This is a genomic window from Pseudomonas viridiflava, from assembly GCF_001642795.1.
Lineage (GTDB): Bacteria > Pseudomonadota > Gammaproteobacteria > Pseudomonadales > Pseudomonadaceae > Aquipseudomonas > Aquipseudomonas viridiflava.
The window spans coordinates 483,025-539,810 of the sequence record NZ_LKEH01000018.1; the positions used below are offsets into that span (position 1 = coordinate 483,025).

The 56,786-nt window shown below is 59.2% G+C and carries 53 protein-coding genes, 1 tRNA gene and 1 pseudogene (2 of these 55 only partly in view); 31 read left to right on the forward strand and 24 right to left on the reverse strand.

Annotation, left to right across the window (positions count from 1 at the left end; genetic code table 11):
• Positions 1–524, reverse strand: partial view of a ZIP family metal transporter gene (locus AO065_RS06035; RefSeq protein ID WP_004880931.1) — the 5' portion only. The gene continues 403 nt to the left of window position 1, outside the view; the window shows 524 of its 927 coding nt (coding positions 1–524); the start codon lies at positions 522–524; its stop codon lies beyond the left edge, outside the window.
• A 164-nt stretch (positions 525–688) separates the two neighbouring features.
• Between AO065_RS06035 and AO065_RS06040 the strand changes: the two genes are divergently transcribed.
• The 8 genes from AO065_RS06040 (at position 689) to AO065_RS06075 (ending at position 9,068) form a co-directional block, all read left to right on the forward strand.
• A complete protein-coding gene (locus AO065_RS06040; protein ID WP_004880934.1) occupies positions 689–880 on the forward strand; it encodes a PLDc N-terminal domain-containing protein in 192 nt (63 codons plus the stop codon).
• 198 nt (positions 881–1,078) lie between these two features.
• The gene (gene speE / locus AO065_RS06045; protein WP_004880936.1) at positions 1,079–1,939 is read left to right on the forward strand and encodes a polyamine aminopropyltransferase; all 861 of its coding nucleotides are present in this window, start codon (positions 1,079–1,081) and stop codon (positions 1,937–1,939) included.
• Between the two features lie 267 nt (positions 1,940–2,206).
• A complete protein-coding gene (locus AO065_RS06050; protein ID WP_004880938.1) occupies positions 2,207–4,300 on the forward strand; it encodes an LTA synthase family protein in 2,094 nt (697 codons plus the stop codon).
• A gap of 208 nt (positions 4,301–4,508) precedes the next feature.
• The gene (locus AO065_RS06055) at positions 4,509–4,745 is read left to right on the forward strand and encodes a hypothetical protein (protein WP_004880940.1); all 237 of its coding nucleotides are present in this window, start codon (positions 4,509–4,511) and stop codon (positions 4,743–4,745) included.
• A 241-nt stretch (positions 4,746–4,986) separates the two neighbouring features.
• Positions 4,987–5,328 carry a ribonuclease E inhibitor RraB gene (locus tag AO065_RS06060; RefSeq protein ID WP_004880942.1) on the forward strand — a complete coding sequence of 114 codons (342 nt, stop codon included), beginning with the start codon at positions 4,987–4,989 and terminating at the stop codon, positions 5,326–5,328.
• Between the two features lie 531 nt (positions 5,329–5,859).
• On the forward strand, positions 5,860–7,269 hold the full coding sequence (locus AO065_RS06065; RefSeq protein ID WP_004880943.1) for a circularly permuted type 2 ATP-grasp protein: 1,410 nt from the start codon (positions 5,860–5,862) through the stop codon (positions 7,267–7,269).
• Between the two features lie 12 nt (positions 7,270–7,281).
• Positions 7,282–8,241, forward strand: coding sequence for an alpha-E domain-containing protein (locus tag AO065_RS06070; protein ID WP_004880946.1), 960 nt, complete (start codon positions 7,282–7,284; stop codon positions 8,239–8,241).
• Complete coding sequence (locus AO065_RS06075) at positions 8,238–9,068, forward strand: transglutaminase family protein (protein ID WP_004880949.1); 831 nt, start codon at positions 8,238–8,240, stop codon at positions 9,066–9,068. Before AO065_RS06070 ends, AO065_RS06075 begins: the two co-directional genes overlap by 4 nt.
• Before the next feature lie 88 nt (positions 9,069–9,156).
• Here the strand turns inward: AO065_RS06075 and AO065_RS06080 are convergent, their stop codons facing one another.
• Positions 9,157–9,531 (reverse strand): rhodanese-like domain-containing protein, encoded by a 375-nt coding sequence (locus tag AO065_RS06080; protein WP_004880950.1) that lies wholly within the window; start codon positions 9,529–9,531, stop codon positions 9,157–9,159.
• A gap of 685 nt (positions 9,532–10,216) precedes the next feature.
• Here AO065_RS06080 and AO065_RS06085 point away from each other — a divergent pair.
• The gene (locus tag AO065_RS06085; RefSeq protein WP_004880952.1) at positions 10,217–10,945 is read left to right on the forward strand and encodes an amidotransferase; all 729 of its coding nucleotides are present in this window, start codon (positions 10,217–10,219) and stop codon (positions 10,943–10,945) included.
• Positions 10,946–11,120: 175 nt separating this feature from the next.
• Here the strand turns inward: AO065_RS06085 and AO065_RS06090 are convergent, their stop codons facing one another.
• The 3 genes from AO065_RS06090 to AO065_RS06100 form a co-directional block, all read right to left on the reverse strand.
• Positions 11,121–12,092: a magnesium and cobalt transport protein CorA gene (locus tag AO065_RS06090; RefSeq protein WP_004880963.1), complete on the reverse strand. Its 972-nt coding sequence runs from the start codon at positions 12,090–12,092 to the stop codon at positions 11,121–11,123.
• Positions 12,093–12,219: 127 nt separating this feature from the next.
• On the reverse strand, positions 12,220–12,909 hold the full coding sequence (locus tag AO065_RS06095) for a crotonase/enoyl-CoA hydratase family protein (protein ID WP_004880966.1): 690 nt from the start codon (positions 12,907–12,909) through the stop codon (positions 12,220–12,222).
• Between the two features lie 99 nt (positions 12,910–13,008).
• Positions 13,009–13,302 (reverse strand): DUF6388 family protein, encoded by a 294-nt coding sequence (locus AO065_RS06100; protein WP_004880967.1) that lies wholly within the window; start codon positions 13,300–13,302, stop codon positions 13,009–13,011.
• Between the two features lie 172 nt (positions 13,303–13,474).
• Between AO065_RS06100 and AO065_RS06105 the strand changes: the two genes are divergently transcribed.
• Positions 13,475–13,789 (forward strand): EthD family reductase, encoded by a 315-nt coding sequence (locus tag AO065_RS06105; protein ID WP_004880969.1) that lies wholly within the window; start codon positions 13,475–13,477, stop codon positions 13,787–13,789.
• 3 nt (positions 13,790–13,792) lie between these two features.
• Here AO065_RS06105 and AO065_RS06110 read toward each other — a convergent pair whose 3' ends face one another.
• A complete protein-coding gene (locus AO065_RS06110; RefSeq protein WP_032650660.1) occupies positions 13,793–14,200 on the reverse strand; it encodes a DUF4124 domain-containing protein in 408 nt (135 codons plus the stop codon).
• Between the two features lie 149 nt (positions 14,201–14,349).
• Between AO065_RS06110 and AO065_RS27250 the strand changes: the two genes are divergently transcribed.
• A complete protein-coding gene (locus AO065_RS27250) occupies positions 14,350–14,514 on the forward strand; it encodes a DUF6021 family protein (RefSeq protein ID WP_004880973.1) in 165 nt (54 codons plus the stop codon).
• Positions 14,515–14,571: 57 nt separating this feature from the next.
• Here the strand turns inward: AO065_RS27250 and AO065_RS06120 are convergent, their stop codons facing one another.
• Positions 14,572–14,940, reverse strand: a complete 369-nt coding sequence (locus tag AO065_RS06120) for a c-type cytochrome (RefSeq protein WP_004880977.1) — start codon at positions 14,938–14,940, stop codon at positions 14,572–14,574.
• A gap of 158 nt (positions 14,941–15,098) precedes the next feature.
• Here AO065_RS06120 and fliB point away from each other — a divergent pair, with 158 nt between their 5' ends.
• On the forward strand, positions 15,099–16,265 hold the full coding sequence (gene fliB, locus AO065_RS06125; RefSeq protein WP_004880979.1) for a flagellin lysine-N-methylase: 1,167 nt from the start codon (positions 15,099–15,101) through the stop codon (positions 16,263–16,265).
• Positions 16,266–16,651: 386 nt separating this feature from the next.
• Complete coding sequence (locus AO065_RS06130) at positions 16,652–16,993, forward strand: helix-turn-helix domain-containing protein (RefSeq protein WP_004880983.1); 342 nt, start codon at positions 16,652–16,654, stop codon at positions 16,991–16,993.
• A 187-nt stretch (positions 16,994–17,180) separates the two neighbouring features.
• Here AO065_RS06130 and AO065_RS06135 read toward each other — a convergent pair.
• Both AO065_RS06135 and AO065_RS06140 read right to left on the reverse strand, forming a co-directional pair.
• A tRNA-Ser gene (locus AO065_RS06135) sits at positions 17,181–17,270 on the reverse strand.
• Between the two features lie 200 nt (positions 17,271–17,470).
• A complete protein-coding gene (locus tag AO065_RS06140; protein ID WP_004880985.1) occupies positions 17,471–18,220 on the reverse strand; it encodes a 3-oxoacyl-ACP reductase family protein in 750 nt (249 codons plus the stop codon).
• 148 nt (positions 18,221–18,368) lie between these two features.
• Here AO065_RS06140 and AO065_RS06145 point away from each other — a divergent pair, with 148 nt between their 5' ends.
• On the forward strand, positions 18,369–18,926 hold the full coding sequence (locus AO065_RS06145) for a cysteine hydrolase family protein (protein ID WP_004880987.1): 558 nt from the start codon (positions 18,369–18,371) through the stop codon (positions 18,924–18,926).
• On the opposite strand, the gene AO065_RS06150 is transcribed toward AO065_RS06145, so the two are convergent.
• From AO065_RS06150 to mfd, 5 genes are all read right to left on the reverse strand, one after another.
• Positions 18,917–19,645, reverse strand: coding sequence for a DUF3142 domain-containing protein (locus AO065_RS06150; protein ID WP_004880989.1), 729 nt, complete (start codon positions 19,643–19,645; stop codon positions 18,917–18,919). The genes AO065_RS06145 and AO065_RS06150 overlap by 10 nt on opposite strands.
• Complete coding sequence (locus tag AO065_RS06155; protein WP_004880990.1) at positions 19,645–21,840, reverse strand: PA5441 family protein; 2,196 nt, start codon at positions 21,838–21,840, stop codon at positions 19,645–19,647. Before AO065_RS06155 ends, AO065_RS06150 begins: the two co-directional genes overlap by 1 nt.
• A gap of 65 nt (positions 21,841–21,905) precedes the next feature.
• Positions 21,906–24,650 carry a DEAD/DEAH box helicase gene (locus AO065_RS06160; protein WP_004880992.1) on the reverse strand — a complete coding sequence of 915 codons (2,745 nt, stop codon included), beginning with the start codon at positions 24,648–24,650 and terminating at the stop codon, positions 21,906–21,908.
• Positions 24,651–24,725: 75 nt separating this feature from the next.
• Positions 24,726–25,250, reverse strand: a complete 525-nt coding sequence (locus AO065_RS06165) for a CsiV family protein (RefSeq protein WP_004880994.1) — start codon at positions 25,248–25,250, stop codon at positions 24,726–24,728.
• An 11-nt stretch (positions 25,251–25,261) separates the two neighbouring features.
• Positions 25,262–28,714, reverse strand: coding sequence for a transcription-repair coupling factor (mfd, locus tag AO065_RS06170; RefSeq protein ID WP_004880995.1), 3,453 nt, complete (start codon positions 28,712–28,714; stop codon positions 25,262–25,264).
• A gap of 189 nt (positions 28,715–28,903) precedes the next feature.
• On the opposite strand from mfd, the gene AO065_RS06175 reads away from it, so the two are divergent.
• From AO065_RS06175 to AO065_RS06190, 4 genes are all read left to right on the forward strand, one after another.
• A complete protein-coding gene (locus tag AO065_RS06175) occupies positions 28,904–30,367 on the forward strand; it encodes a glyceraldehyde-3-phosphate dehydrogenase (protein WP_024687320.1) in 1,464 nt (487 codons plus the stop codon).
• A 172-nt stretch (positions 30,368–30,539) separates the two neighbouring features.
• A complete protein-coding gene (locus AO065_RS06180; RefSeq protein ID WP_004880999.1) occupies positions 30,540–31,805 on the forward strand; it encodes an MFS transporter in 1,266 nt (421 codons plus the stop codon).
• Positions 31,806–31,934: 129 nt separating this feature from the next.
• Entirely contained in the window at positions 31,935–33,095 is a 1,161-nt protein-coding gene (locus AO065_RS06185; protein ID WP_004881000.1) for a sensor histidine kinase, read from the forward strand.
• An 88-nt stretch (positions 33,096–33,183) separates the two neighbouring features.
• Positions 33,184–33,438, forward strand: coding sequence for a hypothetical protein (locus AO065_RS06190; RefSeq protein WP_004881002.1), 255 nt, complete (start codon positions 33,184–33,186; stop codon positions 33,436–33,438).
• Between the two features lie 112 nt (positions 33,439–33,550).
• Here the strand turns inward: AO065_RS06190 and tcuC are convergent, their stop codons facing one another.
• Complete coding sequence (tcuC, locus tag AO065_RS06195; RefSeq protein ID WP_004881004.1) at positions 33,551–34,843, reverse strand: MFS transporter; 1,293 nt, start codon at positions 34,841–34,843, stop codon at positions 33,551–33,553.
• A gap of 513 nt (positions 34,844–35,356) precedes the next feature.
• Between tcuC and AO065_RS06200 the strand changes: the two genes are divergently transcribed.
• Positions 35,357–36,343 (forward strand): FAD:protein FMN transferase, encoded by a 987-nt coding sequence (locus AO065_RS06200; RefSeq protein ID WP_004881005.1) that lies wholly within the window; start codon positions 35,357–35,359, stop codon positions 36,341–36,343.
• Between the two features lie 135 nt (positions 36,344–36,478).
• The gene (gene sthA, locus AO065_RS06205; protein ID WP_004881007.1) at positions 36,479–37,873 is read left to right on the forward strand and encodes a Si-specific NAD(P)(+) transhydrogenase; all 1,395 of its coding nucleotides are present in this window, start codon (positions 36,479–36,481) and stop codon (positions 37,871–37,873) included.
• Positions 37,874–37,915: 42 nt separating this feature from the next.
• Here sthA and AO065_RS06210 read toward each other — a convergent pair whose 3' ends face one another.
• The gene (locus AO065_RS06210) at positions 37,916–38,638 is read right to left on the reverse strand and encodes a glycerophosphodiester phosphodiesterase (RefSeq protein WP_004881009.1); all 723 of its coding nucleotides are present in this window, start codon (positions 38,636–38,638) and stop codon (positions 37,916–37,918) included.
• 55 nt (positions 38,639–38,693) lie between these two features.
• Positions 38,694–39,281, reverse strand: coding sequence for a PilZ domain-containing protein (locus AO065_RS06215; protein ID WP_004881011.1), 588 nt, complete (start codon positions 39,279–39,281; stop codon positions 38,694–38,696).
• Positions 39,282–39,383: 102 nt separating this feature from the next.
• On the opposite strand from AO065_RS06215, the gene AO065_RS06220 reads away from it, so the two are divergent.
• The 3 genes from AO065_RS06220 to AO065_RS06230 all read left to right on the forward strand — a co-directional run bounded on the left by AO065_RS06220 (position 39,384) and on the right by AO065_RS06230 (position 42,632).
• The gene (locus tag AO065_RS06220) at positions 39,384–40,634 is read left to right on the forward strand and encodes a lipoprotein-releasing ABC transporter permease subunit (protein WP_004881014.1); all 1,251 of its coding nucleotides are present in this window, start codon (positions 39,384–39,386) and stop codon (positions 40,632–40,634) included.
• Positions 40,635–40,641: 7 nt separating this feature from the next.
• Complete coding sequence (gene lolD, locus AO065_RS06225; protein WP_173335977.1) at positions 40,642–41,325, forward strand: lipoprotein-releasing ABC transporter ATP-binding protein LolD; 684 nt, start codon at positions 40,642–40,644, stop codon at positions 41,323–41,325.
• 62 nt (positions 41,326–41,387) lie between these two features.
• Positions 41,388–42,632: a lipoprotein-releasing ABC transporter permease subunit gene (locus tag AO065_RS06230; RefSeq protein WP_004881019.1), complete on the forward strand. Its 1,245-nt coding sequence runs from the start codon at positions 41,388–41,390 to the stop codon at positions 42,630–42,632.
• A 52-nt stretch (positions 42,633–42,684) separates the two neighbouring features.
• Here AO065_RS06230 and AO065_RS06235 read toward each other — a convergent pair whose 3' ends face one another.
• Positions 42,685–44,046 carry a heavy metal sensor histidine kinase gene (locus AO065_RS06235; RefSeq protein ID WP_004881023.1) on the reverse strand — a complete coding sequence of 454 codons (1,362 nt, stop codon included), beginning with the start codon at positions 44,044–44,046 and terminating at the stop codon, positions 42,685–42,687.
• Entirely contained in the window at positions 44,043–44,723 is a 681-nt protein-coding gene (locus tag AO065_RS06240; RefSeq protein ID WP_004881026.1) for a heavy metal response regulator transcription factor, read from the reverse strand. The genes AO065_RS06235 and AO065_RS06240 overlap by 4 nt, the downstream gene beginning before the upstream one ends.
• A gap of 175 nt (positions 44,724–44,898) precedes the next feature.
• On the opposite strand from AO065_RS06240, the gene queF reads away from it, so the two are divergent.
• Positions 44,899–45,729 (forward strand): NADPH-dependent 7-cyano-7-deazaguanine reductase QueF, encoded by an 831-nt coding sequence (gene queF, locus AO065_RS06245; protein ID WP_004881028.1) that lies wholly within the window; start codon positions 44,899–44,901, stop codon positions 45,727–45,729.
• A gap of 127 nt (positions 45,730–45,856) precedes the next feature.
• Here queF and AO065_RS06250 read toward each other — a convergent pair whose 3' ends face one another.
• Together AO065_RS06250 and AO065_RS06255 are read right to left on the reverse strand one after the other, a co-directional pair.
• Entirely contained in the window at positions 45,857–46,123 is a 267-nt protein-coding gene (locus AO065_RS06250) for a DUF4404 family protein (RefSeq protein WP_004881030.1), read from the reverse strand.
• Between the two features lie 103 nt (positions 46,124–46,226).
• The gene (locus AO065_RS06255; RefSeq protein WP_004881032.1) at positions 46,227–46,838 is read right to left on the reverse strand and encodes an HAD superfamily inactivated hydrolase PcrP; all 612 of its coding nucleotides are present in this window, start codon (positions 46,836–46,838) and stop codon (positions 46,227–46,229) included.
• A 191-nt stretch (positions 46,839–47,029) separates the two neighbouring features.
• Between AO065_RS06255 and AO065_RS06260 the strand changes: the two genes are divergently transcribed.
• Entirely contained in the window at positions 47,030–47,731 is a 702-nt protein-coding gene (locus AO065_RS06260; RefSeq protein WP_004881035.1) for an MlaA family lipoprotein, read from the forward strand.
• A gap of 78 nt (positions 47,732–47,809) precedes the next feature.
• On the opposite strand, the gene AO065_RS06265 is transcribed toward AO065_RS06260, so the two are convergent.
• The gene (locus AO065_RS06265; RefSeq protein ID WP_004881036.1) at positions 47,810–48,109 is read right to left on the reverse strand and encodes a PilZ domain-containing protein; all 300 of its coding nucleotides are present in this window, start codon (positions 48,107–48,109) and stop codon (positions 47,810–47,812) included.
• Between the two features lie 266 nt (positions 48,110–48,375).
• Here AO065_RS06265 and rssB point away from each other — a divergent pair, with 266 nt between their 5' ends.
• Together rssB and rssC are read left to right on the forward strand one after the other, a co-directional pair.
• Positions 48,376–49,557, forward strand: coding sequence for a two-component system response regulator RssB (gene rssB, locus AO065_RS06270; RefSeq protein WP_004881038.1), 1,182 nt, complete (start codon positions 48,376–48,378; stop codon positions 49,555–49,557).
• Complete coding sequence (gene rssC, locus AO065_RS06275) at positions 49,557–50,042, forward strand: anti-sigma factor antagonist RssC (RefSeq protein WP_004881040.1); 486 nt, start codon at positions 49,557–49,559, stop codon at positions 50,040–50,042. The genes rssB and rssC overlap by 1 nt, the downstream gene beginning before the upstream one ends.
• 78 nt (positions 50,043–50,120) lie before the next feature.
• Here the strand turns inward: rssC and tal are convergent, their stop codons facing one another.
• Positions 50,121–51,056 carry a transaldolase gene (gene tal / locus AO065_RS06280; protein WP_004881043.1) on the reverse strand — a complete coding sequence of 312 codons (936 nt, stop codon included), beginning with the start codon at positions 51,054–51,056 and terminating at the stop codon, positions 50,121–50,123.
• A 246-nt stretch (positions 51,057–51,302) separates the two neighbouring features.
• On the opposite strand from tal, the gene AO065_RS06285 reads away from it, so the two are divergent.
• Positions 51,303–51,782, forward strand: a complete 480-nt coding sequence (locus AO065_RS06285; RefSeq protein ID WP_004881045.1) for a P-loop nucleotide/nucleoside kinase family protein — start codon at positions 51,303–51,305, stop codon at positions 51,780–51,782.
• A gap of 74 nt (positions 51,783–51,856) precedes the next feature.
• Here AO065_RS06285 and AO065_RS06290 read toward each other — a convergent pair.
• Positions 51,857–54,021: pseudogene (locus AO065_RS06290) on the reverse strand (TonB-dependent siderophore receptor).
• Between the two features lie 266 nt (positions 54,022–54,287).
• On the opposite strand from AO065_RS06290, the gene AO065_RS06295 reads away from it, so the two are divergent.
• The 3 genes from AO065_RS06295 to AO065_RS26480 all read left to right on the forward strand — a co-directional run.
• Positions 54,288–55,529 (forward strand): M20/M25/M40 family metallo-hydrolase, encoded by a 1,242-nt coding sequence (locus AO065_RS06295; protein WP_004881049.1) that lies wholly within the window; start codon positions 54,288–54,290, stop codon positions 55,527–55,529.
• A 97-nt stretch (positions 55,530–55,626) separates the two neighbouring features.
• Positions 55,627–56,037, forward strand: coding sequence for a LexA family protein (locus AO065_RS06300; RefSeq protein WP_004881052.1), 411 nt, complete (start codon positions 55,627–55,629; stop codon positions 56,035–56,037).
• A 218-nt stretch (positions 56,038–56,255) separates the two neighbouring features.
• A protein-coding gene (locus AO065_RS26480) for an RHS repeat-associated core domain-containing protein (RefSeq protein ID WP_004881054.1) crosses the window boundary here: on the forward strand, positions 56,256–56,786 show its 5' end (the start). 531 nt of this gene lie beyond the right edge of the window; only the first 531 of its 1,062 coding nucleotides appear in the window; it begins with the start codon at positions 56,256–56,258; its stop codon lies off the right edge, out of view.

Genomic DNA, 56,786 nt, shown 5'->3' on the forward strand with positions numbered 1-56,786 from the left:
AGGGTGATCGCCAGCACGAACAGCCAGACCCGATTGATACGTTCCGAATGCGGTCCCTGACGGCCTACGCTCTCGTGCTCGTGCGGGGTGAACCTGTCTAGGCCGAGCATCAGCAGTACGCCCAGCGCCAGACCTGAGACAACGGTCGCTGCCGCGAATGGGCCGGTGCCGGTGATTTCCCGAGCGGCTTCCAGCCCCGGCAGAATCAGCGAGAAGGAACTGGCCGCCAGCATCATGCCTGCTGCGAAACCCAGCATGATGTCCTGAGTACGCTGCGCCACATTGCGGAACGCAACCGCCATGATCGCGCCGAGGGCCGTCGCGGCGAAACCAGCCGTGCCGCCCAGCAGGGCGTAATTGAAGTTGGTCTGGCTGGTGCCGAAAAAGGCGTTATAGAGGCTTATGGCGCCGAGAATCACGACAATCACAGAAGCGAATATAAAGCCCAGGCTCACCAGCGGGCTGCTTTGAAGCTGGGCGAGCCAGGTCGCCCGCAGGGTTCTTGGGTGCGCGGAAGGTTGCATGCAGAGTGTTACCTTTTGCTGATAGGCCGATCGCCAGAGTCATGAGCTGAACAGGATCAAACAGGTTGCTGAATTCGGAGCCTGAAAATATGCCGTTGGTTCAATGGAACCCCCGAAGGGCACGATCATCCTAGAAGTGTCAGTATTCAATCAGGGGCAACACCATGGGTTCCACATTCAACGGTCTGGTCGGCTTGATCATCCTCGCGCTCGATATCTGGGCCATCATCAACGTGTTGAAGAGCGGCTCGGAAACCGGGGCGAAGATTCTCTGGATCCTGCTGATTGTGCTGCTGCCTGTATTGGGGCTGATCATCTGGGCCATCGCGGGTCCGCGTGGCAACGTGCGTATCTGACGTTACTCAGGTCGGATAAAAGACGCTTGATTACGTGAGTAATCAGGCGTTTTTTGCTTTTAGGGACGGGCAGGACGGTACGTGTGTGGCGGGCTGTGAGCACAGAGGTTCGACCTGTCATGTTCGGCGACGTAGAATGCGCGCCTTTGTTGCGGGCGGTCGGCCGTCCTGTCATCTGTCTTTTTCGGGAGCTTACCCATGAGTGATTATCAGGAAACGTTGTACGAAGGCTACGGCCAGCGCTTTCGTATCGAAAAAATGCTGCACGAAGTGCGCACCGATCACCAGCACCTGGTGATTTTCCAGAACCCGCGCATGGGCCGTGTCATGGCGCTCGACGGCGTGATTCAGACCACCGAGGCCGACGAGTTCATCTACCACGAAATGCTCACCCACGTGCCGATCCTCGCTCACGGCGCAGCCAAGCGTGTGCTGATCATTGGCGGCGGCGACGGCGGCATGCTGCGTGAAGTGGCCAAGCACTCGACGGTCGAGCACATCACCATGGTCGAGATCGACGGCACAGTCGTCGAGATGTGCAAGGAGTTCCTGCCGACTCACTCCAACGGCGCTTTCGAGGATTCGCGTCTGAATCTGGTGATCGACGACGGCATGCGTTTCGTGGCTACCACCGAAGAGAAGTTCGATGTGATCATCTCCGACTCCACTGACCCGATCGGTCCGGGAGAGGTGCTGTTTTCGGAAAACTTCTATCAGGCCTGCCATCGCTGCCTGAACGAGGGTGGCATTCTGGTCACTCAAAACGGCACACCTTTCATGCAGCTCAGTGGCGTACAGACCACGGCCGGACGCATGAACGGCCTGTTCGCCGACTGGCATTTCTATCAGGCCGCCATTCCGACCTACATCGGCGGCGCCATGACCTTTGCCTGGGGCGCGACCGACAAGGCGTACCGCAAGCTGCCGCTGGAAACCCTGCGCCAGCGCTTCGCTGGCAGCGGTATTGTTACGCGTTATTACAACCCTGAAGTGCACATCGGCGCGTTCGCGCTGCCGCAGTACGTGCTCAGCGCCATCAAGAAGCCAAGCAACGACTGAGTCCGGTGTCCGACGTTTCGGGCCTGAACGCCTGAAACGTCCTGCCGTATGGCGGGGCGCGACAAAATTTTCACACCCCCCGGCCCAGAATTGCGCGCGACGCTGAACCCGCAGATAGTCTCTGTCGCTGAACGAGACGCGCTGAACGAGCGCCAAATACCTGTCGATCAAGTACTATCTGCCCCCCTTGCAGCCTGCCGCCCACTCGTTGGAGCGCTGGTGTCGCACGCCTGAACCCAACCCTGAATCCACCGGATCCTGACAACCATGGCCAAAACGGACGCCCAGATTCATCGGCAAGCCTTGTCCCGCCTGCAAAACCCGACCGTCAAATCGCATCTGGCTTATACATTGCTCAGCGGCCTGGCCCTGATGGTGATGTACACGCTGCTGCGTATCGGTCTGCTGGTCTACAACCGCGAGATGATTGGCGATACGCCTGCATCGACCTTCATCGAGGCGCTGTTCAACGGCATGCGTTTCGACCTGCGTCTGACGGTGTATCTGCTGATCCCGCTGATGCTGTCGCTGTTCAGCGCTCGGGCCATGGCGGCACGTGGCTTCTTCCGGTTCTGGCTGACCTTGGTCGGCAGCATCACGCTGTTCTTTGGCCTGATGGAAATGGACTTCTACCGTGAATTCCATCAACGCCTGAACGGCCTGGTGTTCCAGTACGTCAAGGAAGACCCGAAGACCGTTCTGAGCATGCTCTGGTACGGCTTTCCGGTGGTGCGTTATCTGCTGGCGTGGGCCGTGGTCACCTGGCTGTTGAGCCTGGTGTTCAAGGGCATCGACCGTGTGACGCGGCCGCGCAATGCACTGTCGGGCGGTGTCGCTGGCACGCGCTCCATCGCGCCGTGGTACATGCGCATAGGCGTGTTCTTCCTGGTCCTGATCGTTGCCGTGATCTGCGCCCGTGGCACCCTGCGCCAGGGCCCGCCGCTGCGTTGGGGTGATGCGTACACCACCGAATCGAACTTCGCCAACCAGTTGGGCCTCAACGGCACGCTGACGCTGATAACGGCTGCCAAAAGCCGCATGTCCGAAGATCGCGACAACATCTGGAAAGCAACGCTGCCACAGGCCGACGCACAACAGACCGTACGCGATATGTTGCTGACCTCCCACGACAAGCTGGTCGAGCCGGACATTGCTGCAGTACGCCGTGACTTCACGCCGCCTGCGGAAAACACCCTGCCGATCCGAAACGTGGTCGTGATCCTGATGGAGAGCTTCGCCGGTCACTCGGTCGGTGCGCTGGGCAGCGATGCCAACATCACGCCTAACTTCGACAAGCTGTCCAAGGAAGGCCTGTTGTTCGATCATTTCTTCTCCAACGGTACCCACACCCACCAGGGTATGTTCGCCACCATGGCCTGCTTCCCGAACCTGCCAGGTTTCGAATACCTGATGCAGACGCCGGAAGGCAGCCACAAGCTGTCGGGCCTTCCGCAGCTGTTGAGCGCGGGTCGCAACTACGATGACGTCTACGTTTACAACGGCAACTTTGCCTGGGACAACCAGTCGGGCTTCTTCAGCAATCAGGGCATGACCAACTTTGTTGGCCGTGACGACTTCGTCAACCCGGTGTTCTCCGATCCGACCTGGGGCGTTTCCGACCAGGACATGTTCGACCGTGGCGCTCAGGAACTGAAGGCGCGTCAGGACGGCAAGCCGTTCTATGCCCTGCTGCAAACCCTGTCCAACCACACCCCATACGCATTGCCGGAAAACCTGCCGGTCGAGCGTGTGACCGGTCACGGTTCGCTGGACGAGCATTTGACCGCCATGCGTTATTCCGACTGGGCGCTGGGCCAGTTCTTCGAGAAGGCCAAGAAAGAGCCTTACTTCAAGAACACCCTGTTCGTCGTACTGGGTGACCACGGTTTCGGCAACAACCGTCAGCTGACAGAAATGGACCTTGGTCGCTTCAATGTGCCGATGTTGTTGATCGGTCCGGGCGTGCAGGAAAAGTTCGGCCAACGCAGCAGCATCGTCGGCACCCAGGTGGACGTCGTACCGACCATCATGGGCCGTCTGGGTGGTCAGACCCGTAACCAGTGCTGGGGACGCGATCTGCTCAACCTGCCGGAAGGCGACAAGGGGTTTGGCGTGATCAAGCCGTCGGGCAGTGAGCAGGTGGTGGCAATCATCAGCGGCAACCGCATTCTGATCGAACCGACCGAAATGCCGGCCAAACTGCTGACGTACACCCTGGGTGCCACGCCGCACGCGGAAGAAGTACCCGATGCGCCGGACACCGAGGAGCTCAAGCGCAAGCTGGAGAGCTTCCTGCAAACCGCGACCAAGAGCCTGCTGGACAATACTGCAGGCGTGGAAGCCAGCAAGAACAGAAACTGACCGCTGTCGTCCTGCCCGGTATCAATCGGGCAGGACACGCAGTTGACCGTTTCAGCAATGAAAAAGGCCCTCGGCATCCAATGCGAGGGCCTTTTTGTTATCCGTTTGAGTCCGTTTGCTGTGCGCAATCCATTGGAACGAATGGAGGCGGTGAAAGGTCCAGAGTAGGTAAGTCAGAGTGCCTGGCTTGCTTATTCTGGAGGCATTGATGAAACAGTGGGCCATTTTGTATCTGGACAAGGATGGTGTGCAGCAGCGTCGGGAAGTGCAGTGGCAGGAACGCCCCAGCGAAGAGGATGCTGCACGTCTGTTGCGCAAGGATTTATATCCCGTCACGGATGAGTTGGATCTCAATGACCTGGAAGGTCGAACCGATGAGCCGACCGTCAAGACACTCAAGGACCATAACAGTGTCCAGATCATTTCCATCACAGAAGCGAGCTGATCCTTCACTGCAAAAAATCTTGTTGCGCCAACCACTTGGCAATGTCCCCCCGATGGGTCTACTCTGCAAATGAGGTCGTGAAGACGGCCTCTGACACAGGTCCATCCCCGGCCTGTTCCAGGTCCGGTCAGCTACATGCTTGATTCCCCACGTCGGAGTAACTGCCGTGCGCTGGCCATCTTTTCGATGGCCACTCGGGAAGAGTTGAAACTCTATCTATCGTTGCATAGGAGGACGTTTCATGAGCACAGCCTATCAAGAGGACATCAGCAGTAACGTACTGCGCCGCATGAAAGAAGGCGGTTTTGACTTCGCGCGAATTCACCCCATCGAGTTCTATGCCATTTTTCCCGACGAGGAACGGGCGCGGCAGGCTGCAGACAAATTTCGTGGTGAGTCCCTCAATACACAGATCAATGTGCGTGACGACGGTGCCTGGCATTTGCAGTTGAGCAAAGTGATGTACGCCACCTATGACGGTATCGGTGACTTCGAGCAAGACTTTCAAGTGGCCATTTCGCCGATGGACGGGGAGGTTGAAGGCTGGGGTGTGAAACAGGAGATCAGGAGGCTGCACGCCTGATCCGCTGCAATTGCGATTGATACCTGCGGGCTGATCGGCCGACCTGGAGAAATCTGCCGGGGCGGCCGGTTTTGTTTTCGGGGTCAGCGTAATCTCGCGCAGGTGCTGTTCACGAATAGCGTGCTCGCCAGGACCGCGTAAAGCCCGAACAGGTTATCCGTGCGCAAAAAAAAGCCACTCAAGAGAGTGGCTCAAAGGGAAGTCCGGTCAGAAGCGCGTTAAGGTGCGTCACGCTCGCTGAGAAATGGGGTTCAGGGCAAAAGCGACGTTTGATGCCCTGTTTGCTCGGTTGCTGGCGATTATGGCGAACTAATATCGTGTTCGGAAATCAACTCTGACTATGCTGTTCATAGATTTCGCGGCGCAAAGACGCTTCCGAATGACGCATGCGAGAGGTAGCTGGGGCATTTAGCGCACAGGAATGGTGCGCGGTCCGCAGGGTTTATATATAACCTATTGATATTTAAGCGTTTATGCCGGTGGCACGGGCCTTGCGAAGCCTAAGGTGTCCATGGTGACAAGGAGTACGGCATGATCCGCACCTTTTATGACGAGATGTACGATGCTGGCGGTCTGGTCCGCCCGCACTATCGGGAATTCGCCCGCTGGTTGGGCGATACGCCCCCTGAGCTTCTGGCTCAACGCAGGCGTGAAGCCGATCTGCTGTTTCATCGCGCCGGGATCACGTTCACGCTCTACGGTGACGAGCAAGGCACCGAGCGGTTGATTCCGTTCGACACCATTCCCCGCAGCATTCCGGCCAGCGAGTGGCGGGTTGTGGAGCGGGGCTGTATTCAGCGCGTCAAGGCGCTGAACATGTTCCTTGCCGACCTTTACCATGACCAACGCATCATCAAGGCCGGGATCATTCCCGCCGAACAGGTGCTGGCCAACGAGCAATATCAGCTGGCGATGCAGGGTCTGAATCTGCACCGCGACCTGTACTCGCACATCTCTGGCGTCGATCTGGTCCGTGATGGCGATGGCACTTATTACGTGCTCGAAGACAACCTGCGCACGCCCAGCGGCGTGAGCTATATGCTCGAAGACCGCAAGATGATGATGCGCCTGTTCCCCGAGCTGTTCGCGGCGCAACGCATCGCGCCCATCGATCATTACCCGAACCTGCTGCTCGATACGCTGAAAAGCTCCAGCCCTCTGGATAACCCCAGCGTTGTGGTGCTGACGCCCGGGCGTTTCAACAGTGCGTTCTTCGAACATGCTTTCCTGGCCCGCGAAATGGGTGTCGAGCTGGTCGAGGGTGCCGATCTGTTCGTGCGCGATGATCGCGTCTTCATGCGCACCACCGACGGCCCCAAAGCCGTTGATGTGATCTATCGTCGCCTGGACGATGCCTTCCTCGATCCGCTGGCCTTCAACCCTGATTCGATGCTGGGCGTACCCGGTCTGCTGGCGGCCTATCGCTCCGGCAACGTGGTGCTGGCCAACGCCATTGGCACCGGCGTTGCGGACGACAAGTCGGTGTATCCGTACGTCACTGACATGATTCGTTTCTATCTGGACGAAGAGCCGATCCTCAAGAACGTACCCACCTGGCAATGCCGCAAGCCCGAAGAGTTGTCCCACGTACTGGCCAACCTGAAAGACCTTGTCGTCAAGGAAACCCAGGGTTCCGGCGGTTACGGAATGCTGGTCGGGCCTGCTGCCACGGCTGCCGAGATCGAAGCCTTCCGGGCGCGTCTCAAAGCCAAGCCGCATGCGTATATCGCTCAACCGACACTGTGCCTGTCGACCTGTCCGACGTTTGTCGAGAACGGCATCGCCCCGCGCCATATCGATTTGCGCCCCTTTGTTCTGTCCGGTCGTGAAACCCGCGTCGTGCCTGGCGGCCTCACCCGAGTGGCCTTGCGTGAAGGCTCGCTCGTGGTGAATTCGTCGCAGGGCGGCGGAACCAAAGACACCTGGGTGGTCGAGGATTAAGGATGCCTGCCAATGTTAAGTAGAACTGCCTCGGATCTTTTCTGGATGTCGCGTTACCTGGAGCGAGCGGAGAACCTCGCCCGTATGCTGGACGTGAGCTATTCGCTGTCGTTGATGCCCCAGGACGGGCGTGGCGACGGGTTGGATGAAATAGCCATGCCGTTGTTGATCACCGGCACGCTGGAAACCTACATCGAGCGCCATGGCGAGTTGCACGCCGAGCGCATGCTGCATTTCTTCGCGCTGGATGCGAGCAACCCGGCCAGCATCTACAGCTGCCTGGGCGCTGCACGCGCCAGTGCGCACGCGGTGCGCGGTCGGATCACCGCCGACATGTGGGAGAACATCAACTCCACCTGGCTGGAAATTCGTGGCATTGCCCAGCAGGGGCTGACGCGCTACGGCATGAGCCGTTTCTGTGAATGGGTCAAGGAGCGCTCGCACCTGTTTCGCGGCGCGACCTACGGCACCATCATGCGCAACGACGCGTTCCGTTTCATTCGCCTGGGGACATTCATCGAGCGCGCCGACAACACCATGCGCATGCTCGACGCGCGTTATGAAATGCTCGAACTGCGTGGGCCTCAGGCCAACGCCGCCGCAGACAATTCCGCTGCCGGTTATTACCAGTGGAGTGCGTTGCTGCGTGCGTTGTCGTCGTTCGAGGCGTATACCGAGGTATATCGCGACGCGCCGGGTGCACGTCAGGTGGCCGAACTGTTGCTGCTACGCGCCGACATTCCGCGCTCGTTGCGTGCCTGTCTGGAAGAGATGGACCTGATTCTTGCCAGTCTGCCCGGCGTCAACGGCAGACCCGCGCAGCGCATGGCGGCCGAGATGGATGCACGCCTGCGCTACACCAGCATCGACGAGATCCTGGATGAGGGCCTGCACGAGTGGCTGAACGAATTCATCCCGATGCTCGCCCAACTGGGTGATGCTATCCACACTTCGTACCTGGAGGCTGCATGAGACTCTCAATTAGCCACGAAACCACCTATCACTATGATGATCAGGTGCGTTCCAGTATCCAGTACCTGCGCCTGACTCCCCACGACAGCGAGCGTCAGAAGGTGCTCAGCTGGAAATTGACGCTGCCACGCGAAGCGCGGGCGCAAGTCGATCCGTTCGGCAATATTCTGCATGTCCTGAGCCTTGAAGAACCTCATGAATCGATCATCATCGGCGCGCGCGGACAGGTCGAAATCGACGCGACCTGTGAAGCCGAACACGAAAGCCAGTCGCCGCTGCCGTTCCTGCGCGTGACGCGCCTGACCGAGCCGGATGAGGCCATTCGCAGCTTCGCGGCCGCTCAGTGTGGCAAGCGTATCGACCGGACCGCACTGATCGACCTGATGCAGGCATTGAATCAGCACATGACGTACACGCAGGGCGCGACGGAAGTCGATACCAGCGCGGCGAAGGCATTTGCCGGACGCTCAGGCGTCTGCCAGGACCACACGCATGCCTTTCTGGCCTGCGCCCGGACCCTGGGTGTGCCAGCGCGTTATGTTTCGGGTTACCTGTGCAGTGAAGACAGCGATCACCTGTCCAGCCATGCATGGGCCGAAGCCTGGATCGATGATGCGTGGTACAGCTTCGACGTGACCAATCAACTGGCCATTCCCGAGCGCCATTTGAAACTGGCCGTCGGTCTGGACTATCTCGATGCGTGTCCGGTACGCGGGATGCGGCGTGGAGGCGGGGCAGAGCAGATGCACGCCAAGGTGGTGGTGTCGCCGATGGTGAGTGTGCCGAAGACCAAGGCAAGGGTTCAGGGCCAGGCGCAGCATCAATAACCGTGCAAGTCCGATCCTGATATCAGGCAGCGCACTCATAAACGTGCCCTGTCTGATGTTTTCCCGGATGTATTCACGCATTTGAATATTATTCCGCCGGGTCGTCCGTAATGTCATACAGCGCGTTGTGCAACTCTTCGTAGTTGCCGCCGTTGATCACGCTGTAATAACCGGCTTTCATGAGTTTGTCCTGGGCTTTGCTGGCTTTCTCGTTGGAACTGCTGAAAATCACGAACACGGCGTTGCGGTCGTTGAGCACCAGCTTCATCTGGTTCACCAGCCGTACCTGATCAACGCGTACGGCGTTGAGCACAGTGCCTGCGTCGTAATCGGTCTGGCTGCGGACGTCCATGGCCAGCTTGCCTTCCTTCAGCGCCGCAACGGCCGCGGCCTGATCCACATCGCCCGCCTGTGCGGAGAAGCTGCCCGTCAGGGCAATGAACAACGCGATCCATTGGCGCATGAGCCTTTCTCCCTTCATTCGAGTGGGAAGAGTGGCATAGTTGCGCGCGGTTCGATAGCGCAAGTTGACTAGCCGAACAGCCTGTTCAGGTTCGGCAAGATCAATAAAAGAGTGGTAGCGAAGACGATAAGACCCGCCTGACGTACTTTCGAATGTTTAAACATGGCTGACTGCCTTTTGTTGTTATTCCCGAGCGACAAAAGCTGGCCGGTACATGAGCGGTAATACGGCAGCTGGCAAAGGTTTAGCGATTGAACAGGCGGGTTCGATCAAATGACCGCAACCTGACGCGGAACTGTTTTTATCGCGTCGTCCTGTTACAGACTTAACCTTAGAGGTCGCGTGCCGAGCGCTTTAGATCCATTGGGTATTTAAACGGGGGTGATGTTGAACAAATGGTTATCAGCGCTGCTTCCATCTTGCGTACAGCCCTTAACTAGACGCCTCAGGCCAGATACTGGTCTTTTTACCGTTCGTCCGGCTCGGAAATCTCTTACATCATCTGCAAGCGGTGCCACAGCAATTCGGTTCTAGTAAGCGACGTGCGTAGACATTTTCTGGCTTTACGCTTGGCTGTAGCGTTTCAGTCGTCACCAGGTTTGCGAAGCGCCGCTTGATTTGCATCAGCCATCAAGGCAGGCTGCCCGCGTGCGCTGTCGCCCATCACTGTTTCAGGTCCCTTTATATGCCGCTACGCATCTGCATTCTGGAAACCGACATCCTGCGACCGGAGCTGGTCGAGCAGTACCAGGGTTACGGACACATGTTCGAGCTGCTGTTCGCGCGCCAGCCGATTGCTGCAGAGTTCGAAGTCTATAACGTGATGCAGGGCGTTTATCCACCCGATAGCGCCAGCTTCGACGCTTATCTGGTGACCGGCAGCAAAGCCGATTCCTTCGGCAGCGATCCGTGGATTCAGGTATTGAAAGCTTACCTGCTCACGTTGTATGAGCGCGGCGACAAGCTCTTGGGTGTCTGCTTCGGTCATCAGTTGCTGGCTCTGCTGCTGGGCGGCAAGACCGAGCGGGCGGTGCAAGGCTGGGGCGTGGGTATTCATCATTACCAAGTGGCACCCGCCGCGCCCTGGATGACACCCGCAATGGACAAGCTGACCCTGCTGATCAGTCATCAGGATCAGGTCACCACTCTGCCCGACAACGCCACGGTGATCGCTTCCAGCGACTTCTGCCCGCTTGCGGCGTACCACATCAACCATCAGGTGCTGTGTTTCCAGGGGCATCCCGAGTTCATTCACGATTACTCGAGAACCCTGCTGGATATCCGTCAGGAGTCGTTGGGCGAGCAGATCTATCAGAAGGGCGTCGCCAGTCTCGATCACGACCACCATGGCGTGACGGTAGCCGAATGGATGATGCGCTTCGTGGCGCACAAGCCGGATGCGGCGTCGGTTTGATGGGTCAGTGACGCCATCGCCGGCAAGCCGCCTCTTATCAAACAACACGTAATCTGCTGAATGGAAACGTTTTTTTGTGGGAGGCGNAAAACTGCATCTGTTCAGCAAGTTAAGTGGTGTTCGATAAAAATCAGCCTGCCTTTTTCGCCCGCAGCGCTTAGCACGGCGCGACAGGCTACAACCACCCCGACCGCTTGAAGCTGGCGAACAGTGCAGAACACCCTCCGACGATCACGCCAAGCACGATGAAGTAACCGTAGTGCCAGGTCAGCTCGGGCATGTTCTCGAAGTTCATCCCATAGATACCTGCAATCGCTGTCGGGAACGCCAGAATGGCCGCCCAGCCCGCAAACTTGCGCTGCACGATGCTTTGTCGCGAGGACTCCAGCAGCAGTCCGATCTCTATGGTCTGACTGGCGATGTCGCACAGGTTGCCGAGGTCTTCCATTTGCCGTTTGACGTGAATCTCGACGTCGCGGAAGTACGGCCGCATATTTTTGTCGATGAAGGGAAAGCTGAGTTTCTGCAGCTCTTCGCCCACTTCCACCATCGGCGCCACATAACGCCGCATTCTAAGCAGATCGCGACGCAAGGCGTGAATGTGCTGAATATCGGCTTCGCGCAACGCGCCACCCAGCACGTTCTGCTCCAGCAACTCCAACTCGGCATGAATGGCTTCGGTCACCGGCTGATAGTTTTCGGTCACGAAATCCAGCAGGGCATACAACACAAAGTCTTCACCGTGCTCCAGCAGCAGAGGGCGGGCTTCACAGCGCTGACGCACCAGTCCATAGGACTTGGAGTGGCCGTTGCGTGACGTAATGACATAGCCCTTGCCTGCAAAAATATGGGTTTCGATGAACAGCAGCTTGCCGTTGTCGCGCACCGGGGCGTAAGTCACGATGAACAGCGCATCACCGAAGGTCTCAAGCTTCGGGCGGCTGTGAACTTCCATCGCATCTTCCAGCGCCAGTTCGTGCAGGTTGAACTGTTCCTTCAGGCTGGTCAGTTCCTGAGCATTGGGTTGCTCCAGCCCGATCCAGACAAAGTGGCCGGGCTTGGCGGCCCAGGCTGCGCCCTCGTCCAGTGTGATATCCGTGACTTTCTTGCCTTTGCTGTAAACCGCGGCTGCAACAACTCGACCCATGGTGCTATCGCTTCTTCAATGTGGCTGTGGCGCAAGAGGGGATGCGCGGTAGCTGATGAGATTAACCAAACGCGGATGAGTTCGCCGGTAAACAAAAAGCCCGCAGATGCGGGCTTGTCGAGTGGCCTTAAACAAAACTCTTCTTGTCCAGTTCGATGGCCGCGTCCAGGGTGTCCAGAAACGCTTTTCGGCTCTTGAGTTTGGTCTTCCCATGGGCGTTCATGTTGATTTTCTTCAACTGCGTGGCAACCGTGCGTGCTGTCTCGGACAAGGCTTCAACGCTGACCACCTGGTCCAGAAAGCCCGCCTGCATCGCACCTTCAGGGTTGAAGATTTCGGCGTTGATCACCGAGCGGTTGAACGCCGACTTGCGCAGGCGATCACGGGCCAGTTCGATCCCGGCGTGGTGCATGGTCATGCCGATCTGCACTTCGTTCAGGCCGATATTGAAGGGGCCTTCGACGCCGATACGATAATCGGCCGACAGCAACAGAAACGCACCCTTGGCAATGGCATGGCCCGGGCAGGCGACAATGATGGGGAAGGGGTGTGACAGCATGCGCCGGGCCAGAGTCGAACCCTCGGTAACCAGACTGCTGGCCGCTTCGGGACTGGAGGTCATGACTTTCAGGTCGTAGCCGCCCGAGAGAATGCCGGGCTGGCCGGTCACGATTACCACTGCCCGATCCTTCTCGGACTGATCCAGTGCGGCATTGAATGCGGCGATGACGTCCGGGGAGATGGCGTTGACCTTGCCATTGTTCAGGGTCAGCGTGGCGATGCCATCGTCCAGTTGGTACGAGACCAGATCACTCATGACGCGATTCCTTTTTATTGAAGTGAGCAGACGTTACTCACCCATGCTGAACAGGTAAAGCGCTGACTGATGGGTCACTCATTTTTGCTGAAACGCCGGTTACACCTGAATATCGTTCAGCTCGCAGTACTCGTCCCAGTCCATGCCCAGAGCTTCGGCGACCTGCGCATGGGCCTCCAGCCGCATCTGCTTGAGCTGTTCAGGCGATTCGGCAATCAACTCCAGCGCCAGTTCCCAGGGTTCGATCCCCTGGCTTTCGGCTTCATCCTCGAAAGCCCACTGAAGCTGCTGCTTCTGTTCGGCCGCGCTGAGCTGGCTGATTTCGTCTTTGAGCGTGGGATGGGTCGACAGGTATTTCGCCAGGGCGGCTTCGTTCCACTCAAGAGCGTTCATGCTGTATTCCTCGATCTGGCTGGGCGGCCGGAACCCATTGCAGCGCAGTCCGGCCAAACGGCGTGATTGTGCGGGAAGGGAGAAATACCTGCCAGTGCTGTCATAACACTTTGCCGTGTGTCTCACGGTAGAGTGCCAACGCAATTTTACCTGCCACCTGGAGAATATCGACATGATCAAAGTCAGCGTGCTGTACCCCTACAAGGAAGGTGCCCGGTTCGACCATGACTACTATCGCGACCAGCACATGCCGCTGGTGCAGTCCCTGATGGGCGAGCACTGCAAGCGCTACAGCGTCGACAAGGGCCTGGGCGGTGCAACGCCGGGCTCCACGCCGGTCTATGTCGGCATGTGCCACATCTACTGCGACTCGATTGAAGCGTTCCAGGCCGGCATGGGACCGCATCAGGAGCGCATCAACGCCGATATCATCAACTACACAGACCTGATTCCGGTGATTCAGATCAGTGAGGTCAGGGCCGAGTAAGGCTCAATTGCCCGATACGGCTTTTCTGAATGAAGCGCCACCCGATGGATCAAAGCATTGACTGTCGTAGCGCGGACTCTGGCATTGAGAGGGCACATCGGGCGCCGGCAAATGGCTTTTCTGAAAGGCTTTGTAGCTTTCAGTCTCGTACACATTGACCTTGGCGCGGCCGCTGACTTGCAGGTACTCAGTGGCCTTCAGATTGACCTTGTGGGCATGGTCGACGGGTTCGCCCTGACGCAGCATTTTTGGCGGACCGGGCCGTTGAACCGCGACCTCCGCCGCTCCATCGCAGGGGATGGCCGCGTAGCTCACGTGGCCCTGCGCCGAGGTGCATTTGAAGATCTCGCTGTGCGCCATGCCTGAACCCACTGCCGCTGTGATCGCAAGCAGCATTGAAAGCCTTTTCATCGTCATCCTCCCTGAGTGGCGCAAGGCTACCAGTCCTGACGCGCGGCGCAAAGGGTTTGTGACAGCTCCGTTCGTCAGTCCCATGGCACGCCTGAGGTGATTACGCCTCTGAAGAACAGGTTGTATGTTTTAACCCAATGGAGGCGTCTATGACTGGCAACAAGCCAAGCGACAACAGTACCGACAAACCGGATTTCAATACCGAATCACCGGATGCCGGCGATCCGCAGGTTGATCCGGTCAAGCCCGCAAAAACGCCTGCCAAGGAGCATGGCACCAAGGACGACTATCCGCCCTACGAATCCGACAAGTAAGTCGAGAGAACAAATACCGGCCCCCGAAGTGATTCGGGGGCTTTTCATTTCACGGCGTTATTTGTTCGTGTCGAGGTATTCCAGCAGGTCTTCCATGCGCTGGTCGTTGCCCATCCACCACAGCTTCATACGCGTCCCCGGCACCACTTCGCCCGGATCCTTGATGTACGTGGTGAGTTGCTCGCGGGTCCAGGTGATACCCGAGTTTTTCATCGCGTCCGTGTACACATAGTCAGGGTGCTGACCCGCCTTGCTTCCGATGATGCCGTTGAGTGGCGGGCCAAATGCGCTGCGGGCACCGGGTCCGATCTTGTGGCAGCCTGAGCAGAGTCGGGTGAATACCGCTTTCCCGGCCTCTGCATCGCCAGCCCCTTGAGCGGTCGCATGTATCGCCAGCGCGAGCAGAAATAGCGCAGTCTTTTTCATCGATCTCCCATCACGGGTCTGGACAGCCTGATTTTCAAGCGCTGCATGCTAACGCAGTCCCCGATTCGCTGAAACCTCAGGCCCATTCAAGGGATGCGGCAGGGAACCACTTGCCCGGCCCGGCCACCCATTGCCATCTCATCGTTCAGGACACGATCATGGCTCAGCAGGCTGTCAGCACTTTTCAGTTCGTCAAAGAATTCTCATGCCTTGCCGAGCGCTGCGATGACAACTGCTGCAAGGTCTGGCCGGTATCGGTAGGCGCCAGGACCGTCGAACTCTGGGATCAGAAACTGCCCCAGTTGCTCAACCTGATCGTCAAGGACGATGGCGGCACCTGGATGAAAAAGACCGATGGCGACTGCGTGGCGTTCGACAACGGGCGTTGCTCCGTCCATGCGACACACGGCGAAGATGCGCTTTCCGACACTTGCCGAATCTATCCGCGCATGTACCGGCGTATCAACGGCGCGCTGACCGGGTCGGCCAGCATGAGCTGTCCCGAAATCGTACGGCTGGTCCTCAAAAGTGCGACTCCCTTTGCGCCAGCGCAAGTCACCGTGGACGACAAGACGCTGTCTGCCTACCCGGACAAGGATTTCCCCGGCATCGATGCGGAGCAGCGCGCTGCTGTCGTTCAGCAACTGAACGAGCTGGTGCTTCAGGACCAGCAGACCACTCGCCACGCGCTGCTGAGGCTGTTGGACCTGACGCTCAAACTGGAAACCATTGCCTGCGAGGACTGGTTGTACGCATTGCCTGGACTGATCATGGATTACCAGACGCCTGTCGGTTCGGGCGAGTCGCTGGCGGTTGATCCGGTCATGGTGGTGCTGATCCAGATGCTCAACGGGCCAGGCGTGACAGAGGCGATGCGCGAGCAGGTCATTCGCTCGGTTGACGTCACCCCGGCCCAGGGCGATCAGCCTCAGGGCATGCGGCTCAAAACCGAGTTTCTGGACCTTGCCAGCGGACGGGCAGGGCAGGCGCTGGAGCCTGTCCTGAAACGCTTCGTCTGCGCCGAGATGTCCCGCACCGGCTTTCCATTCATCTCGACCACCGCGTATGGCCAGGACTACGGCACAAGCCTCAGTCAGTGGGCATGCACGCTCGCGCTGCGGACTCTGGCCTTGCGCTGTCTGTTGTTGGTGCACTGCGATCCAGTCACTCGGCAAGCCCCGGATGAGCAAGCCATTGTCGATCTGGTCTACCGCTTCTGTCGCAGCGCCAACCACAGCGTGGCGACAGGCGCAGAACTGTTTTTCAGGCAGAAACTGGGTGAGCAGGGTCTGGGCTATCTGCGCGTGTTGACTGACCAGCTTTGAGCCCACAACCGAGCTGCAAACAGCCTTCTCTATCAGCGGAAGTCAGGTTTCGGGCGATCACCCTTGTAGCGTCAGGTGATTTGCAGTTCCGGGTCTACACTCCAGAGTGTGTCCAGTCGGCCAGCCAGCAAAACGGTGGCCAGTTCCACGGCTGACCGGACTCAACGAGCTGTTCATTCCTGATGCGCGTGCGCAACTCTCGCGTGGCGCGTCACCGCTGAACATCAGCGTCAGGTCGAATCGACCGCTTCTTGTACCTGTCGCCCGCCTTCATCAGAGCCGGCGACCGGCAGCTTTCAAGACCCACGCCCACACCGAGCGCCCAGCGAGCGACTTGTCGCTCGCTTGCTGCAGCGCAATCAGCCACCCGCTTGACGGAGGCCAGGATGACATCCACTCACGAGGATAGATTCGCAATTCGCCTTAGAGCCGAAAGGAGCCGGTTAGGTTTGTCACAGAAGGATTTCGCAAGATTTGCAGGCGTCGAAGTCAACGCCCAGGGGCACTATGAACGCGGGGAACGTACGCCCAGAGCAGACTATCTGGCAGCCATTTCGGCAATCGGAGTTGACGTGGGATATCTGGTCACGGGCGTCGCGAGATCAATCGAAAACGACACCCTGTCGCCACGCGAAGGCAGTGTCGTGCGTGCGTTCAGAAACCTTGCCGACACGGATCAGGAGGCGCTTAGCCTGATTCTTGAAAAGCTTTCGCATACGAATGGGTGATATGGGGTTGTGGTGGGTAAAGCCACTGGTGCGAGGGCGTTCTGCCGTAAAAACCGGAAGCCCTTGATGCCCGGTTCGTTTTCGGCAGACACCGTCAGCCCAGCTGGAAATCATCCTGGCTTAACCACCGGAAACGAAAAAGCCCCGACGTTCACAAGGAATATCGGGGCTTTTCGTGTATCGAATATGGCGGTGAAGGAGGGATTCGAACCCTCGATACAATTTCTTGTATACACACTTTCCAGGCGTGCTCCTTAAGCCACTCGGACACCTCACCGTATCTCGCTGACAACGTTGTGTCTGTCGAGGCGCGCTAATGTAGTCGAAAGCTTTTCGGAACGCAAAACTTTTTTTCAGAATTTTCATGCGGTTAAGCAGAAAAACGTGGTCTGCCCGCTGAAAGGTCTGCGCAGGCTGGCGGGCTTCGGGTTTCATGGGAAGGCCGGGCCAGCCAGGCGCGTCGTTCGATGGCTGGGATCAGGCGCCGAAGCCGCCGTCGATGGTCAGGCTGGCGCCGGTGATGTAACCCGCTTCCGGGCCAGCGAGGTAGGCGACGAAGCTGGCGATTTCCTCGCTCTTGCCGTAGCGCGGGATCGCCATCATGGCCTTGAGGCTTTCAGCGAATTCGCCGTGTCCTGGGTTCATGTCGGTGTCGACCGGGCCGGGCTGGACGTTGTTGACGGTGATGCCCTGCGGGCCGAGGTCGCGTGCCAGGCCTTTGGTCAGGCCGACCAGCGCCGACTTGCTCATGGCATAGATCGCGCCGCCTGCAAAGGGCATGCGGTCGGCGTTGGTGCTGCCGATGTTGATGATGCGTCCGCCTTCACCCATGTGGCGAGCGGCTTCCTGGCTGGCGATGAACACGCTGCGTACGTTGATGGCCAGGGTTCGGTCAAAGTCCTGCATGGTGAATTCGTTCAGCGGGGCAATGGCCAGCACGCCTGCGTTGTTGACCAGAATATCCAGCCCGCCCAGGTTTTCGGCGGCCGTCTGAATCGCCTGGCGGATGGCCTTTTCATCAGCGCTGTCGGCTCGAATGGCCAGTGCATGGCCGCCGTTGGCAGTGATGCTGCCCTGGATCTCCAGCGCGGCTTCTTCGGAGCTGACATAGGTGAAGGCCACGGCAGCGCCTTCCTTGGCCAGGCGCTGGACAATCGCTGCGCCGATACCACGAGAGCCGCCTTGAACGAAGGCGACTTTGCCGGCGAGGTTCAGATGCTGAATCATGGTGTTCTCCAGTGTTTGGGTGCGACGGGACGTGGATGTGCGTAGACAGCGTAGTCGCAATAAGCTGTCTGGCGGCTGATACCGCACTGGAACCGAGCGCAACTTACGACTACTGTCGCAGGCTCGAATTTCAAGGAAATGAACCCCGATGGATATCCGTCCCGACAGCGCGCTGATCCTGATCGACATGCAACAGGGCATCAATCATCCCAGGCTTGGGCGGCGCAACAACCCGCAGGCTGAAGCGTGCATGTCTGAGTTACTGTCAGCGTGGCGGGAAGCCGGACGTCCGGTCATTCATGTCAGGCACTTCTCTACCTCGCCTTCTTCGGTGTTCTGGCCCGAGCAGTCCGGCGTGGAATATCAGCCAGCCTTTGTGCCGCAGGCGGACGAGCGGGAACTGAGCAAGCAGGTGCCTGATGCATTTTGTGGATCGTTTCTGGAGATGTGGCTGCGTTCGGATGGGATCAGGCAGATGGTGATCGCAGGCGTTGTCACCAATAACTCGGTGGAATCCACGGCGCGCAGTGGGGGCAACCTGGGTTTTGAAGTCATCGTTGCGCACGACGCCTGCTTTACCTTCGATCAGACAGACTTTTTCGGTACACCGCGCAGCGCCGAAGACGTGCATGCAATGTCACTGGCCAATCTGCATGGCGAGTACGCGACAGTGCTGTCCACGGCGCAGATTCTCGATCAGCGCTGAGTCGGGGGATTCTGCAGGAAAACCACGTAACCCTTGAACCAGGGGCTGTCTTCCAGATAAGCCGGTGCCAGCCAGTCACCACCCTGAATCAGGCCGACCTTGAACGGAAGGCCGAGACGACCAAGGCGGGGCAGGTACGCCGCGTAATCCGGGATGCTGTGGCGGCCCTGATAGGTCTGCACCACCACTTCATCCACCACGCCTTTCAGTTGGCCGATGGCGGTGATGTCGGCATTGCTGCTCCAGTCCATCAGCCCGGTGATGCTCAATTGATAGTCTTCAGGCAGGCGCTGGCGCAGGTCGCGCAGGAAATCGACGTACTCATTCAGGTAGCGGGTGCGGGCGTCGAAGTCGATCTGGATGCCGATCACGTGGGTACCGGATGCTTTCCAGCGCTGAGCCTGACCAAGCAGTTGCCGGTAGACAGCATCCGGCCAGCGCAGCGTGTGAGCACGGTAGACCAGCCACACCTGGTCCTGCGGCAAACGAGTCACCGAGACGCCTTGCGCGATGAAGCTGACACGTTGCTGCGGATCCCGGCGCGACGTGCTGACCTGGCCTTGCAGCACATACAGGGTCTTTGCCTGATCCATCACTGGCTGCGGCCTGACGCCTGCCCACAGCCAGAACGCATCGTAATCTTCGGCATTGACCGCTGCATCTGCCTGGCCGAGCGTCAAAAGACAAAGCAGGGCAAGGCAGTGCTGGAGCCTTTGCATTACCAGTAGTACTGCTGGGTCTGGCCCCATTGGGTGCTGGTGAAGTCCTTTTTCAACTGGCGGAACCAGCCCTTGCGCACAGAGGGTTCGACTTCCTTGCCACCGCACGTGTTGTAGCCAGACGGGCCGTAGCAGTTGACCGCCCTGTACAGCGCGTAGGCTTTTTCGTCACGCGGCGCCTTGGGGTTGGCGATGACGGTCTTGTAGCCTTCCAGTCGGGAAAACGCCTCACCACTGAAGCCCGGCGCACTGCCGCCCAGCGTATCGGCGTGGCGCTTGCTGTCCAGCGGCATGCCGTCGAGGCTGTTGGCCCGGATAAACTCGCCCATGCAGTTCAGCGCCTTGGGGTTCTTGGCATCGAGCTTCAACGCGGCGGCTGTCTGCACGATGGCGGGGCAGGTGTAGCCGGATTCGGACGGGGTGCCCTGCCATTGAAACAGGCTCAACGAGGGACCTTTTTCGTACGTATAGCCCAAGGCGTAACCCAGTTTTTCTTCCGGCAGTTTTTCCGGAAGGCGCTTCAGGTCTTCGGCAAAGTCTGCATAGCGGTTGCGCATCAGGTCTTTGTACAGCAGGACGAACAACGCCGTGTTGCGCTCGGTCTCGGTCAGCCCTTGGGTGGTCTGCTGGCGCAGCAGGTCGGCATCGGCGACACGGCTGAGCAGGATGTAACGCACTTTGTCCGACCGAATGGGCGAGTCGGCAGCAAACACGCTGGACAGCTGCTCATTACGCTCGAAACTCATGGCCAGCGCCAGTTCCAGTTGTTCGCGTTGCAGTGGTTGTGTGGCGCGGGGCAGCATCTCCAGCCACAGCGCTTGCGCGCCCTTGATGTCCTGACGTGCCTGCAATGCCAGGCCGCGCAGCAGGTGCTGGCTGAACGTCAGATAGTCAAGGTGCTCGGGCAGCGCGGTAGGCAGGTGCTCAAGGGCTTGTTGTGGATCATCCAGGACGTACAGCGCCAGCGCGCCTTGCAGATAACGGTAGAGCTCGGGCTGGTCGGCAAACGAGGGTTCCTGGGTTTTCAGATCGGCTTCGCTCAATCTGGGGCTGGACGTTTCACGCATGCGAATCAGGTCGGTGATCGCCAGCATCCAGGGTGAGCGCAGGTTCTGTCTGTCGCTGCCCAGTACGGCCCGGTCCATTTCGATAACGAGTGGCTCAAGGTCGCCTGACGCCTTGCCTTGCTGCTTGAGCTGCCAGGCATAATCCTCGGCCAGTTTCACGTCATCGCCCGCCAGCCAGTGCACGCGCCGCAAAAGCCCTTGGGCCGAGTCTGCGTAATCGCCGTCGGGGTAGCTGTCCAGGTACTGTTTGAACGCCGTTTCGACGTCTGTAAGCGCGGATTTGTCGACCTTGTCGCGCTGCAGCTGGCTGTATTCGTCGAACACGTCCTCCTGGGCACTGTTCAGTTTGGTGCGCGCGACCATGTAAACGGCGGTTTGCTTGAGCCACGGCTGCGGGCTGTCTACCAGCGCGGTGAAGCCTGTCAGTGCTTCGTCAAAGTTGCCGTTATAGAAGGCGCCGGCGGCGCGCAGGTACGTGGCGAATGCCTTGCCTGTCGCGGAGGCTATGGCCTTGGGTTGCAGGGCTTCCCGCGCATCGGCATCCCAGGCACAGGCACCCAGCATTTGCATGCGGCTCTCTGCCAGTGCCTTGCGTTCGGCATCCGTCAATTCGGTGCTGGCCAGAACCTGACTGATAAATGCCTGGGCGCTTTCATCGGAATTACTGCGGCAGCGACTGCCTTCGCCGGACAGAAACTCATCGCCTGCCGCAGGTGTATCGGCGCGCATCAGGCCCAGCTTTTCGAGCATGGCTGTCAGTGATGCTTGCGCCGCCGTAGCGGTTGGCTCGTCGGGCTTCACTTCCTCGGCGGTTTCTGCAGCCATTGCCAGATCGGTCGCGCCGAAGCGAAACAGCGAGAACGGTACGGCGCCAAACCCTTCTTCCCGCTCCAGGTTTTTCTCGCCTGACAACTGGAACGTCTTCAGTCCCTTGTCAGCCAACAGCAGGCGCAGATTCACCTCGCTGTCGTTGCCCGGGCTCAGGAACGGCAGGTTGCTGCACGCATCCAGGTCTTCCTTGAGCACCGTCCAGGAGGGGTAGCAGGAATCGTCGCCACTGGCATTGGCCTGATTGAGAAGGGCAGAGCCCACCATGACCGCTGTAAGGGTCAGCAACCGGGTACGCATGAGAAGTCCTTTAGTCGAGGGTACAAGCGCTGCCGATAGTAGCTCAGTGCCTGTACCCTCGGCTGCTATTTTCTGGACTTCTTGGGTGCTGCGGGGAGAGGCGCGAACAGGGCCTGCAGGTCTTCGTCGCGCAGCTTCCAGTCGCCGCTGGCCCGGCCATCGAGTACGCCTGCCGCCAGGGCGGATTTCTCGCGTTGCAGGCGCTGGATTTTCTCTTCCACCGTGCCGCGCGCGATCATCTTGTAGACGAACACCGGCTTGTCCTGACCGATGCGATAGGCGCGGTCGGTGGCCTGGTTCTCGGCGGCCGGGTTCCACCATGGATCGTAGTGAATCACGGTGTCGGCGGCGGTCAGGTTCAGGCCGGTGCCGCCCGCTTTCAGGCTGATCAGGAAGATCGGCAGCTTGCCGCTCTGGAAGTCGTGGATCGGCGTACGTCGGTCACGCGTCGAGCCGGTGAGCAGGGCGTAAGGGATGCCGCGCTGTTTCAGTTCGGCCTCGATCAGGCTCAGCATCGAGGTGAACTGCGAGAACAGCAGGATCTTGCGTCCTTCGGCCAGCAGTTCGTCGAACATTTCCATCAGGCTGTTGAGCTTGCCGGACGTGCCTTGTTTGCTGTTGACCGGCATGTCCGGATTGACCAGCCGCAGGTCGCAGCACACCTGACGCAGCTTGAGCAGCGCTTCGAGAATGATGATCTGACTGCGGGCCACACCCTTGCGAGTGATTTCGTCGCGGACCTTCTTGTCCATCGCCAGACGCACGGTTTCATACACGTCGCGCTGGGCGTCGTTGAGGTCGACCCAGTGAATGATCTCGGTCTTGGGCGGCAGTTCGGTCGCGACCTGTTCCTTGGTGCGGCGCAGCAGGAAAGGCTTGATGCGTGCATTCAGGTGTTGCAGCCGATCCTGATTGCCGTGCTTCTCGATGGCGGTGCGGTAGTTGCTGTTGAATTCCTTACTGTTGCCCAGCCAGCCGGGCATCAGGAAGTGGAACAGCGACCACAGCTCACCCAGGTGGTTTTCCAGTGGCGTGCCGCTGAGGCACAGACGCTGGCGCGCATTGAGGTCACGTGCTGCCTGCGCGGCCTTGCTGTTGGGGTTCTTGATGTACTGGGCTTCGTCGAGAATCAGCAGGTGGAAGGACTGCGATTTCAGCAATTCGAGGTCGCGAGGCAGCAACGCGTACGTGGTCAGGATCAGGTCGTAGTCCTGCAGGTTGCTGGCGTCCTGATGACGATTGGCGCCATACAGCGCCAGCACCTTGAGGTCTGGCGTGAAGTGCTCGGACTCGTCCAGCCAGTTTGGGATCAGGCTGGTCGGCATTACTGCCAGTGCTGGACGATCCAGACGCCCGGCCTGTTTTTCCATCAACAGGTGCGCCAGTGTCTGCAGGGTCTTGCCCAGGCCCATGTCGTCAGCCAGCACGCCACCGACTTCCAGCTCGCGCAGGGATTGCATCCAGCTCAGGCCTTCCAGCTGATAAGGCCGCAAGGTCGCGTTCAGACCATCGGGGACCGCTACTGGCGCGTCCTTGATGTTGATCAGGCGCTCGGCAAAGTGCCGCAGGCGGTCGCCGCCCTGCCAGGTCAGCGGCAGGTCTTCGAGTTGCGTCAGCCGGGCCGCGTCGGCCCTGCTCATGCGCAGCGCGTTGTTACCTTCCTGACGCCAGTAGAAGTCACCCAGCGTCGCCAGCACCGGCTTGAGCCGGCCGTAGGGCAGGGCGATCTGCACCGGGCTGCCGCCGTTTTGCGTGAAGTGGTTGAGCTGCACCAGCAGTTGTTCTTCGTCGCCGCGCTTGGCAACGGCCGAAGGGCTCATCAGTTCGGGATGGCTGCGGATCAGGTTGATCAGAATTGGCAGCAGGCTCAGGCGTTCGCCATTGACGATGATGCCCAGTTCCAGATCGAACCAGTCGCGTTCGTTCTCCTCATCGATGACCGCATACCAGTCTTCCACCGGCGTGACGTCAAAGCCGAACTCGTCCTGAATCTCGATTTCCCAGCCTTGCTCGCGAAGCTTTGGCAGGTCGTCCAGCACGAAATGCAGCCAGGCCTTGTCGTTCGGCAACTCGTACATGTCGCCGGCGCTGTCGGGCAGAGCCTTGCTCTGCCGCGTGGAAACCTTGAACCCCAGATCGGTCAGTTGCTGGCGAAGCTGGCGTTCCTGTTCGCCCTGACGGCGGATGCGCAGGGTTTCGGTTTCGGTGTGTTCGATGATGTCGCTTTTCTGGTTCACCAGATCGCTGCCTAGCGAGCTCACCAGAATGCTCACATTGGTCGTGCCTACTGCGTAGTGCTTGCCATAGGCGAAGGCCAGTGCGGCGCGATGCTGAATGTGCCGTTGCATGCGTCCGTTGCGCGGTTCGTAGGCGCTGAACTCGATGCTGGCCAGAATCAGTCGTGGTTTGGGCTGCAGGTTGTCGACCAGTCGCTCGGGCAGTTTTGGCTTCTGCTCGATCTGGGCCTGGATCTCCCGCTCGTGGGTACTCAGCGCAGCCTGCAGCAACGGCTGGTTGGTCGGGTCCGCAAGGAAGTACATGGCCGCGACACAGTGTTTGCAGTCGTTGCGCACCGGGCAGGTGCATTTGCAGGTCAGGTAATTGCGGTAGCGATCCGGATCCTTGAACAGCAGAGTCTGGGTGTAGATCTCCAGCCCCGAGCCTCGGCAGGCGGTACGGATGATCTGCGGGCTGGAGTCTTCCAGCACGATGCGTTTCTGGCGGGCATAGTCGCGCCCGCGCTCAAGCGTTCGATCAGTGAACAGGTCTGTCCAGGCCGAGGCGAGGACTTTTTCGAGAATGGACGACAAGTTAAAAAAAGCCCTACGCCGCAGCGATGCTCAAAAAGAAAGGGAGCACGCCTGTGCTCCTTGAATACGTAACGATCACAGTGGAGAGACTTTGATCAGCAGCGCCAGATTGCCGTTATCCAGGTAATTCAGCCCGCCATTCTTGACCCTGGCGGTCTGCTTCAGGCGCTCGCTGTTGAGGACCACGCCATGCGGGTCCAGCTGGTTGACCCAGAACTGCGCATCGATGTCGGTGAAACGATCCAATGCCAGGCTCACCGTGCCCTCGATGGGGAAGTGGCCGAGCTGTTCTTTACCACTGGCGACGGCAATTTTAACGGGCTCGGTGCCAATCGTCTGCTGCCAGGCGCGCTGCATCAGCACCTCATAGTTGCCACTGCCCTGCAATTTGGCGACCAGATCGTTGAGCGCCGGACTGCGCTCATCGGCTGCGGCGATTTTCTGCGCGCCGGCGTCCCAGTCTTCGGGCGCGAGCTGACGCGTGGCTGCCGGTTCTCCGCTCTGACGGAACAGGATCAGCTCCACCTGATAGGTGCCCTCGGCAAAGGCGCCCGGCGCGACGAGCACCAGCAGCAGGGACAATGAGCGAAACAGACGCATGGATGAATCCTTCAAGCAGTTGTCGGGGTCAGGCGCTCAAGCAGCGCTTCGATCGTGTTGAAACGCTCATCTGCGCGCTCCATCGGCACCATGAACTTGAACAGTGTGGCGCCTTCGAACTTGTAACGGTTGGGCTGGCTCTGGATCAGCTTGATCAGGGTCAGCGGGTCGACCGGCGTTTCGGCGGCAAACTCGATGCGTCCGCCTTGCGGCCCGGCGTCGATCTTGCGAATGCCCAGTTGCTCGGCGCGCAGTTTGAGTTGCGTGATCCGCACCAGCGCCTTGGTCGGCTCCGGCAACAGGCCGAAGCGGTCGATCATCTCGACCTGCAGGTCCTTCAAACCATCCTCGTCGGCGGCATTGGCAATGCGCTTGTAGAGAATCAGGCGGGTATGCACATCGGGCAGGTAGGCCTCGGGAATCAGCGCAGGCACGCGCAGGTTGATTTCCGGTCCGCCGCCCAGCGGCTGGTCGAGGTTGGGCTGTTCGCCCTTGCGAATCGACTTCACCGCACGTTCGAGCATTTCCATGTACAGGGTGAAACCCACGGCCTGGATCTGGCCGCTCTGGCCATCGCCCAGCAGTTCGCCCGCGCCACGGATTTCCAGGTCGTTGGTGGCAAGCACAAAGCCTGCGCCAAGGTCCTGGGTGTTGGCGATGGCTTCCAGACGCTTCTCGGCATCACGGGTGACCTGCTTGCGTGGCGGCGTCAGCAGATAGGCATAGGCCTGGTGGTGACTGCGTCCGACACGGCCGCGCAACTGGTGCAGTTGCGCCAGGCCGAACTTGTCGGCGCGCTCGATGATGATGGTGTTGGCGCTCGGTACGTCGATGCCGGTCTCGATGATGGTCGAGGCGATCAGGACGTTGAAGCGCTTGTGGTAGAAGTCGCTCATCACCTGTTCGAGTTCACGCTCGCGCATCTGGCCGTGGCCGATGCCGATACGCGCTTCGGGCACCAGTTCGGCGAGGTCGGCGGCGCATTTCTCGATGGTCTTGACGTCGTTGTGCAGGTAGTAGACCTGGCCGCCGCGCAGCAGCTCGCGCAGCAGTGCTTCCTTGATCGTGGGCTTGTTCTGCTCCATGACGAAGGTGCGCACCGACAGCCTGCGCGCCGGAGGCGTGGCGATGATCGACAGGTCGCGCATGCCCGACACCGCCATGTTCAGCGTGCGCGGAATAGGCGTCGCAGTCAGGGTCAGAATGTCGACTTCGCTGCGCAGGGCCTTGAGCTGTTCTTTCTGACGAACACCGAAACGGTGCTCTTCGTCGATGATGACCAGCCCCAGATTCTTGATCTTCACGTCGTCCTGCAGCAGCTTGTGCGTGCCGATGACGATGTCGATCTTGCCTTCGGCCAGATCGGCGACGGCGGCGCTGACTTCCTTGGCCGACTTGAAGCGGCTCATGACTTCGACAGTCACTGGCCAGTCGGCGAAACGGTCGCGGAAACTGTTGTAGTGCTGTTGGGCGAGCAGGGTGGTCGGCACCAGAATCGCAACCTGACGCCCGCCGTGAACGGCGATGAATGCGGCGCGCATGGCGACTTCGGTCTTGCCGAAGCCCACGTCGCCGCAGACCAGACGATCCATGGGTTTGGGCGCGAGCATGTCGGCGCGCACGGCCTCGATGGTCGTCTGTTGATCCGGCGTCTCTTCAAACGGGAAGCCTGCGCTGAAGGTCGCGTAATCGGCTTTCGGATCGGCGAACGCGTAGCCTTCGCGAGCGGCGCGGCGGGCATAGATGTCGAGCAGCTCGGCGGCCACATCGCGCACTTGCTCGGCGGCCTTGCGCTTGGCTTTCTGCCAGGTTTCCGAACCCAGGCGGTGCAGCGGTGCCATTTCGTCGTCGCTGCCGGTGTAGCGTGCAATCAGGTGCAGGTTGGCGACCGGGACGTACAGCTTGGCGTCCTCGGCGTACGCCAGCATCAGGAACTCGGCGACCTGATTCTCGACTTCAAGTGTTGCCAGCCCCAGGTAGCGCCCGACACCGTGGTCGATGTGCACCACCGGCGCGCCTTCGCGCAGCTCGGTCAGGTTCTTGATGACTGCGTCGTTATTGCCGCCATCGGTGCGTTTCTCGCGCCGACGGCGTTGCATGACTCGCTGGCCGAACAGCGGGCTCTCGGCAACCAGCGCAAGGGCCGGGTCTTCCAGCAGCAACCCTTCGTCCAGCGGCGCGATGGTGATCGCCAGCCGGTCCTTGCCGTCCACGAAGTCGAGCCAGCTGTCGACCGTCTTCGGCCGCAGCTTGAGGCGCTCCAGCAACTCCAGCAGCACTTCCCGGCGACCCGCCGATTCAGCGGTGAACAGCACGCGACCGGGGAATTCATCGAGGAATTTCGACAGCGCGGCCAGCGGCTGGACCGCCTTGGCTTCAATAGCCAGGTCCGGCAGGCTCTGCGCGGGGAAACGCGAGCGTTCGCCACCGGCTTCGATGTCCTGCTGGCTGGCAACGACGCGCGGCCAGTTTTTCAGGCGCGCGAAACAGTCTTCCACTGGCAGGAACAGTTCGGCGGGTGGCAGCAAGGGGCGCGACGGGTCTACACGCCGCTCTTCGTAGCGGTTGCGCACGTCTTTCCAGAAATTTTCCGCCGCCTGTTCAATGCCCGGCAGCGAGAACACCTGAGTGTCCTGCGGCAGGTAGTCGAACAGGGTCGAGGTTTCCTCGAAGAACAGCGGGATGTAGTACTCGATACCGGCAGGCGTGATGCCGCTGCTCAAGTCCTGGAAAATCGGGCTGCGACGGAAGTCCACGTCGAAGCGCTCACGGAAGCGTGCCTTGAAGCGGGTGACTTCTTCTTTCTTCAGCGGGAATTCACGTGCAGGCAGCAGGCGTACCGATTCGACCTTCTCGATGGAACGCTGCGTGTCCGGGTCGAAGGTGCGCAGGGTTTCGATCTCGTCGTCGAACAGGTCGATGCGGTAAGGCACCTTGCTGCCCATCGGGAACAGATCGATCAGCGCGCCGCGTACCGTGAACTCGCCATGCTCGTAGACCGTGTCCACGTAGCGATAACCGCTGGCTTCCAGACGGGTGCGCATGGCCTCGACATCGAGCTTCTGGCCGACGTCCAGCACCAGGCTGCTGCCCAGCAGGAATTTGGTCGGCGCCAGTCTGTGTAGGGCCGTGGTGATCGGTACTACCAGAACACCATGTTCCAGTTCCGGCAGGCGATACAGGCTGGCGATACGCTGGGAAATGATGTCCTGGTGCGGCGAGAACAGATCGTAGGGCAGGGTTTCCCAGTCCGGGAAGTGCAGAACCGGCAGCGTGGGCGCGAAGAACTTCAGCTCCTGTTCCAGCCGCTCGGCACTCTGGCTGTCGGCGGTCAGAAGCAGGGTGAAGCGCTTGGCAGCGCTGGCAGCCTCGGCGATTGCCAGGCTCAGTGCGGCACCGGGAAGATTGCCCCAGTGGTGTTTGCCTGCAGCGGCAGAAAGAAGCGGTAGACGCAGAACTGGCACGGAAGGTCAGGCTCCAGGCGTTGCGACAGGGGCGGCGATTGTAGCGGGGGAAGGTGGTGGCTGTCAGTTTTCCAGTCCATTACCGCGTATTTACGGGCCGAAATTATGTAGTGCGTAACGATCTGACAGTCGCGCATTGCTCATAAACACTGGCTTGGTCATAATGTAGCCCCTTTTTTCAGCCCCTACATGTGGAAGGTTCCCGTGACTCAGAAGCCCGACCAGTGTCTTGGTGAATGGATCGATCGTGAAGCCCTCGCCGAGGCGATGATCCCGCTTATCGGTCAGCTCTACCGCAATAACAATGTGGTGAGTTCGATCTATGGCCGCAGCCTGATCAACCGTTCAGTCATCGCGATTCTCAAAGCTCACCGCTTTGCGCGCCATCGTCAGTCCGATGCGAGCGAGTTGTCCGTACACGAGACTTTCCCGCTCATCAAGGCGATGAGCGAGCTTAAACTGGGCGCCGCTTCGGTGGACCTGGGCAAGCTGGCGGTCAAGTTCAAGACCGAAGGCAATGGCCGTACGCCTGAGCAGTTCGTGCGTGACGAACTGGCCAGTGTTGTAGGTCAGCAGAACACCAGCCCGCGCAAGGGTACTGATGTTGTGCTGTACGGTTTTGGTCGCATCGGCCGCCTGCTGGCGCGCATCCTGATCGAAAAAACCGGTGGCGGCGACGGCCTGCGCCTGCGCGCCATCGTGGTCCGCAAAGGCGCGGAAAACGATCTGGTCAAGCGTGCCAGCCTGCTGCGTCGCGATTCGGTGCACGGTCCGTTCGACGGCACCATCACCATCGACGAAGCCAACAGCACCATTACTGCCAACGGTAACCTGATCCAGGTGATCTACGCCAAGAACCCGACCGAGGTGGATTACACCCAGTACGGGATCAAGGACGCTCTGCTGGTGGACAACACAGGTGTATGGCGTGATGCCGACGGTCTGGGCCAGCACCTGTCCTGCCCGGGCATCGACCGCGTCGTACTGACTGCGCCGGGCAAAGGCAAGCTGAAGAACATCGTGCACGGCATCAACCACGGTGAAATCACTGCTGACGACAAGATCGTTTCCGCAGCGTCCTGCACCACCAACGCCATCGTGCCGGTGCTCAAGGCCGTCAACGACAAGTTCGGCATCGTCAACGGTCACGTCGAAACGGTTCACTCGTACACCAACGACCAGAACCTGATCGACAACTTCCACAAGGGCGACCGTCGTGGTCGCAGCGCCGCGCTGAACATGGTCATCACCGAAACCGGTGCTGCCACAGCGGCTGCCAAGGCTCTGCCTGAGCTGGCCGGGAAGCTGACCGGCAACGCGATCCGCGTTCCGACGCCAAACGTGTCCATGGCTATTCTCAACCTGAACCTCGACAAGCAGACCACTCGCGAAGAAATGAACGAGTACCTGCGCTACATGGCGCTGCATTCAGACCTGCACAAGCAGATCGACTTCGTGAACTCGCAGGAAGTGGTGTCCACTGACTTCGTGGGTTCGCGTCACGCCGGTGTCGTGGATGCCGAAGCGACCATCGTCAACGATAACCGCGTTGTCCTGTACGTCTGGTACGACAACGAATTCGGTTACAGCCATCAGGTGGTTCGCGTGATGGAAGACATGGCCGACGTCAATCCGCCAGCCTTCCCGCAGTAAACATGCGCAGCCCGGTCAGTCCGGGTAGTGTGTGACGAAAGGGCCGGATCCTGTGCAGACAGGGTCCGGCCTTTTTTTGCGTGTTGGTTGCGACGACAGATCATGGGAAGATCGACGCCCGCGGCGCTGGGCTGACAGCCGCGCAGACAATGGCTCATGGAAGGGGGTTCGGATGAACGATGGTTCGGTCATGGATGGCTCGCAAAAACACCTCAAAACCAGTTTCTTCTTTCTGTTCCTGACGATCTTCATTCCTTTCGGTCTGGGGCATTTCGTTTCCTACCTGTTCCGTACCGTCAATGCCGTGATCTATGTGGATCTGCAGGCCGACCTGAGCCTGCCTGCCAGCAGCCTCGGGTTGCTGACCGGCGTGTACTTCCTGACCTTTGCCGCTGCGCAGATTCCACTGGGCGTGATGCTGGATCGTTATGGGCCACGCAGTGTGCAGGCGCCGATGCTGCTGTTTTCAGTGCTGGGTTCGATCATCTTCAGCCTGTCCAGCACCGAGACCGGCCTGCTGATCGGGCGTGGATTGATCGGCCTGGGCGTAGCGGGCTCGTTGATGAGCGCCATCAAGGCCTGCGCCATCTGGCTGCCGGTCGAACGCCTGCCGTTGAGCACCGCCTGCCTGCTGTCGATTGGCGGCCTCGGTGCGATGGCATCCACCACGCCACTGCATTTGCTGCTCGACTGGTTCACCTGGCGTGAGGCGTTTCTGATCCTGGCGCTGCTGACCTTCTGCGTTGCGGGAATCATTCATTTCAGTGTGCCCAGGACCTACGAAGCCCGGCCTGCGAGATTTGCCGACATGTTTGCCGCCGTCGGCAGGCTGTACGCCTCGTGGACGTTCTGGCGATTGGCGCTGTATTCGGTGTTCGCTCATGCCATCTACATGTCGGTGCTGTCGTTGTGGATGGGGCCGTGGCTGCATGACGTGGCCGGCCTGAGCGAATCTGCCATGGCCCGCGTGCTGCTGTTCGGAGCGGTGGCGATGGTCGCAGGCTCCCTGGCTTTCGGCACCATCACGGATTATCTGCGCCGCTTCGGCGTGCAGCCGATCATGGTCTGCGGCGCTGGCATGGCGATCTTCATTGGTGTTCAGGCGCTCATGATCAGCGGTTTGCCGGTGTCGCCTTATCTGATCGCCATGGGTTTCAGCTTCTTTGGCACCTCGACCACCATGAATTACGCCATCGTGGCGCAATCGGTTCCGCCGGAACTGGCCGGAAGGGTGAGCTCTTCGTTCAACCTGGTGGTGTTTGTGTTGGCGTTCGTTCTGCAATGGCTGGCGGGGGCCGTGTTGAACCTCTGGCCGACCCTTGAGGGCGTCGCACATCCGGTCGAGGCCTATCAGTGGTCGCTCGGACTGATGATTGCGCTGCAGGTGCCGGGGCTGTTGCTGTGGATGAGTTTCAGGCCGTGGCAGCTCAAAGGGTGAGGTGATAAGCGATATAAATCGCCGGTGCGCGCCTAATACCTGTAGCTTCGCGTCCAGTTGCGTTGAATCGCAACCTGCATCGCACACTGTTTTGCGGAGCAATCTTCCCCAGGTAATGGAGTACACAGCATGCGGTTGGCTGATTTCATCGTTCAGAATATCGAGCCCATCCTGCAGCAATGGGAAGACTTCGCGAAAACCATGACCCCGGCAGCAGAGGGTATGGACACGGCGGCCTTGCGAGACCACGCCGAGCAAATGTTGCTCACGATAGCCGCCGATCTGCGAACCACGCAGACCCACGCGGCGAGAATCTCGAAGTCTCATGGTGAGGCGCCGGACTCGCTGAGCCGCACCGCCGCCGAGACACACGCCGATACCCGGCAGGTCTCGGGCTTCACGATCGGTCAGATGATTGCCGAGTACCGGGCCTTGCGTACGAGCGTGCTCGTACTCTGGATGCCGCCCAAAGACGTGACTAAAGATCAGGAGATTTCGGACATTGTCCGGTTCAACGAGGCGATCGATCAGGCGCTTGCCGAATCGGTAGTGACGTACACGCAGGCCGTCGACGCCGCGCGAAACGTCTTTCTCGGCATTCTCGGGCATGACCTGAGAAGCCCGTTGGGCGCGATCTCGCTGAGCGCCGAGGTGCTGTTGGGAGCGGGTGATCTGCCTCCAAAAGCCATTAAAAACGTGTCGCGTATTTTCACCAGTGTGAAACGATCAGTCAGTATCGTCGGCGACCTGCTGGATTTCACTCGCACTCAGTTGGGCTCGGGTATTCCGGTGCGCAGGAGGGTGGACGATCTGGCGCAGGCCTGTGAAGCCATGGTCGAAGAGGCGCGCGCCTATCATCCTGATCGCAGTATCGTCCTGCTGTCCGAGCCCCGCCTTGCGGCAAGTTTCGACCGTTCCCGGATGGAACAGGTCATTTCCAACCTGATCGGCAACGCGATCAAGCATGGCGACGCCGGCAGGGCCGTTACCGTGACATTGACCGACGAACAGGGCGTTGCCTGCCTGTCCGTCCACAATGAAGGCGCTCCGATTGAAGAGGTTGCCAAGGCCGGTCTTTTCAGTCCGATGGTTCGGCATCTCGCTGAAGGGGGTGTTGAATACGGTGCTGGCGCAGGGCTGGGGCTCGGGCTTTATATCGCATCCGCCATTGTCAGTGCCCATGAGGGCAGTATCGATGTGGATTCCGTTGCCGGCATGGGGACTACGTTCACGGTCAGAATTCCGTTATCACTGATCCTGTCCCCGGTATCGCTTCCCACCCTGCAGTGATAAAAAAGGCCGTCGGTCAGATATACAGAAACTTGCGAGCATGCGTTCACTCACAGTCTTAAGACTGGGTTATTGGAGGGATGGGACGATGATTGACGATCTCATCAAGTGGAACAGCCGCTGGCGGCTGAACAGGCGTGTGGTTTCCTGCAGAGTGTGTCTGGCGGGGCAGAAGGAGGCTGATCGCGGAGCCGTGTTCCTGCATTCCAAAGGCTGCTCGTGCGAGTACGAGAAATCAGATCCCTGGGCTGATTTGGACAAGGCGTGCGGGCAGGCAGCGGACTGGAATCCGCAGGTTGCCACCGGTGCCCCGTCTTATCATGCGAGGTATGGGGCGCGCTGAAGAGCCGACGCTTGATCTGTCCCGGAGCGAATAAATGCAAGGTACAGATGTAGAAAACCCCGGTCTGAACGATGTCAGACCGGGGTTTTTTATTGCGCGCGGTGACCCGTAATCAGGCGGTCGCTGCAGCGCCAGGTGCTTCGAGCTTCTGGCCGCCCTTGCGAAACAGGACCAGCGTTGCGACCAGGCCCAGCACGGCAGCGCCGGTGAGCCAGATGCCCGGTGCAGCCTTGTTGCCCAATGCGTGGATCAGGTAGGTACAGGCTGCCGGGGTGAAACCACCGAAGGTAGCGGTGGCCAGGCTGTAGGCCAGCGAGAAACCGGTGGTGCGGACTTCGACCGGCATGATCTCGGTCAGCGCAACGACCATCGCGCCGTTGTAGGAGCCGTACAGGAAGGAGAACCACAGCTCGACCATCAGCAGGTGGCTGAAGCTTGGGTGATCTACCAGCCACGACAGGGCAGGGTAGGCGGTGGCAATGGCCAGCACCGTGGCAGCTATCAGCAGCGGCTTGCGTCCGATGCGGTCCGAGAACGAACCCATGATCGGCAGCCAGATGAAGTTCGACACACCCACACACACGGTAACCAGCAGGCTTTCAAGGTCTGTCAGGTTCAACTCGTTCTTGCCGAATGTCGGCGTGTAGGCCGTGATCAGGTAGAACGACACGGTAGTCATTACCACCAGCGCCATGCCGCCCAGCACCAGACCGAAGTTCTGGCTGATCGAGCGAATTACTTCACGCAGGGTTGGACGATGCGTACGTGCTTCGAACTCGGGAGACTCTTCCAGCGAGCGGCGAATGATGAAGATGGCCGGTACGATCATGCAGCCGACCAGGAACGGTACACGCCAGCCCCAGTCAGTCATCTGCTCGGCGCTGAGCCAGTGGTTCAAGCCAACGCCCAAGAGGCCCGCGAATACCACTGCGGCCTGTTGGCTGGCGGACTGCCAGCTTACGAAAAAGCCCTTGCGACCCGGTGTCGAGATTTCAGCCAGATAGACCGAAACGCCACCCAGTTCCACACCAGCCGAAAAGCCCTGCAACAGACGCCCCAGCAGTACCAGCAACGGTGCAGCAACACCCAGCGTTGCATAGCCCGGTACACAGGCAATCAGCAGTGTGCCCATGGCCATCATGGCAAGGGTCACGATCAATCCTTTCCGGCGGCCATGACGGTCGATGTAGGCACCCAGAAAAATTGCGCCCAGCGGACGCATCAGGAAGCCTGCGCCGAATGTCGCCAGCGACAGCATCAGGGATGCGAAGGCGCTGTCGGAGGGAAAGAAGGCTTTGGCAATGGCCGTGGCGTAAAAGCCATAGACCATAAAGTCGAACATTTCGAGGAAGTTACCGCTGACAACGCGAAAGATCGCCTTGCCCTTACTGGTTGTGGAGGCCATTTAGTTACTCGCTCAGGCTCATCGGCTTGTAGGCCGTTGTCGTTTTTATCCCGCATGCGTCACAACAGCGACGTATCCCGCTCATCATGCACATTTGTAACAGTATGTGTTACGTGGCTCAAAGACAACCGTTTCGGGAATTAACGGTTAATTGGCAGGGACTTGACAGCGCTGAGAGCATGCAGAACTACGCGTATTAATTGAATGGCTCGACTGTTATACCGGACGGGTTATGAGCGACGTCGCCGCTTGTCCGAAATTGTCGTGGCACTTGTCGGGCTTTACCGGACATTGGGCGGTAACAGCATTGAGGATGGAGGGCGTGACAGAAGTGAATGGCCGTTTCGGCCTTGCCCGACGCTGCCGTGCAAGGCACTCTTGCAGGCTTTTGACCTCGTGGTGTTTCGTCGTGAACGCGAGTGCTTCAGAACGTGTATTCAAGACACTGACGTGCGGGAAGCTGATTTGCAGGGAATAGGTTCAAGAGGGCTGGGCAGGTTTGCGGTATGCCTGTTGCTGGTCATCTGCAGTGGCTGCGAGCAACAGCGGGCACTGGAGAGCTTTGGCGGGCCGACCATGGGCAATCACTATTCAGTGGTTTATGCGCATGACGTCACAACGCCTGATCGCGCCCATCTGCAGGCCGAAGTCGAGACCGTGCTGGCCGAAGTGGATCAGCAAATGTCGACCTGGCGGCTCGATTCGGACATAAGCCGTTTCAATCTGCTGCCCGCCAACAGTTGCCAGTACATGCCACCCGCCGTGCTGGAGCTCGTTGATGTCGGCAGGCAGTTGTCGCAGGCAAGTAACGGGGCCTTCGACCTCACGGTCGAGCCGTTGATGGAGCTATGGGGTTTTGGTGCCCATGCGTCGAAGACACAGCAGGTACCCTCCGCACCGCAACTGACGCGTGCGCGCGGCCAGATCGGTTATCGCAACCTGCGCATCGACGGTCAGCGACTGTGCAAGGACGCCGCCGTGCAGGTGGATCTCAACAGCCTTGCGGCGGGCCATACCGTTGATCGTATTGCCCGTTTTCTGGACGCGGCCGGCGTGCACGATTATATGGTGCAGGCCATGGGTGAAATGCGCGTCAAGGGTCGAAAGCCGGACGGTGCACCTTGGCGGGTCAAGCTGGAAGCGCCTCGAGACGATCGAGAGACGGCGCAGAAAATCTTTCAGCTGGACGACTATAGTGTCTCCACATCCGGTGATTACCGTGATCATTTCGAGCATGGTCGTCACGCGCGTTCGCGTACCTTTGATGCGCTGACCGGTCTGCCGGTGAGTCATGCCCTTGCTTCGGTGACTGTGCTTCATCCCTCGGCCATGATGGCTGACGGGCTGTCGTCGATGTTGTTGATTCTCGGGCCGGAGCGGGGATGGAATTACGCGCAAGAGCATCAAATTGCTGCTTTTTTTGTGATTCGTGCCGATAAGCGCTTTATCATTCACAGCAACGCGTCGTTCGACCGGCTCGTGACGGAGCAGCCACTGTAAGTGCGGCACAGACAAAAGTGGCCTTCGACGCGACCAAGGGTTAATGTTCGCCGCCTCGGCGCAGCGCTAGACTGCGCCGCGTGATTTAGCCAGAGATGCCAGAGTGGCGCCTCGGACTGTTCTAAAGGAGTACGCATGGCTGTCTACAACTACGACGTAGTGGTACTGGGTTCCGGCCCAGCCGGAGAAGGCGCGGCAATGAATGCCGCGAAGGCGGGACGCAAGGTCGCCATGGTCGACAGCCGTCGGCAAGTGGGCGGCAACTGCACTCATTTGGGCACCATCCCGTCCAAGGCACTGCGTCACTCGGTCAAACAGATCATTCAGTTCAACACCAACCCCATGTTCCGGGCCATTGGCGAGCCGCGCTGGTTTTCGTTTCCGGATGTGTTGAAAAACGCGGAGATGGTCATCTCCAAGCAGGTGGCCTCGCGCACTGCCTACTACGCCCGCAACCGGGTCGATGTGTTCTTTGGGACAGGCAGTTTCGCCGACGAGAACAGCATCAACGTGGTCTGCGCCAATGGCGTCATGGAAAAACTGGTCGCCAACCAGATCATCATCGCCACCGGCTCGCGTCCTTACCGTCCTGCAGACATCGACTTCAGCCACAAGCGTATCTACGACAGCGACACCATCCTCAGCCTGGGGCACACCCCGCGCAAGCTGATCATCTACGGTGCTGGCGTAATCGGCTGTGAATACGCGTCGATCTTCAGCGGTCTTGGCGTACTGGTCGAACTAGTGGACAACCGCGACCAGTTGCTGAGCTTCCTCGATACCGAGATTTCGCAGGCGCTGAGCTATCACTTCAGCAACAACAACGTAATGGTTCGCCACAACGAAGAATACGAAAAGGTCGAAGGCCTGGATAACGGGGTGATTCTGCACCTCAAGTCCGGCAAGAAGATCAAGGCCGATGCCTTGCTGTGGTGTAACGGGCGTACCGGCAACACCGACAAGCTGGGGCTGGAAAACATCGGCCTCAAGGCCAATGGGCGTGGCCAGATCGAAGTCGATGAGACCTATCGCACCAGCGTTGCCAGTGTTTACGGTGCAGGCGATGTGATCGGCTGGCCGAGTCTGGCCAGCGCGGCGTACGACCAGGGGCGCTCGGCGGCGGGCAGCGTCGTCGACAACGGCAGTTGGCGTTATGTGAATGACGTGCCGACTGGCATCTACACCATTCCCGAGATCAGCTCGATCGGCAAGAACGAGCATGAGTTGACCCAGGCCAAGGTGCCATACGAAGTGGGCAAGGCGTTCTTCAAGGGCATGGCGCGTGCGCAGATCTCCGGCGAACGCGTGGGGATGCTGAAGATCCTGTTCCACCGCGAGACGCTGGAAGTGCTGGGTGTGCACTGCTTCGGCGACCAGGCGTCGGAGATCGTGCACATCGGTCAGGCGATCATGAATCAGCCGGGCGAAGCCAACTCGATCAAGTATTTCGTGAACACCACGTTCAACTACCCGACCATGGCCGAAGCCTATCGGGTAGCCGCTTACGATGGCCTCAACCGGCTTTTTTGAGCGACTCCGGCCGGTGGCCTGAGCCGGCCGGGGCGACCGATTTCAGCGATTCCCGAGCGTGGCGGTGGCCAAACCGGGAAAGTCTGTAATCAGGCTGTCTACGCCGAAGTCAGCGAGCCTGCGCATCAACGCCGGTTCGTTGACCGTCCATACCGACACATGCAGCCCCTGACGCTGTGCCTTTTGCAGACGCTCAGGGGTGCATAACGTCCAGTTCAACGCCAGAATTTCGCAACCATAGTTCTGCGCGACCTTCAGCGGGTCGAGCCAGGCGTATTCGGCTACCAGCCCCCGCGAGATGTCCGGCGTCAGCTCGACAGCGGCGCGGAGCACTTCACGGGAGCTTGAGGTGATGGTGACCTTGTCCAGCAATCCGTGCCGCTGAACCATTTCACGAATGGCCAGCACGGTATTTGCCGCACGGGTGCGTGAGGCACTTTTGACTTCCAACTGCCAGTGCTCGAAGTCGCAGTGTTCGAACAACTCTTCCAGGCGCGGAATCGGGCAGGGGTTCACCCAGCCAGGTCCGCCCTTGCGTGCGTCGTAGGTCACCAGATCGGCAGCGTCGTGTTCGTGGACCTTGCCGCGCCGGTCGGTGGTGCGCTTGAGGGTCGGGTCATGGATGACCATCAGTTCCCCGTCGCGCGACAGGTGCAGGTCCAGTTCGCAGCGGCGAACGCCATGCTTGAGGCATTCCTGAAAGCTGGTCAGGGTGTTTTCCGGTGCTTCGCCCTTGGCGCCGCGGTGGCCGTAGATAAGGGTCACGTTTACTCCTGGCCTGAAAGGCGCCAACTACTGGTGTGATCGGATAAGGGGTGAATCATGAGCCTGAGGGCTGGCCTCGCTCCAGCGCCTGGCGACGTTGCTGCGCCTGGCGTTGCAGAACGTGACGGGCAATCAACTGGCGCTGCGCATCAGGCAACTGCACGAACTCGACCCAGGTGTCGAAACCGCCGTCGGCCAGTGCGTCGCTCTGCGTCACCCTGGCGTGCAGCATCAGGCCGGCGGCCTGTGGCATCAGCACCATCTTGATCGAGAGTTCTTCGCCCACCGTATAATTTTGCAACGAATTGAACTGCATGCCGCCTTCGGACAGTTTGACCGGCTGCGGTGTGCCGAGCTTGCCCAGCGCGGTGTGGGCGACGACCTGACCGAGCAGGTCGATGCGCTTGTTCAGCGACTTGAGAAAGCTGTTGAGCACGCGGTCGCGCTCGTCGAGCTGGCGCAGCAGATGCTGGGATTCGAATTCGCTGACATGCAGCTCGCTCAGCAGGTCGAACAGCGCCGAGGTCTCCTTCATCGCCTCGTGGCTGGCGGCCTCGGCTGCGGACAGCGGGTTAATTTCCAGTGCGACGCTGGCATCGATACGGTAGTATTCGCGGCGTTCTGCTTCATCTAATGTCGACATGGCGAACCCATGGTAGCGGCGGTGGTCAGAGAGTCTCGAGTGTAAAGCTGCACGTCAAGGCCCGCCACACGGACGTCCTCATTCCTGCGAACAAAGTCCCTAATGTTCAGACCTCTTTTTGTATTCATCGGCACGCGCTACACACGTGCAAAACGACGTAACCATTTTGTTTCCTTCATTTCCCTGACTTCCATGATCGGCCTGGCGCTTGGCGTTGTGGTGATGATAGTCGTGTTATCGGTAATGAATGGCTTCGATCACGAAATGCGCACCCGCGTGTTGGGCATGGTGCCCCACGCGACCATTGAGTCCGGTGACCCGATCACGGACTGGAAGGCGCTCGCCGCCAGGGTTCAGGAGAACTCTGAGGTGCTCGCGGTTGCGCCGTTCACCCAGATGCAGGGTTTATTGACCCACGAAGGCAAGGTGCAGAAGGTGCTGCTCAACGGCATCGACCCGGCCCAGGAACGCAAGGTGTCGATCATCGACAACTTCATCCAGCAGGGTAAGCTCGACAGCCTCGAGCCCGGCAGCTTCGGCATCATGATCGGTGACAAGGCAGCGGCCAAGCTGGGTGTCGCGGTCGGTGACAAACTGACGTTCGTGGCACCTGAAGTTTCACTGACTCCTGCCGGTATGTTTCCGCGCATGAAGCGTTTCGAAGTGACCGGCATTTTCCACGTCGGCGCTGGCGAGATCGACGGCTATCTGGGCCTGACCAATCTTGATGATCTGGCGCGCCTGCATCGCTGGAAACCCAATCAGGTTCAGGGCTTGCGCCTCAAGTTCAACGACCTGTTCGCGGCACCGCGCACCTCGTGGGAAATCGCTCAGAAGCTGGGCGAAAACAATTTCTATTCCCGTGACTGGACCCGCACCCACGGCAACCTGTATCAGGCGATCCGTATGGAGAAGGCCATGATCGGGCTGCTGTTGCTGCTGATCGTGGCTGTGGCGGCGTTCAACATCATTTCCACGCTGGTCATGGTGGTCAACGACAAGAAGGGCGATATCGCCATCCTCCGCACGCTGGGTTCCACGCCACGCCAAATCATGGCGATCTTCATGGTGCAAGGCACGGTGATCGGTGTCGTTGGCACCCTGATCGGCGCGGCGCTTGGGATTCTCGCTGCGCTCAATGTCAGCGCGGCGATATCGGCGCTTGAGGGGTTAATCGGGCACAAGTTTCTCAACGCCGACGTCTATTTCATCGATTACCTGCCTTCGCAACTGATGGCCCAGGACGTGTTCCAGGTCTGCGGTGCGGCGTTGGTCCTGAGTTTCCTCGCCACCCTGTATCCCGCCTGGCGTGCTGCGCGCACCCAGCCGGCGGAGGCGTTACGTTATGAGTGAGTCGGGCATGTCTGATAAAGCTGTATTGAGTTGCCGCAACCTGGGTAAATCCTACGAGGAAGGCCCGGAATCAGTGGTTGTATTGTCCGGCCTGCAACTGGAACTGCACCCCGGTGAGCGGGTGGCTATCGTCGGCAGCTCGGGCTCCGGCAAAAGTACCTTGCTCAATCTGCTGGGCGGTCTGGACACGCCATCGCAAGGCAGCGTCTGGCTGGCGGGCGAAGAGTTGTCGGCGCTGGGCGAGAAGGCTCGTGGTCTGCTGCGCAACCGGGCACTGGGTTTCGTCTACCAGTTCCACCACCTGTTGCCCGAGTTCACGGCGCTGGAAAACGTCTGCATGCCGCTTTTGATCGGCCGCACGGCGATTCCCGAAGCTCGCAAGCGCGCCACTGCGCTGTTGGAGCGCGTGGGGCTGGGACATCGTCTGGCGCACAAGCCGTCCGAGCTGTCCGGCGGCGAGCGTCAGCGCGTGGCGATTGCCCGTGCGCTGGTCAATCAGCCGGGTCTGGTGATGCTCGACGAGCCGACCGGCAACCTCGACCATCACACGGCCCAGGGCATTCAGGACCTGATGCGTGAACTGAGCACCTCGTCGCGCACCGCGTTTCTGGTCGTGACCCACGACATGAGCCTGGCCAGACAGATGGACCGCGTATTGCGTCTGGAAGACGGTCGCCTCGTCGAGGCTTGATTCACCCGGCCCGGCGCAAGTCATCGCGCCGGGTTCTACACTTTTTCTACGGTGCTCCGCGAATGTTCAGACCGTTACCCATCTTCATCGGCATGCGCTATACCCGCGCCAAGCGCCGCAAAAGCTTTATCTCGTTCATTTCGATGACCTCGATGATCGGTCTGGCACTGGGTGTGCTGGCGATGATCGTGGTGCTGTCAGTGATGAACGGTTTCCAGCGTGAAATGAGTTCGCGAATTCTTGGCATGGTGCCGCACGCAGTGATCGCGGGCACGACGCCGGTGGATGACTGGAAGCCGCTGGCCGCCGCTGCCCTCAAGAATCCAGAAGTGACGGCAGCCGTGCCGTTCACCGACATGGAAGGCATGCTGTCCTACAAGGGTTCGATGCAGCCGATCCAGATCAGTGGTGTTGATCCGGCGCTTGAGCACGAAGTGTCGATCGTCACGAAGCACATCACGCGTGGCAGCCTTGAAGATCTGAAGCCCGGCGAGTTTGGCGTCGTGCTGGGCGATCTCACGGCGCGTCGCTTCCGCCTGAGCGTCGGTGACAAGCTGACCCTGATCGTGCCCGAAGTCAGTAGCGCACCGGGCGGCATCACCCCGCGTCTGCAGCGTCTGACGGTCGTTGGCGTGTTCAAGGTTGGTGCCGAGCTTGACGGCTCCATGGCGCTGATCAACATCGCAGATGCCGCGCAAATGCAGCGCTGGCAGCCGAATCAGGTGCAGGGCGTGAGGCTGGCGCTGAAAGACCTGTACATGGCGCCGCAAGTGTCGACCGCCATCGCCAGCAGCCTGGGCGACGGTTATCGCGCCGATGACTGGACGCACACGCAGGGCAGCCTGTTCAGCGCCATGAAAATGGAAAAGACCATGATCGGCCTGTTGCTGCTGATGATCGTCGCGGTGGCCGCGTTCAACATCATCGCCACGCTGATCATGGTGGTGAACGACAAGGGCGCGGACATCGCCATCCTGCGCACCATCGGCGCGACACCCAAGCAGATCATGGCGATCTTCATGGTGCAGGGCACGGTGATCGGTATTGTGGGCACGCTGATCGGTGGCGTGCTCGGCATCATCGCGGCGCTGAATGTCAGCAGTCTGGTGGGCTGGATCGAGCGGGTCAGTGGTCAGCACATCTTCAGTTCCGACGTGTATTTCATCAGCAACCTGCCGTCCGAACTGCAGGGCGGTGACGTGTTGCTGATCTGCAGCGCCGGTTTCATTCTGAGCTTCCTGGCCACGGTCTATCCGGCCTGGCGCGCCGCGCAGATCGAGCCGGCGCACGCCCTGCGTTACGAGTGATCTTCACGTTGTGACTTCAAGCCGTTGCCGACCCGCAACGGCTTTTTTGTTCTCAGACAGGCAGTTCGATAAGGAAGCGGGTGATACCGTTGGCCGATTCGCAACGAATCGTGCCGCCATGGGCATGAATGATCGAGCGAGTAATCGCCAGACCCAGCCCGGCATGTTCACTGCTTTCCAGTCTGGCGGGGTCTTCGCGGTAAAAGCGGTCGAACAGGCGTGTCAAGGCATCAGCAGCGATATCGGTGCCGCTGTTTTCAACACTTAAAACGACGCCTGACGGTGACGTCTTCAGCTCGATCTTCACGTAGCCAACCGGGTGTGTGAAGCGCAAGGCGTTGTCCAGCAGATTGGACAGCACGCGGCGTAGCAGCGCAGCGTCGCCGTGCACGGTGGCCTGTCCCTTTCGCGACAGACTCACCTGTGTGTCTTCAGCCAGTGGCGCGAAGAACTCCAGTACGGCATCCACCTCATTTTCCAGTTGCAGCGCTTCGCGTGCCGGATGCAAGAGGCCGTGCTCGGCCTTGGCCAGAAACAGCATGTCGTTGACCATCTGCGCCATGCCTTGCAACTCTTCGAGGTTGCCGGTCAGCGCTTCGCGGTAGTCTTCGAGCGCACGCGGGCGGGTGAGGGTGACCTGGGTCTGGGTCAGCAGGTTGGACAGCGGCGTGCGCAGCTCATGGGCGATATCGGCAGAAAACGCCGACAGGCGTTGGAAGCTGTCGTCCAGACGGCCGAGCATGGCATTGAATGCGCGGGTCAGTTCCGCCAGTTCTGTAGGCATGTCCTGTTCGGGAAGGCGGGTGGTCAGCGAACTGGCCGACACGCTCGCCGCGATAGCGCTCATCCTGCGCAACGGCTTCAGCCCGCTGCGGGTGGCCCAGGCACCGAGCAGCGCGGTGGCGAGGGCAGACAGGCCGACGGTGAGCCAGATCAGGCGTTGCATTCGCTCCAGGAAGTGCTGGTGATGAGTGATGTCCAGTAATAGCGTGACCTTGGGCGAAGGCCCTTTGTGCGGCAACAGTGATTCTGTAAGGCTGCGATAGGCCGTCTGGTCAGCGCTGATCGTCTGAAGGCCGTCATCGAGCGGCGCAGCGGCTGAGAGGTTATCGAACCAGATCTGGCCGTCAGGTCCTGTAATGCGCAACGTCAGGTCCGGCTGATGTCCCGTACTGGACAGCGCCACTTGCCGACGCTGGTCGAAATCCTGCGCTGTCCCGACACCTTGCAACGTGCTGCGCAGACTGGCGAGCCGGGCGTCGAGCAGTTGCCGGTCCAGTTCGACGAAATGCGCTTCGCTGGCATGGTTGAACAGGATGCCTGCGGTAAGCGAGACCGCAGCCGTGCAGACGGAAAACAGCAGCGCCAGGCGGTTGCGTAATGAAAGCCGATCAAACCGGCGCCGCAGATTCACAGCCGGCGCTCTTCGATGACATAGCCCATGCCGCGCACGGTATGAATCAGTTTGTCGGGAAAGTCGTCATCGATCTTGGCCCGCAAACGGCGGATGGCAACTTCGATGATGTTAGTGTCACTGTCGAAATTCATGCCCCAGACCTGCGCGGCCAGCAGAGATTTGGGCAGCACCTCACCGTGACGACGCAACAGCAATTCCAGCAGGGTGAACTCCTTGGCCGTCAGGACGATTCGCTGGCCGTTGCGTTCGACTTCGCGTCGCATCAGATCCAGCCGCAGGTCGGCGATCTGCAGATGAGTCTCGACAGCGGCACTGCCACCGCGGCGCAGCAGGGTACGGACCCTGGCGAGCAATTCGGAGAAGGCGAAGGGTTTGACCAGATAATCGTCAGCGCCCAGTTCCAGGCCGTGAACACGGTCCTCGATGGCATCACGCGCGGTCAGGAACAGCACTGGGGTATCCAGCCCGGCAGCGCGTACCGATTCAAGGATTTCCCAGCCGTCACAATCCGGCAGCATCACATCAAGAATCAGCAGTGCATGGTCGCCACTCAAGGCCCGCTGCTGACCGGCTCTGCCGTCAGCTACCCACTCGGTGTCGAACCCGGCTTCGTTCAGGCCCTGGCGCAGAAACTGGCCGGTTCTGGATTGGTCTTCAACGATCAGTAATTTCATTGTGCGCGGTCATGTGCGGTGCAATGCAGGCTTTATAGCGCAGGCGGCGTTATCAGGGGTGAAGCTGACACGACTGTAATGATCCGGCTGCGCCGCGTCGGGCGAGAGATTGTCGCTGAAAGCCTGTCGCAAACCCTATAAACTCGCCGCGTTAATTCATGATCCAGGTATCGCCATGCATCCCGCAGCCGAACACTCGCCGCTGGGCAAGTCCAGTGAGTACATCGCCACCTATACGCCTTCCTTGCTGTTCCCCATTCCTCGCACTGCGAAATGGGCCGAGCTGGGGCTGACAGCCGAGACGCTGCCGTATCGGGGAATCGACTTCTGGAACTGCTATGAGCTGTCCTGGCTGCTGCCGTCGGGCAAGCCGGTGGTGGCGATTGCCGAGTTCAGCATTCCGGCCGACTCGCCGAATATCATCGAGTCCAAGTCGTTCAAGTTGTACCTGAACTCGCTCAACCAGACTGCGTTCGAGACGCGTGAGCAATTACAGGTCACGCTGGAGAAAGACCTTTCAGCGGCTGCCGGAAAACCGGTCGGCGTGCGCATCCGCAGTCTTGACGAGATCGAGCGTGAAGGGGTCGCGGCGTTGCCGGGCGTGTGCATCGATGATCTTGACATCAGCGTCAGCAGTTACGATCGGCCGCAACCTGAACTGCTGCGTTGTGATGAGTCGCGCGTCGCCGAGGAAAGCGTGTACAGCCATCTGCTCAAGTCCAACTGTCCGGTCACCAGTCAGCCGGACTGGGGCAGCGTAGTGGTCGACTACCGCGGCGCGGCGCTGGATCATGCGAGTCTGTTGGCCTATATCGTCAGCTTCCGCCAGCATTCGGACTTCCACGAGCAATGCGTGGAGCGGATCTTTCTCGACCTGCAGCGACTGCTCAAGCCGGAAAAACTGACGGTGTATGCGCGTTACGTACGGCGCGGCGGTCTGGACATCAACCCGTATCGCAGTACCGAAGTGCTTGACGTGGAGAACGGCAGGCTGGCGCGGCAGTAAGGCGTTCGGGCCGCTTACTGATCGTTCGCAACGCTGCCCAGGACGCTCTTGAATGTGACGCAGAGCGTCACGTGACGCATGCCCATGCAGAGCGATGGGCACGATCAAAGCCGCCTGTCAGCGATCATCAGATCCCGATGTTGCCCAATGTCTGCAAGACGTTGCGCAGGGTGCCGGCGATGGCTGGGTGTTCCAGTTCGAAGCGCTCGACCGCCAGGTTCACGCCATCGGCCAGACTCGGGTCTTCGTGAGTGGCGTTTTCCAGTTCGATTCGGGTCTGGATCTGTGCCATCAGTTCGTGCAGATTGTCGCGTTCGGCCTCGGACAGCGGGGGATTCTGCTCCAGTTGCTCGCGCAGGGTATCGAGTTGTTCTTGCAGTTCGCGGGCAGGCATGACGTGCTCCTTCAATGATAAGTCTGTCCCATGGACTACGCCGCTGGGCTAAAGGTTCGTGACGCCTTAAGACTAATCCACTCCAGAGCAGGCTGCATGTGTGTCAGGGCTTTTCGCCCTTGCTGCGGCGCAGGCTGATGTCTGCAAGGCACGACTCCAGCTCGCCCAGATGATCGATCACCGAATGCACGCCCAACGCATAGAGCTTAAGCGTGGCGTGAGCGCGTCGCTGTTCGCGTTCGGCATCAGTCAGGGCTTTCCATTGCAGGGGCGATAACCCGCACAACGGTCCGCACGACGCCAGTCCAATCGTCCATAGCCCGGCGTTCAGCCCCGATTGCAGCAGGCGCGGATCACCACTGATCAATACACAGCCATCCAGTTGGCGCACACCCAGAGCCATCAAGGCGGTCCAGCAGGCATCTGGCGCTGGCCATTGTGCGGCGGGACGGGGCGCGGCCATGATCCAGTCATTCAAAGGTTCAGCAAGTTTATTACTGAGTGTGTCCGGCAACTCGTCCAGCCATGCACAGGGCAGGCCTTGCTGACGCAGTCTTCGCAGAGCATCCAATGCACCCGGTGTCGCCTCGGCGTGATTGCATTCCCGGTCGGCAGCAGGGCTTGCTGCCTGCGCACCGAAGTCCACAAGGCAACCGCTGAGGCCGAACAGCAAGGCGGAGAAGGAGGGTTGCGGGTTGAGGACCGGCGCGAGCATGGTGATCTCTCTGAAATACCAAAGCACGCTACAGGCCTTTTGTGACACTGCGATGAACGAGTGATGACCGCGTTTACCTGCATTGCCTTGCCGACAGAACTGCCTTATTTGTCACAGAACGCTTTATACTGCCGGTCCTTGCGTGTGGGGGCGTAGCACCCGCGTCATTATTTAGATCAGGAGTGTCAGCTATGCCCGTGACCGGTGCAGGCTTTATCAAACGTCTGGCTCAGTTGTCTGTCTGTGCCGGTATGGTGCTGGTTCCAGTTGTCGCGCAGGCGGCAGAAGACGATCCGTGGGAAGGCGTCAACCGTGCCATCTTCCGCTTCAACGATGTCGTTGATACCTACACACTCAAGCCACTGGCGAAGGGTTATCAGTACGTCGCGCCTCAATTCGTCGAGGACGGTGTGCACAACTTCTTCAACAACATTGGTGACGTAGGCAACCTTGCCAACGATGTACTGCAAGCCAAACCAGCGGCCGCCGGTGTCGACACCGCCCGCCTGATTTTCAACACCACCTTCGGCCTGCTGGGCTTCATCGACGTGGGCACCCACATGGGCCTGCAGCGCAATGACGAAGACTTCGGCCAGACCCTCGGTCACTGGGGTGTCGGCAGCGGTCCTTTCGTCGTGATCCCTCTGCTGGGTCCGAGCACTGTGCGTGATGCCTTCGCCAAGATTCCGGACACCTACACCACGCCATATCGCTACATCGACCACGTGCCGACCCGTAACACTGCGCTGGGCGTGAATCTGGTCGATACCCGCGCCAGCCTGTTGTCGGCCGAGCGCATGATCAGCGGCGACCGTTACACCTTCATTCGCAATGCGTATCTGCAGAACCGCGAATTCAAGGTCAAGGACGGGCAGGTCGAAGACGATTTTTGATCGTTTTTGCGTAGCGTGATAATGAATAAAGGCGACCAAGGGTCGCCTTTATTGTTTTTCCGGAATGTGAACCATGACTCACTTCATGGACACGATAGACAGGCCCAGTTTCTGTCCGCCGCCTTCTTCGTCCGTTACCCAGACCACTTCAGTATCAGCTTCCAGGCCCTTGAGCGCAGGATGATCGGAATCAATGCTGACGTTCAGCTTGTCTCCGACGCTGAACGAGCGGGGCGCCTGGACCTGCATGCCGGAGCTTGAAAGGTCAATGCACACGGCGGGAATAACCTGTCCCGCATGGATCAGGTTGACGTCTGCGTCGACGCGCATGCGGATGTAATCCCTTTTCTCCTCGTAGTCGCGATCGGTTCGACTCATGTCCAGTCCTTCGTTTTGGTTGCTGATGTGACCGTTCTTATAACTCCCGGCGATTTGCGATGTAAAGAGCGCAAAGTCCGCGCCGGAGTACGCTTGAAACGCCCGTCGGATGGGAGTACCGTCTGCGCCTTGAAGGGCACCTCTGAAACACGATGCGCAACATTGTTGTGCACGGATCGTTTAAGAGAGGCTAGAAGCGAATCCAGTAAGCAGGTTCCGGTTAACCGGGCCGCCTACGCAAACCTGATCTGGCGCCGTTTGCCCACATGCCAAAAACCAGTGCCACGCTGCTGATAATCGACGACGATGAAGTCGTGCGCGCAAGCCTTGCCGCCTATCTGGAAGACAGTGGCTTCAGCGTCCTGCAGGCAAGTAACGGCTTGCAGGGTATTCAGATATTCGAGCAGAAAACCCCTGATCTTGTGGTCTGCGACCTGCGCATGCCTCAGATGGGTGGTCTTGAGCTGATTCGTCAGGTGACGTCCATCGCTCCGCAAACGCCGGTCATCGTCGTTTCCGGCGCGGGCGTCATGAGCGATGCGGTCGAAGCCCTGCGTCTGGGCGCCGCCGATTACCTGATCAAGCCACTTGAAGACCTGGCCGTGCTCGAGCATTCAGTGCGTCGAGCGCTGGACCGTGCGCGCCTGCTCAAGGAAAACCAGGTCTACCGCGAGAAACTGGAAACAGCCAATCGCGAGCTTGAAGCCAGCCTCCATCTGCTTCAGGAAGATCAGGATGCGGGCCGTCAGGTGCAGATGAACATGTTGCCGATCACGCCATGGGCGATCGACGAGTTTCAGTTCGCGCACCAGATCATTCCCTCGTTGTACCTGTCAGGCGATTTTGTCGACTATTTCCGGGTGGATGAGCGACGCGTTGCGTTTTATCTGGCCGATGTATCCGGGCATGGCGCCTCTTCGGCATTCATCACTGTATTGCTGAAGTTCATGACCACGCGGTTGCTGTTTGAATCCAAGCGTGGCGGAACCTTGCCGGAGTTCAAGCCCTCCGATGTATTAGGGCACATCAACCGCGGGCTGATCAGTTGCAAACTGGGCAAGCACGTGACCATGGTTGGCGGTGTCATCGATGAAGAGTCGGGCAAGCTGACCTATGCCGTTGGCGGCCATCTGCCGCTGCCGGTGCTGTACACCGAGGGTCAGACGCGTTATCTGGAAGGACGTGGATTGCCGGTCGGGTTGTTCAACGAAGCGACCTATCAGGACCATGAAATGGACCTGCCAGCGTCGTTCAGTCTGACCATGCTGTCTGACGGCATACTCGATCTGCTGCCCGGTGATACACTCAAAGAGAAAGAAGCCGTTTTACCCGAATTGGTGAAGACGGCCGGCGGCAGCCTGGATGGCTTGCGTCAGGTTTTTGAATTGGCAACGCTAGGGGAGATGCCGGATGATATCGCCTTGTTAGTGTTAAGCAGGAATCTTTAATGAGTACCGGTAGAATCCAGTTCGCCGAGCAGGAAGGCACCTTCGTTCTCAAGTTCGTGGGTGAAGTGCGGTTGACGCTGTGTTCGGCCTTGGATGCGACTATCGAGCGAATCTTCACCGCCTTGAATTTTTCGGCGGTGGTGATTGATTTGACCGAGACTCGCAGCATCGACAGCACGACGCTTGGTTTGCTGGCCAAGCTCTCGATCCTGTCCCGTCAGAAAGTGGGTCTGTTGCCAACGCTGGTAACCACTCACGAAGACATCACGCGGTTATTGCAGTCGATGGGTTTCGATCAGGTGTTCAACATCGTCGACCGTCCCATTCCGCGTCCTGAGTGTCTGACTGATCTGCCTTCGCAGGATCAATGCGAGGAAGTGGTCAAGGCCAAGGTGCTTGAAGCGCACAAGATCCTCATGGGGCTCAACGACTCCAATCGTGAAGCCTTCCATGATCTGGTCAACGCGCTCGAAGGTCAGCGCTAACAGCATTCCCTGTCTGTCACGCTGAATGGCGGGCAGCAAAAAGGGCGACCTCCGCAAGGAGGTCGCCCTTTAATGTTTTCAGGCTTTGGCGGAGAGCAGAGCCTCGAGCTTTTCCTGATCGCGAGCGAACTGACGAATACCTTCAGCCAGCTTCTCGGTGGCCATGGCATCTTCGTTCGATGCCCAGCGGAACTGGCTTTCACTCAGTTTTTCGCCAGCCTTGCCATCTTCGCCAGGATTGCCCGGAGCCAGTTTGCGCTCCAGGGTGCCGGTGTCTTCAGCCAGTTGCTTGAGCAGGTCCGGGCTGATGGTCAGACGGTCACAGCCAGCCAGTTGTTCGATCTGGTTCAGGTTGCGGAAGCTTGCGCCCATCACGACCGTCTTGTAATCGTTGGCCTTGTAGTAGTTGTAGATGCGGGTCACGGACTGCACGCCCGGATCTTCGGCACCGGTGTAGTCCTGACCGGACGACTTCTTGTACCAGTCGTAGATACGGCCCACGAACGGCGAAATCAGGAACACGCCTGCTTCGGCGCAGGCAATGGCCTGAGCGAAGGAGAACAGCAGGGTCAGGTTGGTTTGAATACCTTCCTTCTCCAGCTTCTCGGCAGCGCGAATACCTTCCCAGGTGGACGCCAGCTTGACCAGTACGCGATCACGGCTGACATCCGCTTTGTCGTACAAGTCGATGATGCGATGGCTGCGCTCAATCAAGGCGTTGGTATCGAAAGAGAGGCGGGCATCCACTTCGGTGGAAACACGGCCTGGAACGACCTTGAGAATCTCCTGGCCGATGGCGACGGCGAAGCGGTCGCACGCCAGGCCAATGTCACCCTTGCTGCCGCTGAACGCGTCGGCCAGCAGCTGCGAATTGCTCTCGCTCGAAGCGGCCTTGAGCAGCAGGGAAGGGTTGGTGGTAGCGTCCTGCGGCTTGAGGCTTTTGATCGCGCCGAAGTCACCGGTGTCAGCGACAACGGTGGTGAATTGCTTGAGTTGATCCAGCTTGGAAGTCATGAGCGTGCTCTGTCCTGTGCGGTTGGATGACATTACCCGAGCGCTGCCGCCCACTCAAGGCCGTGGCGCATAAGCTTTGCGCATCGGTGGCGTCGAGGGTCGGCATTGTCGCGCAAACCTTGTCGAGAATGGTTTTGAGCCCATGGCGGGCTGCTTGTTCCCTGAACCTTGATTTAAGCGTGCCCCATGGTCGTATGGTGCGGTTTCACTTAACGTATCTGTACTGGACGAATTGAAAGGATTTCCATGACGACCCCGATATTGCATCTTCTGTGCGGCAAAATCGCATCCGGCAAATCAACCCTGGCCCGCACATTGGGCAGCGAAGCCAAGACAATCGTCATCAGCGAAGACCACTGGCTTGCGGCGCTCTATCCTGACGAAATCCGCTCTGTTTCCGACTATGTAAATCGCGCCCGACGTATTCGTGGGGTACTGGAGCCTCTAGTGGTCAGCGTACTGTCGACAGGTGTAAGCGTCGTCCTGGATTTTCCTGCCAATACAATCTCGGATCGAGCCTGGCTTCGTGCGCTCGCCGATGGTGCCCACGTGCAGCATTGTCTGCATTTTCTGAATGTCGATGATGAGACGTGTCGCGCGCGACTGCATGCGCGCAATGCTCGAGGTGAGCACGATTTTGCTGCGACGGACAAAGAGTTCGATCTCATCACCAGCTACTTCACAGCGCCAGACGAACGTGAGGGATTGGTAATCGTGACCTATTAGGCTAGGGCATTCTCACAATTTCTCACAGGCGGCCCGGGGTTCCCTAGGCGCCTGTGAGTGTGTTTATCGAGCAATCAAAGCGACCACTTCAACGAGAACATCACGTTGCGTGGATCTCCGTACACGCCGCTGCCGGTCGCGGTTGGAATGCCCTGCCAGTACTTCTCGTCCAGCACGTTGTTCAGGTTCACCCGGGCGTCCCAGTGCTCGTCGAAGCGGTAGCCCGCCATCAGGCCCACCACCGCATACGAGTCCTGCTCCGAGCGACCGGTGCCGACACGGTTGTAGGTGTCGCTCTGAGCCAGTACGTCGGCCCCGATGCGCAATTTGCTGAAGTCGCCTGACAGGTGATACGTGGTCGCGGCCTTGAACAGGTGCTTGGGTTGCTCGGCTGCGAATCGATCACCCTTGTCGAAGTTACGGTCCTTGACGTACTGGCTCAGCACTAGCGTGTAGGACGCCGAGGCCTGCCAGTTCGGTGTGAGTTCGCCGGTCACTTCTGCGTCGATGCCGCGGCTGCGTACTTCGCCCGCCGCTTCGTAGCAGGTGCGGTTCTGTTGCTGGCAACTGGCGGGCGGGGTGANTAAGCGCGGTTTTCCTGAGTCATGTCGAACAGCGCGAGCGAGGCGTTCAGGCCGCCGTTGAAGTATTCGCCCTTCAAACCGATCTCGTAGCTCTCGCCGGTCATCGGGTCAAGAATGGCACCGCTCACGTCCTGCTGGTTCTGTGGTTTGAAGATCTCGGTGTAACTGGCATAGACCGAGTAGGTGTCGTTCAGGTCGTAGACGATGCCGGCATAAGGTGTGACCTCGCGTGTGACCTTGTAATCGCCGGTATTGGCCGAGCGATTCTGATAGTCGTACCAGCTCACCCGGCTGCCGACGATGATGTGCAGTGGATCGATTGGGTTAAAGCGTGCGGCTGCGTAGATGCCGTCTTCGGTTGCGGTGTTCTGGCTGACATACGCCGTGCGGGTGTTGATGTCCGGCTTGGGAATCACGTTCGGATTGAAGTTGTAGATATCGATGGGCGTCGAGCCGTAGAAACCGCCTTTCTGGTCGAATTTCTCTTCACGGCGACTGACGCCCAGCATCAGGTCATGCTCGCGGCCAAACAGCTTGAAAGGGCCGGACAGCGAGCCATCGATATTGGTCTGCACATCGGTGGTGTCGTACTGACCTGCCGCCTGGCCATAACCGTTGCCGTTAGCCGTCAGGTAGTTGGAATACATGTCCGACTCGGCCCATATCTTCGCCGCTGCGATCTTGCCGCTCCAGCCATTGTCGAACCGGTGAGTCACATCGGTGAATACGCTGACGTTGTCCCGATCCCAGTAAGCCCAGTCGTTGCTCAGGAATGTGGAGCGGGGCAGGCCGAGGTATTGGCCATTTGGACCCGAAGGCAGGCTGCCCCAGTCCGATGTAGCATCGTCACGCTGCTTGGACGCACCGATGGTCCAGGTGGTCGATTCGTTCAGGTCTGCTTCCAGAATTCCGTAGAACGTCTGGCGTTCCTCATCGCGCTCGTCGAGAAAGCTGTTGCCCTTTTCATACGCTGTCACTACCCGACCGCGCAATGTGCCCGAGTCGTTCAGCTTGTTGGAGGCATCCACTTCCGTTCGGTAGCGATCCCAGCTGCCCGCGCTGGTCGTCACGCTGACCTGCGGTATCGCGGTGGGACGCTTGCGGATCAGATTCAGCGTTGCCGATGGGCTGCCCGCGCCCGTCATCAGACCGGTGGCGCCGCGGACCACTTCGACACGGTCGTACATCGCCAGATCGGCCCCGGAAATGGTGTCCAGTGTGAAGGTGCTCACGATGGTCGGCAGACCGTCGTACATCAGGTTGTCGATGCTGAAACCGCGTGCCAGAAACTGCTGACGATCCGTACCGAACTTGCGCAGGATGATGCCCGGCGCGTATTTAACGACATCGTTCAGATCGTTCATGCCTTGATCTTCGATGCGCTGACGTGAAATCACGCTCACCGACTGGGGCGTTTCGCGAATCGACAACGGCAACTTGGTGGCGGTGCTCATGGAGCCGGTGGTGTAGGAACCGCTGCCTTCGGTGGTCGCCATTCCCGCCACGCCTGCTCGCGCATTGATGTCGACATTGTCCAGCGTCAACGCGCTCGACTGAGTCTGGGCAGGCGGATTGGTTTGATCGGGAGCAGCCAGCGCAGCAGTTGATGCACCGATAATCGCAAAAGCGGTCAGCGAAGTGAGCGGACGAAACATTGTGGGGTTCCTACGATGGACCTGAGCGTTTGAAAAGTGGCGAACTACTTGAGCAACGGGGCGCCGGACGTTTGGTCAGCCAGCAGGCTGGTCGCAGGATCCTAACAATTTTTTCACAATTGACTAAATGCTAATTACTCTCAGTTACATTTATATACATATTTGCATTTGATTGTCTCGACGTCGCTCAGGCGTCTGGAAGTGGTGTTGTGAGGCAGGTTGGGTAAAGATGGGGCTTCAAGCCGCAATGATCTGAGGGAACCAGCATGCAATTTCGACGTACATCGGTTGCGAGTGTCATCGCCTTTTCCATCCTCTCCGCTAGCGCTTTCGCGGCGGACATCTCGTCCGAGCAACTACTGAAAAAAGCCGAAACCGAGCAGACAGCCTATCTCGAGACCGTCAAGCAATTGGTCGATGTTGATACCGGCACAGGCCAGGCTCCCGGCCTGAAAACCATCAGCGCGCTGTTGGTGGAACGCCTGAAAGCACTGGGCGCAGAAGTCACCACCACGCCCGCGACGCCCTCTGCCGGTGACAACATCGTTGGAACGATCAAGGGCAGTGGTACCCGATCCTTTCTGCTGATGGTCCATTACGACACGGTATTCGGGCCGGGCACGGCAGCGAAGCGCCCTTTCAAACAGGACGGTGTGCGCGCCTATGGCCCAGGCGTTGCCGATGCCAAAGGTGGCGTCGCAATGATTCTGCATTCCCTGAAGCTTCTGCAGGAGGAGGGTTTCAAGGATTTCGGCACACTCACCGTGCTGTTCAACCCTGATGAGGAAACCGGCTCCAGCGGCTCGAAGAAAATCATCGCCGAACTGGCTCGCCAGCACGATTACGTCTTTTCCTACGAGCCACCTGACAAGGATGCCGTCACCGTTGCCACCAACGGCATCAACGGTGTGATTCTCGACGTCAAAGGCAAGTCTTCACATGCGGGCTCCGCGCCTGAAGCCGGACGCAACGCGGCGATCGAACTGGCGCACCAGATGCTGCAACTCAAGGACCTGGGCGATCCAGCCAAAGGCACCACCGTCAACTGGACCCTGATCAAGGGCGGCGAGAAGCGCAACATCATCCCGTCCAGTGCTTCGGCGGAAGCGGACATGCGCTATTCCGATCTGTCTGAAAGTGATCGTGTCATCGCCGACGCCCAGCGCATCGTGCAGAAGAAACTCATCGACGGCACCGAGGTGTCGGTACGTCTGGAAAAAGGACGCCCACCTCTGGCGAAAAACCCGGGCTCCGAGCAGCTGGCCAAAACCGCCCAGACGCTTTATGGAAAAATCGGGCGCAACATCGAGCCCATCGCCATGCGCTTCGGCACTGACGCAGGCTATGCCTATGTTCCGGGTAGCGAAAAACCGGCCGTGCTCGAAACCATGGGCGTTGTGGGGGCGGGGTTGCATGCCGATGACGAGTACATCGAACTGTCGAGCATCGCCCCCAGGCTTTATCTCACCGTGGCGTTGATCAAGCAGCTTTCGGAGGCCAAACCCTGACGCCATCTGTCGACATATCTTACGTCCAAGGTTGACCTCAGCTCCGATGCGCGATTAACTGTATATGCATACAGTTAATCATAAAAAGGCTCGCATCATGAGTGTCACCTTCCTTGGCCCCTTGTCCGCAGGGGGCATCAAGCTCCCGTTCATCTCCATGTCGTCCGTCGGCTCGCAATCGCCCATCATCGAAAAGCACGTCTCGATAGCGGAGCTCTGCGAAGTGCGCGAACCAGACTTTTTCATTGCTGCAATCCAGGACGACAGCATGCAAGGGGAGCACATCAGCAAGGAAGACATGTTGATTGTCGACCGCGGACGCTACGCCGAGCACGGCGACATCGTCATCGCCTCGCTCAACGAGGCGCAGGTATGCAGGCGTTTGCACATGCGCGGGAATGTCGTGATGCTGGAATCCAGCCACAAGGATTACCCGTCGCAGCCTGTGACGGATAATGATGATCTGATTATTTTGGGGGTGGTGACGCAGAGTGTTAAAAGCTTTTGAGTGCCTGGATGCCTGTCGTATCTGGGCGGCAGTATTGAAATCGTAGTAAGCCGCACGGACTTTGCGACCTATGGTTGGCTTGCTGACGTTGAGTTCAGCGATTCGCGCGATGTTGTCGCTCTTGGCGTCGTGAGTGCCACTATCAGATGTGCCAGTACCCAAAGACTGTTGGCTAGGCAATGATGGTTCCTCGTTGGCGTTCAGGCGGGCAGGGGCATATGAAACTCAAAAATGGTGGTGCAGAAATACTCTCATGTGCTTACCGTTATGACGCACTCGACAGGCTGATCAGCAGCGAATCTGGCAGTATTTGTCAGAGGTTTTACCTTGAAAATCGTTTGGTAAACGAAATCGATTCAGAGTGCTTTCGAACGGTTTTTCGTTATGAAGACATCTTGCTGGCAGAGAGCGTCCTTGATCAGAGAAGCAGTCAAATCGCTCATCTGTTAAAGACAACTGACGGGCAAAGCTCTGTCTTGCATACTCAATTCGCGCGTCGCTCAGACGTTTTCACCTACACCCCTTATGGACACCATGATTCATCGATCAGTCAAGTCGGTCTGCTGCGATTTGTTGGTGAGCGTCCTGAGGGCGTGACCGGCCACTATTTACTGGGGAACGGCTACCGAGCATTTAACCCCGCTTTGATGCGATTCAATACTCCAGATAATCTCAGCCCGTTTGATAAAGGGGGCCTTAATGCCTACGCGTACTGTGGGGGTGATCCGGTTAATCGCTTAGACCCTGAC

Bases quoted from the DNA above. Each gene is read 5' to 3' on its own strand.
- AO065_RS06070 (WP_004880946.1), top strand. From the start codon at position 7,282: ATGTTAAGTAGAACTGCCTCGGATCTTTTCTGGATGTCGCGTTACCTG.
- AO065_RS06140 (WP_004880985.1), bottom strand. From the start codon at position 18,220: ATGATTCAGCATCTGAACCTCGCCGGCAAAGTCGCCTTCGTTCAAGGC.
- AO065_RS06240 (WP_004881026.1), bottom strand. From the start codon at position 44,723: ATGAAATTACTGATCGTTGAAGACCAATCCAGAACCGGCCAGTTTCTG.
- lolD (WP_173335977.1), top strand. From the start codon at position 40,642: ATGTCTGATAAAGCTGTATTGAGTTGCCGCAACCTGGGTAAATCCTAC.
- AO065_RS06095 (WP_004880966.1), bottom strand. From the start codon at position 12,909: ATGAGTGATCTGGTCTCGTACCAACTGGACGATGGCATCGCCACGCTG.
- AO065_RS06100 (WP_004880967.1), bottom strand. From the start codon at position 13,302: ATGAACGCTCTTGAGTGGAACGAAGCCGCCCTGGCGAAATACCTGTCG.
- AO065_RS06220 (WP_004881014.1), top strand. From the start codon at position 39,384: ATGTTCAGACCTCTTTTTGTATTCATCGGCACGCGCTACACACGTGCA.
- AO065_RS27250 (WP_004880973.1), top strand. From the start codon at position 14,350: ATGACTGGCAACAAGCCAAGCGACAACAGTACCGACAAACCGGATTTC.
- AO065_RS06165 (WP_004880994.1), bottom strand. From the start codon at position 25,250: ATGCGTCTGTTTCGCTCATTGTCCCTGCTGCTGGTGCTCGTCGCGCCG.
- AO065_RS06055 (WP_004880940.1), top strand. From the start codon at position 4,509: ATGAAACAGTGGGCCATTTTGTATCTGGACAAGGATGGTGTGCAGCAG.
- rssB (WP_004881038.1), top strand. From the start codon at position 48,376: ATGCCAAAAACCAGTGCCACGCTGCTGATAATCGACGACGATGAAGTC.
- AO065_RS06260 (WP_004881035.1), top strand. From the start codon at position 47,030: ATGCCCGTGACCGGTGCAGGCTTTATCAAACGTCTGGCTCAGTTGTCT.
- AO065_RS06050 (WP_004880938.1), top strand. From the start codon at position 2,207: ATGGCCAAAACGGACGCCCAGATTCATCGGCAAGCCTTGTCCCGCCTG.
- AO065_RS06250 (WP_004881030.1), bottom strand. From the start codon at position 46,123: ATGCCTGCCCGCGAACTGCAAGAACAACTCGATACCCTGCGCGAGCAA.
- fliB (WP_004880979.1), top strand. From the start codon at position 15,099: ATGGCTCAGCAGGCTGTCAGCACTTTTCAGTTCGTCAAAGAATTCTCA.
- AO065_RS06185 (WP_004881000.1), top strand. From the start codon at position 31,935: ATGCGGTTGGCTGATTTCATCGTTCAGAATATCGAGCCCATCCTGCAG.
- AO065_RS06060 (WP_004880942.1), top strand. From the start codon at position 4,987: ATGAGCACAGCCTATCAAGAGGACATCAGCAGTAACGTACTGCGCCGC.
- AO065_RS06120 (WP_004880977.1), bottom strand. From the start codon at position 14,940: ATGAAAAAGACTGCGCTATTTCTGCTCGCGCTGGCGATACATGCGACC.
- AO065_RS06265 (WP_004881036.1), bottom strand. From the start codon at position 48,109: ATGAGTCGAACCGATCGCGACTACGAGGAGAAAAGGGATTACATCCGC.
- AO065_RS06150 (WP_004880989.1), bottom strand. From the start codon at position 19,645: ATGCAAAGGCTCCAGCACTGCCTTGCCCTGCTTTGTCTTTTGACGCTC.
- AO065_RS06075 (WP_004880949.1), top strand. From the start codon at position 8,238: ATGAGACTCTCAATTAGCCACGAAACCACCTATCACTATGATGATCAG.
- AO065_RS06285 (WP_004881045.1), top strand. From the start codon at position 51,303: ATGACGACCCCGATATTGCATCTTCTGTGCGGCAAAATCGCATCCGGC.
- AO065_RS06300 (WP_004881052.1), top strand. From the start codon at position 55,627: ATGAGTGTCACCTTCCTTGGCCCCTTGTCCGCAGGGGGCATCAAGCTC.
- AO065_RS06110 (WP_032650660.1), bottom strand. From the start codon at position 14,200: ATGAAAAGGCTTTCAATGCTGCTTGCGATCACAGCGGCAGTGGGTTCA.
- AO065_RS06040 (WP_004880934.1), top strand. From the start codon at position 689: ATGGGTTCCACATTCAACGGTCTGGTCGGCTTGATCATCCTCGCGCTC.
- AO065_RS06105 (WP_004880969.1), top strand. From the start codon at position 13,475: ATGATCAAAGTCAGCGTGCTGTACCCCTACAAGGAAGGTGCCCGGTTC.
- tal (WP_004881043.1), bottom strand. From the start codon at position 51,056: ATGACTTCCAAGCTGGATCAACTCAAGCAATTCACCACCGTTGTCGCT.
- AO065_RS06295 (WP_004881049.1), top strand. From the start codon at position 54,288: ATGCAATTTCGACGTACATCGGTTGCGAGTGTCATCGCCTTTTCCATC.
- AO065_RS06130 (WP_004880983.1), top strand. From the start codon at position 16,652: ATGACATCCACTCACGAGGATAGATTCGCAATTCGCCTTAGAGCCGAA.
- sthA (WP_004881007.1), top strand. From the start codon at position 36,479: ATGGCTGTCTACAACTACGACGTAGTGGTACTGGGTTCCGGCCCAGCC.
- speE (WP_004880936.1), top strand. From the start codon at position 1,079: ATGAGTGATTATCAGGAAACGTTGTACGAAGGCTACGGCCAGCGCTTT.
- tcuC (WP_004881004.1), bottom strand. From the start codon at position 34,843: ATGGCCTCCACAACCAGTAAGGGCAAGGCGATCTTTCGCGTTGTCAGC.
- AO065_RS06180 (WP_004880999.1), top strand. From the start codon at position 30,540: ATGAACGATGGTTCGGTCATGGATGGCTCGCAAAAACACCTCAAAACC.
- AO065_RS06065 (WP_004880943.1), top strand. From the start codon at position 5,860: ATGATCCGCACCTTTTATGACGAGATGTACGATGCTGGCGGTCTGGTC.
- AO065_RS06175 (WP_024687320.1), top strand. From the start codon at position 28,904: ATGTGGAAGGTTCCCGTGACTCAGAAGCCCGACCAGTGTCTTGGTGAA.
- AO065_RS06080 (WP_004880950.1), bottom strand. From the start codon at position 9,531: ATGCGCCAATGGATCGCGTTGTTCATTGCCCTGACGGGCAGCTTCTCC.
- AO065_RS06090 (WP_004880963.1), bottom strand. From the start codon at position 12,092: ATGGGTCGAGTTGTTGCAGCCGCGGTTTACAGCAAAGGCAAGAAAGTC.
- AO065_RS06230 (WP_004881019.1), top strand. From the start codon at position 41,388: ATGTTCAGACCGTTACCCATCTTCATCGGCATGCGCTATACCCGCGCC.
- AO065_RS06085 (WP_004880952.1), top strand. From the start codon at position 10,217: ATGCCGCTACGCATCTGCATTCTGGAAACCGACATCCTGCGACCGGAG.
- AO065_RS06255 (WP_004881032.1), bottom strand. From the start codon at position 46,838: ATGCTCGCGCCGGTCCTCAACCCGCAACCCTCCTTCTCCGCCTTGCTG.
- AO065_RS06215 (WP_004881011.1), bottom strand. From the start codon at position 39,281: ATGTCGACATTAGATGAAGCAGAACGCCGCGAATACTACCGTATCGAT.
- AO065_RS06190 (WP_004881002.1), top strand. From the start codon at position 33,184: ATGATTGACGATCTCATCAAGTGGAACAGCCGCTGGCGGCTGAACAGG.
- rssC (WP_004881040.1), top strand. From the start codon at position 49,557: ATGAGTACCGGTAGAATCCAGTTCGCCGAGCAGGAAGGCACCTTCGTT.
- AO065_RS06145 (WP_004880987.1), top strand. From the start codon at position 18,369: ATGGATATCCGTCCCGACAGCGCGCTGATCCTGATCGACATGCAACAG.
- queF (WP_004881028.1), top strand. From the start codon at position 44,899: ATGCATCCCGCAGCCGAACACTCGCCGCTGGGCAAGTCCAGTGAGTAC.
- AO065_RS06155 (WP_004880990.1), bottom strand. From the start codon at position 21,840: ATGCGTACCCGGTTGCTGACCCTTACAGCGGTCATGGTGGGCTCTGCC.